45 protein-coding genes and 1 pseudogene (1 of these 46 cut by a window edge) are annotated in these 50998 nt (G+C 73.5%); 20 read left to right on the top strand and 26 right to left on the bottom strand.

Translation table 11 applies throughout. The features are described from left to right. Positions 1-151: 151 nt before the first annotated feature. Positions 152-1195, bottom strand: coding sequence for a lipoyl synthase (gene lipA, locus ACNAW0_RS03265; RefSeq protein ID WP_416286177.1), 1044 nt, complete (start codon positions 1193-1195; stop codon positions 152-154). 362 nt (positions 1196-1557) lie between these two features. Here lipA and aspS point away from each other — a divergent pair, with 362 nt between their 5' ends. After that, positions 1558-2844: an aspartate--tRNA(Asn) ligase gene (gene aspS, locus ACNAW0_RS03260; RefSeq protein ID WP_416286161.1), complete on the top strand. Its 1287-nt coding sequence runs from the start codon at positions 1558-1560 to the stop codon at positions 2842-2844. A 32-nt stretch (positions 2845-2876) separates the two neighbouring features. Here the strand turns inward: aspS and ACNAW0_RS03255 are convergent, their stop codons facing one another. From ACNAW0_RS03255 to ACNAW0_RS03245, 3 genes are read right to left on the bottom strand one after another with little or no spacing between them, the layout of a single operon-like run. Beyond that, positions 2877-3269: a VOC family protein gene (locus ACNAW0_RS03255; protein ID WP_416286160.1), complete on the bottom strand. Its 393-nt coding sequence runs from the start codon at positions 3267-3269 to the stop codon at positions 2877-2879. Between the two features lie 4 nt (positions 3270-3273). Beyond that, positions 3274-3921: a lipoyl(octanoyl) transferase LipB gene (gene lipB / locus ACNAW0_RS03250; protein WP_416286159.1), complete on the bottom strand. Its 648-nt coding sequence runs from the start codon at positions 3919-3921 to the stop codon at positions 3274-3276. Between the two features lie 52 nt (positions 3922-3973). Beyond that, the gene (locus ACNAW0_RS03245) at positions 3974-5791 is read right to left on the bottom strand and encodes a DUF2079 domain-containing protein (protein ID WP_416286157.1); all 1818 of its coding nucleotides are present in this window, start codon (positions 5789-5791) and stop codon (positions 3974-3976) included. 188 nt (positions 5792-5979) lie between these two features. Here ACNAW0_RS03245 and ACNAW0_RS03240 point away from each other — a divergent pair, with 188 nt between their 5' ends. Continuing rightward, positions 5980-7191 carry a PHB depolymerase family esterase gene (locus ACNAW0_RS03240; RefSeq protein ID WP_416286156.1) on the top strand — a complete coding sequence of 404 codons (1212 nt, stop codon included), beginning with the start codon at positions 5980-5982 and terminating at the stop codon, positions 7189-7191. Between the two features lie 30 nt (positions 7192-7221). Here ACNAW0_RS03240 and ACNAW0_RS03235 read toward each other — a convergent pair whose 3' ends face one another. Further along, complete coding sequence (locus ACNAW0_RS03235) at positions 7222-8121, bottom strand: TIGR01777 family oxidoreductase (protein WP_416286176.1); 900 nt, start codon at positions 8119-8121, stop codon at positions 7222-7224. Positions 8122-8687: 566 nt separating this feature from the next. Here ACNAW0_RS03235 and ACNAW0_RS03230 point away from each other — a divergent pair. Beyond that, entirely contained in the window at positions 8688-9479 is a 792-nt protein-coding gene (locus ACNAW0_RS03230) for an SGNH/GDSL hydrolase family protein (protein WP_416286155.1), read from the top strand. Positions 9480-9601: 122 nt separating this feature from the next. Here the strand turns inward: ACNAW0_RS03230 and ACNAW0_RS03225 are convergent, their stop codons facing one another. The 5 genes from ACNAW0_RS03225 to lpdA all read right to left on the bottom strand — a co-directional run bounded on the left by ACNAW0_RS03225 (position 9602) and on the right by lpdA (position 16465). Continuing rightward, positions 9602-10522, bottom strand: coding sequence for an LLM class flavin-dependent oxidoreductase (locus ACNAW0_RS03225; RefSeq protein WP_416286154.1), 921 nt, complete (start codon positions 10520-10522; stop codon positions 9602-9604). 129 nt (positions 10523-10651) lie between these two features. After that, on the bottom strand, positions 10652-11542 hold the full coding sequence (locus tag ACNAW0_RS03220; protein WP_416286153.1) for an oxidoreductase: 891 nt from the start codon (positions 11540-11542) through the stop codon (positions 10652-10654). Between the two features lie 231 nt (positions 11543-11773). Then, complete coding sequence (locus tag ACNAW0_RS03215) at positions 11774-13057, bottom strand: low temperature requirement protein A (RefSeq protein WP_416286152.1); 1284 nt, start codon at positions 13055-13057, stop codon at positions 11774-11776. Positions 13058-13197: 140 nt separating this feature from the next. Then, positions 13198-15006: a 2-oxoglutarate dehydrogenase, E2 component, dihydrolipoamide succinyltransferase gene (sucB, locus tag ACNAW0_RS03210; RefSeq protein WP_416286151.1), complete on the bottom strand. Its 1809-nt coding sequence runs from the start codon at positions 15004-15006 to the stop codon at positions 13198-13200. A gap of 67 nt (positions 15007-15073) precedes the next feature. Then, positions 15074-16465 (bottom strand): dihydrolipoyl dehydrogenase, encoded by a 1392-nt coding sequence (gene lpdA / locus ACNAW0_RS03205; protein ID WP_416286149.1) that lies wholly within the window; start codon positions 16463-16465, stop codon positions 15074-15076. Positions 16466-16643: 178 nt separating this feature from the next. Here lpdA and ACNAW0_RS03200 point away from each other — a divergent pair, with 178 nt between their 5' ends. Further along, positions 16644-16973 carry a hypothetical protein gene (locus ACNAW0_RS03200; protein WP_416286175.1) on the top strand — a complete coding sequence of 110 codons (330 nt, stop codon included), beginning with the start codon at positions 16644-16646 and terminating at the stop codon, positions 16971-16973. 78 nt (positions 16974-17051) lie between these two features. On the opposite strand, the gene ACNAW0_RS03195 is transcribed toward ACNAW0_RS03200, so the two are convergent. Further along, positions 17052-18620, bottom strand: a complete 1569-nt coding sequence (locus tag ACNAW0_RS03195; protein WP_416286148.1) for a leucyl aminopeptidase — start codon at positions 18618-18620, stop codon at positions 17052-17054. Between the two features lie 163 nt (positions 18621-18783). Between ACNAW0_RS03195 and gcvT the strand changes: the two genes are divergently transcribed. Beyond that, positions 18784-19914: a glycine cleavage system aminomethyltransferase GcvT gene (gcvT, locus tag ACNAW0_RS03190; RefSeq protein WP_416286147.1), complete on the top strand. Its 1131-nt coding sequence runs from the start codon at positions 18784-18786 to the stop codon at positions 19912-19914. Positions 19915-20001: 87 nt separating this feature from the next. Here gcvT and ACNAW0_RS03185 read toward each other — a convergent pair whose 3' ends face one another. From ACNAW0_RS03185 to ACNAW0_RS03170, 4 genes and pseudogenes are all read right to left on the bottom strand, one after another. Further along, positions 20002-21294: a DUF2314 domain-containing protein gene (locus ACNAW0_RS03185; protein WP_416286146.1), complete on the bottom strand. Its 1293-nt coding sequence runs from the start codon at positions 21292-21294 to the stop codon at positions 20002-20004. A 65-nt stretch (positions 21295-21359) separates the two neighbouring features. Beyond that, positions 21360-22133, bottom strand: coding sequence for an adenosylcobinamide-GDP ribazoletransferase (locus ACNAW0_RS03180; RefSeq protein ID WP_416286145.1), 774 nt, complete (start codon positions 22131-22133; stop codon positions 21360-21362). Continuing rightward, positions 22123-24120 (bottom strand): bifunctional adenosylcobinamide kinase/adenosylcobinamide-phosphate guanylyltransferase, encoded by a 1998-nt coding sequence (locus ACNAW0_RS03175; RefSeq protein ID WP_416286144.1) that lies wholly within the window; start codon positions 24118-24120, stop codon positions 22123-22125. The genes ACNAW0_RS03180 and ACNAW0_RS03175 overlap by 11 nt, the downstream gene beginning before the upstream one ends. A 1006-nt stretch (positions 24121-25126) precedes the next feature. Then, positions 25127-26344: pseudogene (locus ACNAW0_RS03170) on the bottom strand (serine/threonine-protein kinase); the annotation flags it as partial. A 144-nt stretch (positions 26345-26488) separates the two neighbouring features. On the opposite strand from ACNAW0_RS03170, the gene ACNAW0_RS03165 reads away from it, so the two are divergent. Further along, on the top strand, positions 26489-26689 hold the full coding sequence (locus ACNAW0_RS03165; protein ID WP_416286143.1) for a hypothetical protein: 201 nt from the start codon (positions 26489-26491) through the stop codon (positions 26687-26689). Beyond that, positions 26686-27465: a site-2 protease family protein gene (locus tag ACNAW0_RS03160; protein WP_416286141.1), complete on the top strand. Its 780-nt coding sequence runs from the start codon at positions 26686-26688 to the stop codon at positions 27463-27465. Before ACNAW0_RS03165 ends, ACNAW0_RS03160 begins: the two co-directional genes overlap by 4 nt. Before the next feature lie 101 nt (positions 27466-27566). On the opposite strand, the gene ACNAW0_RS03155 is transcribed toward ACNAW0_RS03160, so the two are convergent. Both ACNAW0_RS03155 and ACNAW0_RS03150 read right to left on the bottom strand, forming a co-directional pair. Then, the gene (locus ACNAW0_RS03155; protein WP_416286140.1) at positions 27567-28565 is read right to left on the bottom strand and encodes an aldo/keto reductase family protein; all 999 of its coding nucleotides are present in this window, start codon (positions 28563-28565) and stop codon (positions 27567-27569) included. A 120-nt stretch (positions 28566-28685) separates the two neighbouring features. Further along, positions 28686-32432: a WG repeat-containing protein gene (locus ACNAW0_RS03150; protein ID WP_416286139.1), complete on the bottom strand. Its 3747-nt coding sequence runs from the start codon at positions 32430-32432 to the stop codon at positions 28686-28688. Between the two features lie 158 nt (positions 32433-32590). Here ACNAW0_RS03150 and ACNAW0_RS03145 point away from each other — a divergent pair, with 158 nt between their 5' ends. From ACNAW0_RS03145 to ACNAW0_RS03135, 3 genes are read left to right on the top strand one after another with little or no spacing between them, the layout of a single operon-like run. Continuing rightward, positions 32591-33442: an ABC transporter permease gene (locus tag ACNAW0_RS03145; protein ID WP_416286138.1), complete on the top strand. Its 852-nt coding sequence runs from the start codon at positions 32591-32593 to the stop codon at positions 33440-33442. After that, positions 33435-34244, top strand: coding sequence for an ABC transporter permease (locus tag ACNAW0_RS03140; protein ID WP_416286137.1), 810 nt, complete (start codon positions 33435-33437; stop codon positions 34242-34244). The genes ACNAW0_RS03145 and ACNAW0_RS03140 overlap by 8 nt, the downstream gene beginning before the upstream one ends. Then, positions 34241-35209, top strand: a complete 969-nt coding sequence (locus ACNAW0_RS03135) for an ABC transporter ATP-binding protein (protein ID WP_416286136.1) — start codon at positions 34241-34243, stop codon at positions 35207-35209. The genes ACNAW0_RS03140 and ACNAW0_RS03135 overlap by 4 nt, the downstream gene beginning before the upstream one ends. A 22-nt stretch (positions 35210-35231) precedes the next feature. On the opposite strand, the gene ACNAW0_RS03130 is transcribed toward ACNAW0_RS03135, so the two are convergent. Continuing rightward, the gene (locus ACNAW0_RS03130; RefSeq protein WP_416286135.1) at positions 35232-35792 is read right to left on the bottom strand and encodes a helix-turn-helix domain-containing protein; all 561 of its coding nucleotides are present in this window, start codon (positions 35790-35792) and stop codon (positions 35232-35234) included. A 67-nt stretch (positions 35793-35859) separates the two neighbouring features. Here ACNAW0_RS03130 and ACNAW0_RS03125 point away from each other — a divergent pair, with 67 nt between their 5' ends. Both ACNAW0_RS03125 and ACNAW0_RS03120 read left to right on the top strand, forming a co-directional pair. Beyond that, on the top strand, positions 35860-36648 hold the full coding sequence (locus tag ACNAW0_RS03125) for an AzlC family ABC transporter permease (RefSeq protein ID WP_416286134.1): 789 nt from the start codon (positions 35860-35862) through the stop codon (positions 36646-36648). Next, positions 36642-36950, top strand: coding sequence for an AzlD domain-containing protein (locus ACNAW0_RS03120; RefSeq protein ID WP_416286133.1), 309 nt, complete (start codon positions 36642-36644; stop codon positions 36948-36950). Before ACNAW0_RS03125 ends, ACNAW0_RS03120 begins: the two co-directional genes overlap by 7 nt. A gap of 53 nt (positions 36951-37003) precedes the next feature. Here ACNAW0_RS03120 and ACNAW0_RS03115 read toward each other — a convergent pair whose 3' ends face one another. The 3 genes from ACNAW0_RS03115 to nadA form a co-directional block, all read right to left on the bottom strand. Then, positions 37004-37633, bottom strand: a complete 630-nt coding sequence (locus tag ACNAW0_RS03115; protein ID WP_416286132.1) for a DUF3043 domain-containing protein — start codon at positions 37631-37633, stop codon at positions 37004-37006. A gap of 53 nt (positions 37634-37686) precedes the next feature. Continuing rightward, on the bottom strand, positions 37687-39042 hold the full coding sequence (gene murA / locus ACNAW0_RS03110) for a UDP-N-acetylglucosamine 1-carboxyvinyltransferase (RefSeq protein WP_416286131.1): 1356 nt from the start codon (positions 39040-39042) through the stop codon (positions 37687-37689). A gap of 210 nt (positions 39043-39252) precedes the next feature. After that, positions 39253-40428 (bottom strand): quinolinate synthase NadA, encoded by a 1176-nt coding sequence (gene nadA / locus ACNAW0_RS03105; RefSeq protein WP_416286130.1) that lies wholly within the window; start codon positions 40426-40428, stop codon positions 39253-39255. 44 nt (positions 40429-40472) lie between these two features. Between nadA and ACNAW0_RS03100 the strand changes: the two genes are divergently transcribed. The 5 genes from ACNAW0_RS03100 (at position 40473) to ACNAW0_RS03080 (ending at position 44497) form a co-directional block, all read left to right on the top strand. Further along, positions 40473-41633, top strand: coding sequence for a glycerate kinase (locus tag ACNAW0_RS03100; protein ID WP_416286129.1), 1161 nt, complete (start codon positions 40473-40475; stop codon positions 41631-41633). A 153-nt stretch (positions 41634-41786) separates the two neighbouring features. Continuing rightward, positions 41787-42155 carry an iron-sulfur cluster insertion protein ErpA gene (gene erpA, locus ACNAW0_RS03095; protein WP_416286128.1) on the top strand — a complete coding sequence of 123 codons (369 nt, stop codon included), beginning with the start codon at positions 41787-41789 and terminating at the stop codon, positions 42153-42155. 215 nt (positions 42156-42370) lie between these two features. Continuing rightward, positions 42371-43348, top strand: coding sequence for a carbohydrate kinase family protein (locus tag ACNAW0_RS03090; protein WP_416286127.1), 978 nt, complete (start codon positions 42371-42373; stop codon positions 43346-43348). Next, positions 43345-43902, top strand: a complete 558-nt coding sequence (locus ACNAW0_RS03085) for an AAA family ATPase (RefSeq protein WP_416286126.1) — start codon at positions 43345-43347, stop codon at positions 43900-43902. The genes ACNAW0_RS03090 and ACNAW0_RS03085 overlap by 4 nt, the downstream gene beginning before the upstream one ends. 172 nt (positions 43903-44074) lie before the next feature. Beyond that, positions 44075-44497 (top strand): hypothetical protein, encoded by a 423-nt coding sequence (locus tag ACNAW0_RS03080; protein ID WP_416286125.1) that lies wholly within the window; start codon positions 44075-44077, stop codon positions 44495-44497. 85 nt (positions 44498-44582) lie between these two features. Here ACNAW0_RS03080 and ACNAW0_RS03075 read toward each other — a convergent pair whose 3' ends face one another. Both ACNAW0_RS03075 and ACNAW0_RS03070 read right to left on the bottom strand, forming a co-directional pair. Further along, complete coding sequence (locus ACNAW0_RS03075; RefSeq protein ID WP_416286124.1) at positions 44583-44810, bottom strand: sulfurtransferase TusA family protein; 228 nt, start codon at positions 44808-44810, stop codon at positions 44583-44585. Next, positions 44807-45958 carry a cysteine desulfurase family protein gene (locus tag ACNAW0_RS03070; RefSeq protein ID WP_416286123.1) on the bottom strand — a complete coding sequence of 384 codons (1152 nt, stop codon included), beginning with the start codon at positions 45956-45958 and terminating at the stop codon, positions 44807-44809. Before ACNAW0_RS03070 ends, ACNAW0_RS03075 begins: the two co-directional genes overlap by 4 nt. A 241-nt stretch (positions 45959-46199) precedes the next feature. On the opposite strand from ACNAW0_RS03070, the gene coxB reads away from it, so the two are divergent. Next, positions 46200-47171 (top strand): cytochrome c oxidase subunit II, encoded by a 972-nt coding sequence (coxB, locus tag ACNAW0_RS03065; RefSeq protein ID WP_416286122.1) that lies wholly within the window; start codon positions 46200-46202, stop codon positions 47169-47171. An 11-nt stretch (positions 47172-47182) separates the two neighbouring features. Next, positions 47183-47608: a cytochrome c oxidase subunit 4 gene (locus ACNAW0_RS03060; RefSeq protein ID WP_416286121.1), complete on the top strand. Its 426-nt coding sequence runs from the start codon at positions 47183-47185 to the stop codon at positions 47606-47608. Positions 47609-47674: 66 nt separating this feature from the next. On the opposite strand, the gene trpD is transcribed toward ACNAW0_RS03060, so the two are convergent. The 3 genes from trpD to ACNAW0_RS03045 form a co-directional block, all read right to left on the bottom strand. Continuing rightward, the gene (trpD, locus tag ACNAW0_RS03055) at positions 47675-48721 is read right to left on the bottom strand and encodes an anthranilate phosphoribosyltransferase (RefSeq protein ID WP_416286120.1); all 1047 of its coding nucleotides are present in this window, start codon (positions 48719-48721) and stop codon (positions 47675-47677) included. A 195-nt stretch (positions 48722-48916) separates the two neighbouring features. Next, positions 48917-49315, bottom strand: coding sequence for a hypothetical protein (locus tag ACNAW0_RS03050; RefSeq protein WP_416286119.1), 399 nt, complete (start codon positions 49313-49315; stop codon positions 48917-48919). Between the two features lie 202 nt (positions 49316-49517). Beyond that, positions 49518-50486 (bottom strand): cytochrome c oxidase assembly protein, encoded by a 969-nt coding sequence (locus tag ACNAW0_RS03045; protein ID WP_416286118.1) that lies wholly within the window; start codon positions 50484-50486, stop codon positions 49518-49520. Between the two features lie 107 nt (positions 50487-50593). Between ACNAW0_RS03045 and ACNAW0_RS03040 the strand changes: the two genes are divergently transcribed. Further along, positions 50594-50998: the 5' portion of a cytochrome c oxidase subunit 3 gene (locus ACNAW0_RS03040; protein WP_416286117.1), read on the top strand. 195 nt of this gene lie beyond the right edge of the window; 405 of the gene's 600 nt are visible here — the first part of the coding sequence; the start codon lies at positions 50594-50596; the stop codon falls past the right edge of the window.

Here is a 50998-nt window from a genome sequence, read left to right as displayed (position 1 = left end):
CGGCGTCCCGGTCCGGCGTCCCGGTCCGGCGTCCCGGCCCGGCGGCCCGGCCCGGCGGCCCGGCCCGGCCCGGCGTGCCGCTACCGGGCACCGTGTGGCCGGTGGCGCGCCGGGAAGTGGGGATGAGTGCTTCCGGTCTCCCGGGTGACAATCAGGCGGTGGCGGGGACGCCCCGGGCCTCCAGGGCCTGCCGGTAGAGCCGCCCGGCCCGGTACGACGAGCGGACCAACGGGCCGCTCATCACGCCGGCGAAGCCGATCTCCTCGGCCTCCTCGCGCAGCTCGACGAACTCCTCCGGCTTGACCCAGCGGGTGACCGGGTGGTGCCGGGGGGAGGGACGCAGGTACTGCGTGATGGTGATCAGCTCGCAGCCGGCCTCGTGCAGGTCGCGCAGCGCCTGGGAGACCTCGGCCCGCTCCTCGCCCATGCCGAGGATCAGGTTGCTCTTGGTGACCAGGCCGGCGGCGCGGGCCTGGCGGATCACGTCGAGGGAGCGCTCGTAGCGGAACGCCGGCCGGATCCGCTTGAAGATCCGCGGCACGGTCTCCACGTTGTGCGCCAGCACCTCGGGACGGGCGCCGAACACCTCGGCGAGCTGCTCCGGCACCGCGTTGAAGTCGGGGATCAGCAGCTCGACGCCGCAGCCGGACTGGAGGGCGTGGATCTGCCGGACCGTCTCGGCGTAGAGCCAGGCGCCGCCGTCGGGCAGGTCGTCCCGGGCGACCCCGGTGATGGTGGCGTAGCGCAGGCCCATCGCGGCCACCGACTCGGCGACCCGGCGTGGCTCGTCGGCGTCGAACTCGGCCGGCTTGCCGGTGTCGATCTGGCAGAAGTCGCAGCGCCGGGTGCACTGGTCGCCACCGATGAGGAAGGTGGCTTCCCGGTCCTCCCAGCACTCGTAGATGTTGGGGCAGCCGGCCTCCTGGCAGACGGTGTGCAGCCCCTCGCGCGAGACCAGCCCGCGCAGCTGGGTGTACTCCGGCCCCATCTTGGCCTTGACCTTGATCCACGGCGGCTTGCGCTCGATCGGCGTCTCGGCGTTGCGCGCCTCGATCCGCAGCAGCCGCCGCCCCTCGGGTGCCGCGGTCGCGCTGCGGCCGGCCTGCGGGGTCGTCGGCGTGGAGTGCTCGATCGTCACGAATCCGAGCCTACGCCGGACGGCGGTGGTCGATGAACGGCGGGCGACCGCCGTCACGCCGTATACGCCGTGACGCTGAACACCCAACGGCGGAAAAGTGGTGTCACACGGCCCGGAACCGGGTGTTACTCTGCCCGGCAAAGCTGCGACGGAGCCGAGTAGCGCGCCGACCCGCCAGCGCAGAGAGCCGCCGGTTGCTGGAAGGCGGTCTGGCGCCGGCGCGTGAAGACCCTCCCGAGCTGCGGGAAGAACAGCGCCTGTTGACAACGCGTCCAGTAGACCCCGCCGGCTGGCCCCCGTCACGGGCGACGAACGAGGCCCCCGCCGCGGCGGGGGCGAAGGTGTGGTGGCACCGCGAGGATCCCGCTCGCCCACACCTCCCGGGGATCGCGTTGCGATTGATCGAGGAGGTAACCGCCATGCAACGCATCCTGTCCTCCCAGCTCCACTCCCACCTCGGCGAGACCGTCCGGATCGCCGGTTGGGTGCACCGCCGCCGGCTGCTCAAGTCGGTGGCCTTTCTGATCTTGCGGGACGCTGCCGGCCTGGCCCAGGTGGTGGTCACCGACCCGGCCGTGCGCGCCGCCGTGGAGAAGCTCACCGAGGAGACCGTCGTCGAGGTCACGGCCAGGGTGGTCGCGAACGACACGGCCCCCGCCGGGGTCGAGCTGGCCGGCCCGACGGTACGCCCGCTCGGCCCGCCCGCCGTGCCGCCGCCGTTCGACCTCTACCGGCCGGCGCTCACCGCCACCCTGCCCACCCAGCTGGACCACGCCCCGGCCGCGCTGCGTCACCCGACCCGCTCGGCCGCGTTGCGGATCTCGGCGGCGGCGGTGGCCGGCTTCCGGGCCGCCCTGGACGCCGGTGGCTTCGTGGAGATCCACACCCCGAAGGTGGTCGCCTCGTCCACGGAGAGTGGGGCGAACGTGTTCGCGCTGGACTGGTTCGGCCGGCCCGCGTACCTGGCTCAGTCGCCGCAGTTCTACAAGCAGCTCATGGTCGGGGTCTTCGAGCGGGTGTACGAGGTGGGGCCGGTGTTCCGGGCCGAGCCGCACGACACAGTCCGCCACCTGGCCCAGTACACCTCGCTCGACGTCGAGCTGGGCTTCGTCGCCGACCACCGGGACGTGATGCGGGTGCTGCGTGACGTCCTCGCCGGGATGCTCGACGCGGTCCGCGACCGGGCCGCCGGTGCGCTCGCCACGCTCGACGTCGCGGCGCCCGAGGTGCCCGCCGAGATCCCGGCCGTCCACTTCACCGAGGCGCTGGCGATCGCCGGGGCACCCGCCGACGAGCCCGACCTCGCGCCCGCGCACGAGCGGGCGCTGGGCGAGTGGGTTCGCGCCGAGCACGGCAGCGACTTCCTCTTCGTCACCGGGTACCCGATGGCCAAGCGGCCCTTCTACACCCACCCGGACCCGGCCCGGCCGGCGTACTCCAACGGCTTCGACCTGCTGTTCCGCGGCATGGAACTGGTCACCGGCGGGCAGCGGCTGCACCGGTACGAGGACTACCTGGCCGCCCTGGCCGCACGCGGCGAGCCGGTCGAGCCGTACGCGGGCTACGTCGACGCCTTCCGGCACGGCATGCCGCCGCACGGGGGCTTCGCCATCGGGCTGGAACGCTTCGTCGCCCGGCTCACCGGCGCGGCCAACGTCCGGGAGGTGACCGCCTTCCCCCGCGACCTGCACCGCCTCACGCCGTGAGGAACCTGCGGGGCGCCGCCTGCTCGGCCCGGTCAGGCCGGGCCGAGCAGGTCCCAGGGGTTGCCGGCGAGGTCGCGGAAGACGGCGACCCGGCCGTACGGCTCGGTGCGCGGCGGCTTCACGAACTCGACCTTCGCCTCGACCATTCGCTGGTAGGTGGCGTCGAAGTCGTCGACCTGGAGGAAGAAGCCGACCCGGCCGGCGGTCTGGTCGCCCACCACGGCCTCCTGCCGCTCCCCGTCGGCGCGGGCCAGCAGCAGCCCGGTCCCGCCGCCGGGCGGCCGGACCACCACCCAGCGCTTCGGCCGGCCGTCGTTGGTCAGGGACGGCTTGTCCTCCACCAGTTCGAAGCCGAGCACCTCGGTGAAGAACCTGATCGCCGGGTCGTACTCGGCGACGACGAGGGTGACGAGATCGATCCGCACCCGGTCAGGCCTCGACCCGGACGATGGTCGGCAGGTGGCGCTCGACCACCGGGAGCACGTCGGCGACGGTGACCGGGCGGCCCAGCTCGGCGGTGAACGAGGTGGTGCCGGCGTCCCGGATGCCGCACGGCACGATCCGGTCGAAGTACGTCAGGTCGCAGTCACAGTTGATCGAGAAGCCGTGCAGGGTGACACCCCGGGCCACCCGGATGCCGATGGCGGCCACCTTGCGGGCCGGACCGCGATCGTCCTCCGGCACCCAGACACCGCTGCGCCCCTCGACCCGCCCGGCGGCCAGCCCGAACTCGGCGCAGACGTCGATCAGCAGCTGCTCGGTGCGCCGGACGTAGGCGACCACGTCGACCGGGTCGGGCAGCCTGACGATCGGGTAGCCGACGAGCTGCCCCGGCCCGTGCCAGGTGATCTTGCCGCCGCGGTCCACGTCGATCACCGGGGTGCCGTCCATCGGGCGGTCCCACGGCTCGGTCCGCTTGCCGGCGGTGTAGACGCTGGGGTGCTCCAGCAGCAGCACGGTATCGCCCTGCTCGCTGGCCACCACGGCCTCGTGCAGCCGGCGCTGCTCGTCCCAAGCGGCCTGGTAGTCGAGCACACCGGCACGAACGGCGGTCAGCCCGGAAGTCGTCACACTCACCCGTCCAGCCTAATCCCGTGACCTCCCGGTGCGCGCCGTGAGCCTCGTCGCGTCAGGGCGGCGGGACCTTCCAGAGCCAGACGTCGTCCACCCGCTGCGGGTCGCCGAGCAGGGCGGTGGCGGTGCGGTGCACCGCATCCTCGTGGATGTCGTACTTGGCGCCGTGCACCCGGTCGGCCAGGATCACAATTTCGACCCGCCAGTAGTGCAGGTCCGCCAGGGACTCCCGGATGCTGCCCTCGGTGATGATCGGCGGCAGCCCGGTCCGCCCGGCCTGGTCCATCAGCGAGTCGAAGGTCCGCGGCACCGGCCCGATCCGGCCCCGGCCCCCCTTCCCGCCGGGGCCGAGGAAGAACCCGGCCGGGATCGGGAACTCGCCCTGCCCGTGGGTCAGGGCGTACGCCTGCCAGCGCTGCCCGTCCGGCGTGACGTCGACGGTCAGCGGCAGCGGGGTGAGCACCCCGCCGGGGGAGACGTACTGCTGCCAGTGGCCGCTGGTGATGAACCGCGGGATCGGTTCCCGCACGCTGGTCAGCAGCGGGGTGGGCAGCAGCGGCAGCAGCGCGGCGGTGAAGCCGAGCGCCCAGGCCGCCGACGTGGCGCGGTGCCGGGGCGGCCGGGCGCGGAGCTGCTCGACGGTGTACGCCAGCAGCAGTCCGATCACCGGTGCGACGACCAGCGCCAGCCGGGAGGGCAGCGCCGCGTTGATCACCGGCAGGTTGTCCAGCACCCCGAACGGGAGGATCTGGCCGGTCCGCCGGCCGTTCCACTTGGCCCGTGGCCCCCATGAGAGCACCGCGAAGACCACCGCGGTCACGCCGAGCGCGGCGAGGGTGGCCCGGAACGCCCGTTCGGCGCGCCACCAGAGCAGCCCGAAACAGCCCACGGTGAGCAGCAGCAGGGGGATGCCGAAGAACGAGTTCTCCTCGGTCGGGTTGGGTGCCAGCCGGGTGCCGTACCCGGCCCAGCCCGCGAGGGACCGGCGTGGGTACGACCCGTACGCGGCGATGTCCTCGGAGTGGATGAGCGGGTCGAAGCCGGTGCCGTGGAAGCGCTGCGGCCCGGCGAAGTGCAGCCACAGCGGGTACGCCAGCAGCACCCCGGCCACCAGAGCGGTCACCCCCAGCCCGCCCAGGTAGCTGGGCAGCGCGGCGCGGACCTCGGCCCGGCGGCTCGGGTGCATCGCCCACAGCACCAGGAAGAGGGCGACCGCCAGGGCGGTGAAGAAGAGCCCCTCGGCGGCGATCGAGAAGGCGACCGCCACCAGCAGGCCGAGCACGATCCCGCCGCGCACCGCCCGGCCGGGGCGGCGCAGCCGGAACACGCCCCAGATCAGCAGCGGCACCAGCCAGCCGGCGGTCCAGTTCAGGTGGGCGTTGGCGTGCGAGACCATCGCCGGGCAGTAGCCGATGAACAACGCCCCCACCCCGGCGGCCAGCCTGCTGCGTACCAGGTACCGGCTGAGCAGCCAGTACCAGGCCACCGCGGTGGCGACGAGGTTGAGGGTGAGGATCACCAGGAACGTCGCCGGCGGCCCGATCAGGTACGTCAGTGGCGCGAAGACCACCGCGTACACGGTGATCGAGGTGTTGACCGCGAGGTTCACTCCGTCGGGGACGTTGAGCAGGTAGGTGAAGAACGGGTTCTCCCCGTGGGTGACCGCGTGCCCGCCGAAGGCCAGCAGCCACTCGAAGAGCGCCTGGTCGCTGGAGTTGACCGTGATCGCCCGGGTGTTCGGGCTCCACCACATGCCGCTGGTCACCCAGGCGGCCAGCGCCGCCGCGGCGAGCACCACGACCAGGTCGGCGCGCCAGTTGCGGGGAACCGGCGCGGGCGACGGGTCGGTGGCCTGGGACGGGGAGGTCGGCACGCAGCGGACGTTACCAACCGGACCGGGACAGGCCGGTCAGACCCGAAACCTTCGTCCCGTCCGGCCAGCGACACACTTCGGCGTTCGTAAATATGTGAGCCGCCGCCATGTCGGGTGACGAAACACGGACGTAACGTCGCGGCACATTCCGGGTGACCGAGTTCACAATTCGTCGTCAGGAGGCCGCCGTGCGCCGCTCCTCATCCATCCTCACCCGTCTCGCCGGGGCGGCGGTCGGGGTCGTTCTCGCCGCGGCCACGGTGCTCACCGTCGCCCTGCCCGCCCAGGCCGCCACGCTCACCCAGGTCACCGGCTTCGGCTCCAACCCGGGCAGCCTCGCCATGTACGCGTACCGCCCGGACGGCCTGCCGGCCAACGCGCCGGCCGTGGTGTTGCTGCACGGCTGCACCCAGGACGCCTCCGGCTACTTCGCCAACTCGGGCTGGCGGAAGTACGCCGACCTGTGGAAGTTCGCGCTGATCGTGCCGCAGCAGTCCTCGGCCAACAACTCCAGCACCTGCTTCAACTGGTTCGAGACCGGGGACACCGCACGCGGCCAGGGCGAGGCACTGTCGATCAAGCAGATGGTCGACCACGCGAAGACCAGCTACGGGCTGGACGCGAGCCGGATCTACGTCAGCGGGCTCTCCGCCGGCGGCGCGATGAGCGCGGTCATGCTCGCCACCTACCCGGACGTCTTCGCCGCCGGCTCGGTCATCGCCGGCATCCCGTACCGCTGCGCCACCAGCACCACCACCGCGTACTCCTGCATGAACCCGGGCGTGGACAAGACCCCGGCCCAGTGGGGCGATCTGGTCCGGGGTGCCTACTCCGGGTACGCCGGTCCCCGACCTCGGGTGGCGATCTGGCACGGGACCGGCGACTACACGGTGGCGGTGGCCAACGCCACCGAGTCCCGGGACCAGTGGACCAACGTGCTCGGCGTCTCGCAGACCCCGACCAGCACCGCCTCGCTGCCCGCCGGCACCAGCCTCGAGGTGTACGGCAGCGACCAGGTCCGGGTCTACCGGGTCTCCGGGATGGGGCACGGCACGCCGGTCCACCCGGGCTCGGCCATCGACCAGTGCGGGACCGCGACCGCGTACTTCCTGGACACCATCTGCTCGACGTACCGGGACGCGCTCTTCTTCGGCCTGGACGGCGGCGGCTCCCCGCCCAGCCCGACCCCGACGGCGACCGCGTCCCCGTCGCCCTCCCCGACGGCCCCGCCGGTCTGCGTCACCGCCAGCAACTACGCGCACGTGGCCGCCGGCCGGGCGTACCAGTCCCTCGGCTACGCGTACGCGATGGGCAGCAACCAGAAGATGGGCCTCTACAACACCTACTACACCACCGACCTCAGGCAGACGGGCCCCAACTACTGGGTCATCGGCTGCTGACCGCGCCGACCTCTCGCCGCCCTCGCCGGATCAGTCGGTGAGGGCGGCGTGCAGGGCCGACGGGAGGTGTGGGTGGGCCCAGGTGAAGCCGGCGTTTCCGAGCACGCCGGGGAGGACCCGGGTGCTGGTCAGGGCCTCGTGGGCGAAGCCGCCGAGGGCGATCTTCAGGGCCGGCGCGGGGATCGGGATGATCGCCGGCCGGTGCAGCTGGCGGGCCAACTCCCTGGTGAACTCGGCGTTGGTGACCGGGTTCGGGCCGACCACGTTGACCGGGCCGGCGAGGTCGTCGCGGGCCAGCAGGAGGGCCACCGCGTCCAGCCAGTCGCGCATCGAGATCCAGGGCAGCCACTGCCGGCCGCTGCCCAGCCGCCCCGCGATGCCCAGCCGGAACGGAAGCAGCTGCGGCTTGAGCATGCCGCCGTCGCGGTGCAGCGGCAGCCCGGTACGCAGCCGCACCACCCGTACGCCGGCATCCTCGGCCGGCCGGGTCGCGGCCTCCCAGACCCGGCAGACGTCGGCCAGGAAACCCTCGCCGGCGGGGGAATCCTCCTCGACCACCCGGTCGCCGGTGTTGCCGTACCAGCCGACCGCCGAGGCGTTGAGCATCGCCGCGGGCCGGTCCTCGGCGGACAGCCCGGCGATGGTGATCGCCAGCGTCGTGGTGGTGTCCACCCGGCTGGACCGGATCAGCTGCTTGTACTCGGCGTTCCAGCGCCTGTCGCCCACCCCGGCGCCGGCCAGGTTCACCACCGCGTCGGAATCCGCGACCACCGCCGGGTCGAGCTGTGCGGCCGACGGGTTCCACTGCCGCTCGTCCGGCTTGCGTGGCGGGCGGCGGACCAGGCGGGTGATCTGGTGCCCGTCCGCGGCCAGCCGGTCGACCAGTCGGGTGCCGAGGAAGCCGGACACGCCGGCCATGAGGATCCGCATGCTCATATCTTCGACTATGAAACCAGCGCCGGATGCGTTGAGCGGCATGAGTCACTCGTCGTCTCCGGTGCCTGCCCGCTGCCGAGTGGCGCGCAGCCGCGGTGCCGTCACCGAGCAGCCGCTCGAATGGACGCGAGTCTTGGGAGCATGATGCCGCTGAGGCATCAATATGTCTCAGCGGCATCAGGGTCTTGAGCCGCCACATCCCCGCGCGGCACGCCCGTCCGGTGGCCGCCAGCGGGGGACGGCCCAGCGTCGTGCGGCATCCCGCCCAGGTAGACCAGCAGCGCCACCCGGTATGTGTGCCCCCCTCACCACCGGCCGCCGTTGGCCCACCAGGCCTGCGCCAGGGGGCGGCTCGGTGGGGACCGACGCGTGCCGGTCCGGGCAGGCGGTCCAGCGCAGGCCGTACGCGGACCAGCAGGTCACGGCGAGTCGGACAGTCCGCCTGGCGCGGACAAGGGTGACAAGGCTTGCCCGAATGTCCCGATAGGTCTTCCGGGAAGGGTGCATCCAGTGCTATCTATATAGACCTGGATCATTCCTTCTGCCTCCGGGAGGACCACGTGCTCAGATCCCGCCTCGCAACCCTCACCCTCGGCCTGGCGTCGGCGATTGCCAGCGTGATCGCGCTGGCCACGCCAGCCCAGGCGGCCTCCACCGTCCGGTACGTCGCCCTCGGTGACTCGTACGCCTCCGGCGTGGGCGCCGGCAACGAAAGCGGCTCGTGCCGGCGCAGCCCCAACGCCTACCCGTCGCTGTGGGCGACGGCCAACGCTCCCGCGTCGTACACCTTCGTGGCCTGCTCGGGTGCGACCACGCAGAGCGTGCTCGACACCCAGGTGGGCTACCTGTCCACCGGCACCACGCTGGTGAGCATCACCGTCGGTGGCAACGACGTCGGGTTCAGCGACGTCATGACCACCTGCGTGGTGAATGGCGAGTCGGCGTGCATCGCGGCCGTCAACGCCGCCGAGGACAAGGCCCGCCGAGAACTGCCGCCGAAGCTGGACAACGTGTACAAGGCGATCCGTGCCCGCGCGCCGTCTGCCAGGGTGGTGGTCATCGCCTACCCGGTCTTCTACAAGCTCGACACCTTCTGCGCTGGTCTGAGCCAGAACTCCCGCGCGAAGATCAACGAGGGCATCAACCTGCTGGATGACCTCACCAAGAACGCCACTGTCCAGAACAGCTTCGTCTTCGCCGATGTACGCCCGATCTTCCGGGGCAACGAGCTCTGCGCCTACGGCGAGAAGTGGCTGCACGCGTTGAACTGGGCCGACACGAGCATCTCGTACCACCCGACGGCCGCCGGGCAGTCCGGCGGTTACTACCCGACCTTCAGGGCCGCCGCGTAACGGCCTGCTCCGGCTACCCGTGGTCAGTGGTCCCGCCGCTGACCACGGGACCGGCTGTAGCGACTACGGGCCCATGACGACACCCAGACCGACTACTCCCGCCGCCTCGACGTCGAAACGTGCTACTGCGCCGCCAGGCGGGGGAGGAGCGGGGCCAGGGCATCGACGGCGTCGGCGCGTACCACGAAGCGGCTGATCCCCCAGCGACGCTGATGCTGCGCGACCGCCGTGACGATCTCCTCGGCCGTGCCGATCAGCACGAACGGCGTGGCGAGCAGTTCGGCGACGGTGAGGTCGAGGCGCTCGGCGGTCGAGGCCGCCGCGGCCTCGGCGTCGTCGGTCACGGTGACCTGCTGGACCAGCGCCTCCAGCGCGGGCGGCGCGTCGCGGCCGGCGGCACCGGCGGTCACGTGGGCGAGCTGCGCCTCGATCTGGTCGGTCCGCCACCGGGCCTCGTGCCGGTGGCCGTCAGGGAGGGTACGCCCGAAGCCGGTCAGCCCGACCACGTCGGCGTGCGCGCCGGCCCAGCGCAGCAGGGCTGAGTTGGCCGTACCCATGGTGAGCGGGACCCGGTCCTGCACGGGCTTCAGCTCGGTGAGCCGGGCGGCGTGGGCGGCCAGGTCGGGAGTGTCCACGGTGACCTCCTTGCCGGCGAGCAGGTCGCGGACGGCCTCGGCGACGGCAACGCAGCGGCGTACCCGGCCGGGCACGTCGGGGCGCTCACGCCCGACGGCCCGCCACTCCGCCGGGGTGTGGCCGGCGCCGACGCCGAGCCGGGCCCGCCCGCCGGAGACCACGTCGAGGGTGGCCACGTCGGTGGCGAGCAGGATCGGCTCCCGGACCCCGGCGTTGGAGACGTACGAGCCGAGGCCCAGCGTCGAGGTCACCGCCGCCGCTGCGGCCAGCGCCACGAACGGCGACGCGCCGTGGCCCGGGTGGTCGGCGGCGAACAGGGCGTCGAAGCCCACTGCCTCGACCCGGCGGGCCAGGTCGAGCCAACTCGCCGCGTCGGTCGGTCGGGCCTGTACGGAGAAGATCGCCATCGCCCCAGCATGCTGTGCCCGCACCTGCACGGGCCAGCCCGCGCCGCCCGATTCTGCCAACGGGCGAATCCGTCACCCTCGCCGGGCGGCGGGAGGCGCGGATCTTGACGGGCGCGACGCGCGAGGCGGTCACGCGCCCCGGTGGACGGACTCGAGGCGGGTGAGGTCGGCGGGGGAGAGGCGCAGGGCACCTGCCGCCACGTTCTCCGCCAGGTGGTCGGGGTTGCCGGTACCGGGGATGGCCAGCACGTTCGGCCCCTGGTGGAGCGTCCAGGCCAGCCGCACCTGGGCCGGGGTCACGTCGTGCTCGCGGGCGATCGCGCGTATCTCGTCGTGCTCGACGTCGGTCGCGCCGGCCTCCCGTCCGCTGGTGGCCAGCGAGAAGAACGGCACGAAGGCGATGCCGTGCCTGGCGCAGTCGCGGATCAGCGCGTCGTTGCGCTGCCGGTAGCCGAGGCCGTACGAGTTTTGCACGCAGACCACCGGGGCGATGGCCTGCGCCTCGGCGACCTGCTCCGCCGTCACGGCGGAGACGCCCAGGTGCCGGACCAGTCCGGCGTCGCGCAGTTCGGCGAGTGCGCCGAAGTGCTCGGCCAGCGGCTCCGGGCCGTACACCCGGAGGTTGACCACGTCGAGGTGGTCCCGGCCGAGCTGGCGCAGGTTCTCCTCGACCTGGCCGCGGAGCTGGTCGGGGCGGGCCATGGGCAGCCACTCGCCGGACGGGTCCCTGCCCGGCCCGACCTTGGTCACGACGACCAGGTCCGCCGGGTACGGCGACAGCGCCCGGTTGATCAGCTCGTTGGCCGAGCGCCGCGGCGAGAAGTAGAACGCGGCGGTGTCGATGTGGTTGACACCCAGCTCTACCGCCCGGCGCAGCACACCGATCGCCCGGTCCCGGTCGCTCGGGCTGCCGTCGGCGTTGGCCGTCAGCCGCATCGCGCCGAAACCGATCCGGTTGACCGTGCGGTCGCCGAGCTGCCAGCTCCCGGCCGCTGCCGCACTGATCGTCCCCGTGGTCAATTCGTCTCCTCATCCGGTACGTCGAGGCCGAGCAGTTCCTCCGCCGTTCCGTCGTCCACCGTGTCCAGCACGGCCACCAGCTTCCGCTCCTCATAGGTGAAGTGCGACTCCAGCAGCGCGGCGAGACCGTCCAGCTCGGCCCGGACCGTCGCGCCGTCGGCCGCCCCGGCGAGCAGGGCGTCGACCCGGTGCAGCAGGGTACGGGATCCCGCCGCCGTGCGGCGCCCCGCGTCACTCGCCCTCGTCCGGCTCGTTCGGCTCGTGCCAGCGGGCCCGGTAGGCGGCCTCGTGCGCCTCGTGGGCGGCCCGTTCCTCGAGAATCAGCCTGCGCAGCGCCGTCCGGCCCTCCTCGAAGATGACCACCTCGGCGGCCACCATGCCCACGCAGATCACGGTCAGCAGCGCGAGGGCCCCCAGCGCCGGCACCCGCTCGGCCAACGGGATGCAGACGGCGAGCAGCCCCACCGTGCCCACCCGGGTCCAGCTCAGGGTGCGCAGGGTCCGCAGTTGGAACAGCATGTTGCCGCAGAGGTAGAGGATCACCCCGCCGAAGAGCAGCGCCACGGCGGGGCCGCGCGCCGGATCGTAGTTCGAGATCTGCGGGTTGGTTATCCCACTGACGATCTCCTCGGCGCCGAGCGCGAAGAGGATGATGCCGGCGATCATCGGCAGGTAGCAGTACGCGTACGCATCCCGGGCCATGGTGACCCGGGGTCCGTCCTGTGCCGCGTGCAGGGCGATCCGGGCGGACGGCCCGATCATGTCGTAGTGCGCCCACCAGAGCGCGGCGGTGAAGAAGATGCCGCACACCGCCGCACCGACGGCCACCGCGGTGGGTGGCTGCCCGATCAGGTTGCTCCCGACGCCAACCGAGATGACCGACTCGCCCAGGGCGATGATCAGGATCAGGTCGTACCGCTCGGTCCAGTGCTCGGCCGAGGCGAGGCCCCCGGCCCAACTGCCGGTGAGTTGGCCGGTGCCGTATTCGAGCAGCACGACCAGGGCCCACAGCCCGTCCCGGACGAGTGGCGCCGCGGGGGAGCGGTGTATGGCCAGGGGGATCAGCGCGGCGGCGAGCAGCAGCAGCGTGCTGCCCCCCATCTCCGGGACGATCCGCTTCAACTGCCGGCGCTCGTCCGGTCTGTCCCGCACCGCATGCCGGAGGAGCAGCAGGTGCACCAGGCGGACCACGATGTAGCTGGCCGCTGCCACGATCGGCCCGGCGGCGCCCCGCACGTCCTGGAACGCCTGCGGCAGCGACAGGGCGAAGGTGAACAGCGCCGCCATGCCGACCGTCATCAGCACCGGCACGAAGCCCTCGCCGAGCCGGATCCGGGCGGCGACCACGCTGTGCACCACCCACGACCACCAGAGCACGGCGAGGACCAGCAGGGCGTGCAGCAGCGCCCCGCCGCTGATGTCCCGCGCGGTGGCCCGGGTGATGATGAAGAACGAGAAGACGAAGACCAGATCGAAGAAGATCTCGAACCGGTCCACCCGGGCCGCGGGGGCCATCGGCACCACAGGCCCGAGGCGCCCCCGCCTCCCGAAGCCGCTCACCGGACGAGTCTTTCAGCGGCCGGGCGCCTCCGCGCCGGATTCGGGTACAACGAAGGGCGCGCGGCTCAAGCCGCGCGCCCTTCGTCGTCAGGGTGTCAGAGCCCCAGTTCGGCCTCGAAGTTGCCGGCCTCCAGCCGCTCCTTGACCGCGACGAGGAAGCGGGCCGCGTCCGCGCCGTCGATCAGCCGGTGGTCGTACGACAGGGCGAGGTAGACCATCGAGCGGACCGCGACGACCTCGCCCAGCTCTGGGTCCTTGACCACGACCGGGCGCTTCACCACGGCGCCCGTGCCGAGCATCGCCGACTGCGGCGACGGCACGATCGGGGTGTCGAAGAGCGCGCCCCGGCTGCCGGTGTTGGTCAGCGTGAAGGTCGCGCCGGCGATCTCGTCCGGGCTGATCTTGTTGGTCCGGGTGCGCTCGGCCAGGTCGGCGACCCGCTTGGCGATGCCGCCCAGGTTGAGGTCGCCGGCGTTGTGGATCACCGGCACCAGCAGCCCGCGCTCGGTGTCCACGGCGATGCCGAGGTGCTCCGCGCCCGGGTAGGTGATCGTCCCGGCCGCCAGGTCCATCTGGGCGTTGACGATCGGGTACGCCTGCAGCGCCTCGACGGTGGCGAGGGCGAAGAACGGCAGGAAGGACAGCTTCACCCCGTGCCGCTGCTGGAAGGAGTCCTTCGCCTGCGCCCGCAGCTTGGCGATCCTGGTGACGTCCACCTCGATCACCGTGGTGAGCTGCGCCATCTCGTGCAGCGACTGCTGCATCCGCTTGGCGATGGCCGCCCGGATCCGCGGCAGCTTCTCGGTGGTGCCCCGCTTGGCGCTCGGCTGCGGCTTCGCGGCCGGCATGGCCGGGGCGGGGGCCGCGGCGGGGGCCGGCTGGGCGGCCGGTGCCGCCTTGGCGGCCTTTGCCCTCTCCGCCGCGTCCAGCACGTCCTGCTTGCGGATCCGCCCGCCGACGCCGGTGCCGTTGACCGAGGACAGGGTGACGCCGTGCTCGGCGGCCAGCTTGCGCACCAGCGGGGTCACGTAGCCGGCGGCCTCCTCGCCGCCACCCTGCACGGGGGCGGTCGGACGCTGCGGGGTGGGGGCCGGCGCGGCCGGCTGCGCCGCCTGCTCGGCCCGCATCGGCTGGGCGGCGGCCTCCGCCTCCGGGGCCGGCTGGTTGTACGACACGCCCGGGGTCGGCTCCTCGACCTTCGGCGCCGGCTTGGCCTCGGCCTGCGGCTGCGGCGCGGGCTTCGCCTGCGGCTTGGGCTCGGGCTTCGGTGCCGGAGCCCAAGCCGGAGGCGGGGCGGCGCCGGCCGCACCGACGATCGCCAGGTCGGCGCCGACCGGGGCCGTCTCGTCCTCGGCGACCTTGATCTCCAGCAGCGTGCCGGCGACCGGCGAGGGGATCTCTGTGTCGACCTTGTCGGTGGACACCTCAAGCAGCGGCTCGTCCACCTCGACGCTGTCGCCGACCTGCTTGAGCCAGCGGGTCACCGTACCCTCGGTGACGCTCTCGCCCAGGGCCGGCATCTTGACCGGGGTGCCCTGGCCCGACGGCGCCGGGGCGGCCTGGGCCGCCGGCTGCTCGACGGCCGGCTGCTCCGCCTCGGCCTGCGGCTCGGCGGCGGCCTGCTCCGCCGGGGCCTCCTGCGGCGCGCCGGCCGCGCCGGCCTCGCCCTCGCCGGCGATGACCGCCAGCTCGCTGCCGACCTCGGCGGTCTCGTCCTCGCCGACCACGATCCGGCTCAGCACGCCCGCCGCGGGCGACGGGATCTCGGTGTCCACCTTGTCGGTGGACACCTCAAGCAGCGGCTCGTCAACCTCGACGGTGTCGCCCTCCTGCTTGAGCCAGCGCGTGACGGTGCCCTCGGTGACGCTCTCGCCGAGCCGGGGCATGGTGACCGATACCGGCATGTTCTCCAGACTCCTTCATTTCCCTGGTGGGGTCATCGCCCGTCGCCGGACGCCGCGTTTGTCGTGGTCAGGCGTGTGCGTGCAGCGGCTTGCCGGCGAGGGCCAGGTGGGCCTCGCCCAGGGCCTCGTTCTGCGTCGGGTGGGCGTGCACGAGCTGCGCCACCTCGGCCGGGTACGCCTCCCAGTTGTAGATGAGCTGCGCCTCGCCGATCAGCTCGCCGACCCGGGCGCCGACCATGTGTACGCCGACCACCGGGCCGTCCTCGACCCGGACCAGCTTCACGTGGCCGGCGGTCTTGAGGATCTGGCTCTTGCCGTTGCCACCCAGGTTGTAGTTGTAGGTCTTGATCTTGTCGGCGCCGTACTGCTCCTTGGCCTTCGCCTCGGTCAGGCCGACCGACGCCAGCTCCGGGTCGCAGTAGGTGACCCGCGGGATGCCGGCCTCGTCGATCACGGCCGGGGTCTGCCCAGCGATCTCCTCGGCGACGAAGATGCCCTGCTGGAAGCCGCGGTGCGCGAGCTGCAGGCCCGGCACGATGTCGCCGACGGCGTAGACGTTCGGCACGTTGGTGCGCAGCCGCTCGTCGGTCAGCACGTAGCCGCGGTCCATCTTGACGCCCTGCTGCTCGTAACCGAGGTTGGCGGTGTTCGGGCCGCGACCGACGGCGACCAGCAGCAGCTCGGCCTCGACGGTCTCGCCGCCCTGGATGGTCAGCTTGACGCCGTTCGCGGTCTTCTCGACCTTCTCGAACGGCTTGCCGACCTTGAAGTTGATCTTCCGCTTGCGGAAGGCCCGCTCCAGCGCCTTCGACGACTCCTCGTCCTCGGCGGCGACCAGGCGCGGCAGCGCCTCGACGATGGTCACGTCGACCCCGAAGGACTTCCACACGCTGGCGAACTCGACGCCGATCACGCCGCCGCCGAGCACGATCGCCGACGCCGGGACCCGGTCCATGACCAGGGCGTGGTCGCTGGTGATGATCCGCTCGCCGTCGACCTCCAGGCCGGGCAGGCTCTTCGCGTACGAGCCGGAGGCCAGCACGACGTTACGGCCGGTGTAGCGCCTGCCGTCGACCTCGACGGTGTTCGGCCCGACCAGCTTGCCGGCGCCCTCGACGATGGTGATCGCCTTGTTGCTCTTGAGCATCCCCTGGAGGCCCTTGTAGAGCCGGGCGATCACGCCGTCCTTGTACGAGTTGACTGCGGCCATGTCGATGCCGACCAGCTCGGCCTTGACGCCGAACTGCTCCGACTCGCGGGTCTGGTCGGCGATCTCGGCGGCGTGCAGCAGGGCCTTGGTGGGGATGCAGCCGTTGTGCAGGCAGGTGCCCCCGAGCTTGCTCTTCTCGATCAGGGCCACGGAGAGGTCCAGCTGGGCGGCGCGCAGCGCGGTCGCGTAGCCGCCGCTACCACCTCCGAGGATCACGATGTCGAAGGTTGCGTCGTTCGGCTCGCTCACGTTCCAACTCCCAGGTCGCGTCACTGCATCGGGGGTTACGGGGGAGTAACAGGCACACCCCACCTCGGTCATCTTGTCACCACCGGGGACGGAGTGCGTACCGAGGTGCCCAACGACACGTCCCCGCCACGTACTCTTGGCACCGTCTTCGATGACGTACGGGGAGGGGTTGGGTGCGGTGGGGCTGTTCCGACGACGCAAACGGACGGACGCGGTGAGTCGCGACCGCGTCGCTCAGCGCGCCGATCTGGACCACCTTGAGAACTTTGTCCGCACCCGGCGTGGCGTCGAGGCGTACATCGAGCCCCGGACCACGGTCACCGAGACCACCATCATGCTGATCGCCGACGACGGTGAGTGGACCCGGCGCCGGGTCGGCAGCCCGGAGGAGGCCCGCCACTTCGCCCACAAGCTCGCCATCCCGATTTACGACGTCCGCCTGATGGGCTACCCCCAGCGCATGCGCGACTACAACGAACGTCGCAAGCGCCGCCCCGAACTCTTCTGAAACGACTTCGGGGAAGCTGCTGCCTCCCTGCGTGGCGAGGCGGCAACTTCCCCGAAGTTGAGTGGATCTCGTGCGGCGTCAGGCGTTGGCGGCGATGTCGTCGATCAGGTGGAGCAGGGTCCGGACCGGGACACCGGTGCCGCCCTTGGTCCAGTAGCCGGTCGGCTCGCCCGAGTGGTAGCCCGGCCCGGCGATGTCGATGTGCGCCCAGGCCACGTCCTCGGTGACGAACTCGCGCAGGAAGACGCCGCCCTGCAGCATGTGGCCGGCCCGGTCCATGGCCGCGTTGACCTGCGAGATGTCCGCCACGTCGGAGTCCATGCCCTTGCGCACGTCGTCCGGCAGCGGCATCGGCCAGGCCGGCTCGCCGGTCGCCTCGCCGGCGGCCTTCACCCGCTCGCACAGCTCCGGCGTACCCATCACGCCGGCGATCTTCTTGCCGAGCGAGATCACCTGGCCGCCGGTCAGGGTGGAGGTCTCGAACAGGTAGTCGGCGCCGTCCTCGCAGGCCCGGGCGATGCCGTCGGCGAGGATCATCCGGCCCTCGGCGTCGGTGTTGAGCACCTCCACCTTCTTGCCGCTGTACATGCTGATCACGTCGCCCGGCCGGTAGCTGGTGCCCGACGGCATGTTCTCCGCCATCGGCAGGTAGCCGGTGACGGCCACGGACGGCTTGAGCGCCGCGACCGCCAGCATGGCCGCGCCGACCGCCGCCGCGCCGGCCATGTCGGACTTCATCTCCCACATGCCCTGGGACGGCTTGATCGAGATGCCGCCGGTGTCGAAGGTGATGCCCTTGCCGACCAGCGCCACCCGCTTGCCGTTTCCGCCGCCGGACGGGGTGTAGGTCAGCTTGACCAGCCGCGGCGGGGCCTCCGAGCCCTGCCCGACGGCGAGGATGCCGCCGTACCCGCCGGCCTTGAGAGCCGCCTCGTCGAGCACCTCGACGCCCAGCCCGGCCTCGCGGGCGGCGGCGGCCACGACCTCGGCGAACGCCGGCGGGCGCAGCTCGTTCGGGGCGGTGTTGACCCAGTCCCGGCTGGTCCGCACCGCGCCGGCCACCGCCTGGGCCCGGGCGATCTCCGCCTGGGCGGTCGCGTCGGCGGCGTCCGGCACCGCCACCAGCACCTCGGCCACCGGCTCGCGGCGGGCGGGCTGCGGCTTGGTCTTGTAGCCGGCGAACCGGTAGCCGCCGAGCAGCGCGCCCTCGGCGACCGCGCGCAGCGCGGCCGGGGCGTCGGCGTCGTCGGGCAGCGGGAGGGCGAGCGCGACGCGCGACGCGCCGGCCAGGGCGCGTACCGCGGCGCCGGCGGCCCGGCGCAGGGTCTCCGGGGCGGGGGCGGCGCCGGCCGGCTCAGGGCCGAGCCCGACAGCGGCGACGACCGGGGCGGTGATCGTGCCCAGCGTGGCCAGCTTGATCACCTCGCCGGCGCCGCCGGTTGCGCCGAGCAGCGCCAGGGTCTCGGTCAGCTTGCCGTCGAACGCGGCGGCGATGCTCTCCGCGCCGCTGGCCAGCAGCAGGGCGCCGGCGGACGCACCGGACCCCTGCTCTGCGGTCTGGCTGTGCACGCCGATCACGATCGCGTCGACGGCGAGTTCGGCGGGGTCGGTGTCGACCAGGCTGAGGGTGGTACGGGGCGATGTCACTGAGGCAACTCCGGGCGGGCCGGGCCGGCAGCGTCGTCGCGTACCGGCGATGAAGGTATCCGGCGGCAACCTACCCGCCGGATACGTGGCTGTCCCGCCGATGTGCTCCGACGGGGTCCCGCCGATGCTAACCAGCCCTTCAGCTGGCGGTAAGTTGCCACCCATGACCGAGGTGACCTCCGACGCCGCCGCGATCCGGCTGCGCCGTTCCCCGCTGCACGAGCGGCACATTGCTCTGGGTGCCAAGTTCGCCCCCTTCGGGGGCTGGGAGATGCCCTTGGAATACGCCGGGGGCGGCGTGCTCAAGGAGCACACGGCCGTCCGTACCGGGGTGGGCGTCTTCGACGTCTCGCACCTCGGCAAGGCCCGGATCAGCGGGCCGGGGGCGGCGGACTTCATCAACGCGTGCCTGACCAACGACCTCGGCCGGATCGGCCCGGGCAAGGCGCAGTACACGCTCTGCTGCGACGACGCGACCGGCGGCGTGGTGGACGACATCATCGCCTACCTGCACGCCGACGACCACGTCTTCCTGATCCCGAACGCGGCGAACACCGCCGAGGTGGTCCGCCGGTTGCGCGCCGCCGCGCCGGCCGGGGTGGTCGTCACCGACGAGCACGAGGCGTACGCGGTCCTCGCGGTGCAGGGGCCGCGCTCGGCGGAGCTGCTCGGCGCGCTGGGCCTGCCCACCGACCACGACTACATGAGCTTCTCGACCGCCCGCCTCGACGGGGTCGAGCTGACCGTGTGCCGCACCGGCTACACCGGCGAGCTGGGCTATGAGCTGGTCGTCCCGGCCGAGCACGCGGTCGCGGTGTGGGACGCGCTGTTCACCGCCGGCGCGGCGTACGAGCTGCGGGCCTGCGGGCTGGCCGCGCGGGACACCCTGCGCACCGAGATGGGCTACCCGCTGCACGGGCAGGACCTGTCCCCGGAGATCACCCCGGTGCAGGGCCGCTCCGGCTGGGCGGTGGGCTGGGACAAGCCTGCCTTCTGGGGCCGGGACGTGCTGCTCGCCGAGAAGGCCGCCGGCCCGGCGCGTACGCTGCGCGGCCTCGATGCGGTCGACCGGGCGATCCCGCGCCCTGGCATGGCTGTGTACGCCGGCGACCAGCAGGTCGGCACGATCACCAGCGGCACGTTCAGCCCGACCAGGAAGCAGGGCATCGCCCTCGCCCTGATCGATACCACCGCCAAGCTCCCCGACGGCGACACGCTCGAGGTCGACATCCGCGGCCGCCGTGCCCAGATGCGCCTGACCCGCCCTCCCTTCGTCCAGCCCTCCGTCCGCTGACCCGGCCTCGGCGTTGATCATGAAGTTGTTGTCGCGACACCCCGGGCGGAGGGCAACAACTTCATGATCAACGCGTAGGGGCGGCGGTCAGTCGGCGGTGGGGGATTCGCCGGAGTCGAGGACGGCCTGGGTCCAGCCGCCCTCGATGACGCCGGTGCCGTCCAGGACGGCCCAGTCGACGACGTCCGTCGCCTCCACCACGATCGGGGCACCGATCCGGACGCCCGGGTCGCTGTTGGCGTCGCTGGCGCTCGCGCCGATGATCCGTTCCGGGGTCTCCCACGAGGTCACCCCGGCCCAGACGTACTCGGGACCGTCGTCGCCGGGTAGGCCGTACTTGACCACGAGCTGGGTCTCGGCGGGCAGCTGGCCGGCGAGGAAGCGGGCCCGGATGTCGCCCAGCCCGGCCCGGGCCGCGGCGACCGCCTTGCTCATCGCGTCGCCCGGTCGGGTGTACCGGACGTCCGGTTGGATGCCGTTGAACAGGGTGGCGCAGGCGGCGGCGAAGTAGCGGCCGGCCGGCCCGGGATGCCCCGGCGGCGGGCAGAGGCTGAGGAACGAGTCAGCGTCCGGGTCGGTCGCCGGGTCCAGCTCCAGCCGCAGCAGCACCGGCGCGGTGGCGCCGTGCTGCTCCGGATTGCCGTACGCCACCGCGATGTCGTGCCCGGTCACCGTGGCCAGCACCGGGAGCTGCACGAACGCCGGCACCTCCTCGCCGGCCAGCCCCTCGGTCCAGTCCCGCAGCAGCCGCCGCGCGGCACCGGTCATCACCGCTCCCCAGGCCCGGGTGAGGTGGTCCGGCACGCCCTGGGTCTGGAGTTCCAGCAGCCCGAAGCGGCGCAGCCCCTTGGTGGTGAACCAGAGCCCGTCGGTGTCCGACGAGTAGGGCACCAGCACCCAGTCGACCAGCCGGATCCGGCCGTCGGCGTCCGGGAGCGAGCGCAGCGCGGCCGCCGGGTCCAGGAACTGGAGACCGAAGACGTCCACCACGTCCCCGTCGACCGTCTCGGCGATCGCCGCGGCCACCGCCCGGGCCGCCCACTCGTGCGCCGGTGGCCAACCGGGCCGGTACTCCGCCTGCACCACCACCAGGTGCGTGGCGGCGGCCAGCCGGGCCAGCTGGGCCTCGGTGGCGCCGAACGCGGTGAGCAGGTCCGGCGGCAGCTCGGGAAACTCGCTGATCTTCCGGGTGTCGACGCTCATCAGCGGGCTGGCCAGCATCTGCTTCGCCAGCCCGTGCACCGGCTCGGCGAGCCGTCCGGTCAGGGCCTCCACCGCCGTCTTCGGGCTGACCTTCGGCAGCCCCGCGATCGGCACCAGATAGGTCGCGTCCAGCGACTCGGGCACCGGTACGGGCAGGAAGTCGTCCGTGATGAGCATGCCGTCCCCCCTCGACCGCACCGCTGCCGTCGTCCACGAACGCTACCCGCCTCGACGGGTGACGCTCAGCCGGACAGCACCAGTCCCAGGTAAGCCAGCGTGGTCACGATCTCCACCGTGGCCCCGAGCACGTCCCCGGTGATGCCGCCGAGCCGGCGTACCACGTGCCGTAGTAGCCCCGCCGCGACGGCGAGCGCGGCGACGACGGCGAGCGGCCCCTGCCAGGGACGGCCCGGTGCCGCGGGCACCGCCAGCAGCGCGACGCCGGCCGCGCCGACGACCAACGCGACCGGCCCCACCGTGCCGGCCACTAGCGCGCCCAGCCCCTCGGGCCGGGCGGCCGGCACCCCGCGGCGGCAGGCCAGGCCGACGCCGAGCCGCCCGGCCGCCGTGGCGGCGGCCACCGCGGCGAGCGCCGCTGGCCACGACCGCCCGGCCAGCTCGGCGAGCACCGCGGCCTGGAGCAGGAGTACGACCACCAGCGCGACCACCCCGAACGGGCCGACGTCCGGCTTCTTCATGATCTCCAGCGCCGCCGCGCCGCGCCGGTACGAGCCCAGCGCGTCCACGGTGTCGGCCAGCCCGTCCAGGTGCAGGCCCCGGGTGAGCAGCGCGCCGAGGCCGACGGTGACCCCGGCGGCGACCAGCGGCGGCGCGACGACGGCGGTCAGCAGCAGCACCGCCGCGAGGAGCGCGCCGAGCAGCGCCCCGACCGCCGGGGCGAGCGCCATCGCGGTGCCCGCCGCGGCCCGGTCCACCCGGCCGGCGCGCACCGGCAGCGTGGTGAAGGTGGTGACCGCCAGCCGGATCCCGTCCGGGAGCCGTGCCTCAGTCGGCACGCCGGCCGGGGGAGTCCGGCGCCGCGACCGGACCGTCCGGCTCGGCGGACTCCGGCTCCTCGGCGGGAGGCCGGACCGGCTCCGGCTCGGTGGTGGTGGGCCCGGGGCCGGCGGGCTCCGGCTCGGCGAACTCCGGCTCCTCGGCGGGAGGCCGGACCGGCTCCGGCTCGGTGCTGGTGGGCCCGGGACCGGCCGGCTCCGGCTCGGCGAACTCCTCCTGGTCGGCCTCGGCGCCGGCCAGCGACGGGTGCACCGGCAGGGTGGCGGCCAACGCCAGCACCGAGCGCAGCATCGGCAGGGTGGCCAGCGCGGTAGCACCTTCGCCCAGGCCGAGCCGCAGGTCCACCAGCGGGGTCAGGCCGAGCACGTCGGCGGCGAGCCGCACCGCGGGCTGGCCGCCGTGGTCGGGCAGCAGGCACCAGTGCCGGGCCTGCCCGGCCAGGTCGCGGCTGACCAGGCCGGCGGCGACCCCGACCGGCCCGTCCAGCAGGACCGGGATCCGCCGGGCGGTCGCGCCGAGCAGCACGCCCGTGGCCACCGTGATGTCGCCGCCGCCCAGCTCGGCCAGCACGTCCTTAGCGTCGCGGGAGGAGCGCCGGGTGCGGTGCAGGGCGTCCCGGACAGCCGCGCACCGGACCATCCAGGCCGCGTCGTCGATCTCGCGCTGCTCGGTCACCACCCGGCCCAGCACCGCCGGCGGTTCCGCGCCGGCCGTGGCGGCCAGCACCGCTGCGGCCGCCGGCTCGGTGCCGGCCCCGCACGCCGCCAGCACCAGCAGCTGTACGCCCGCGTCGGCGGCCTGCTCGGCCAGCCGCCAGCCGTACCGCAGTGCCGACTCGACCTGCTCGGCGGTGAGCGCCGGCTCGTCCTCCATCGCGGCGGAGGTGGGCGCCTCGACCACCTGCAGGCTGGCCCGGCTCTCGGCCGCCAGCCGGGCGAGCGCCCCCTCGCCGGCGCGTGCCTGCCGGGCGCGGCGGGCCGACTCGCCGGGCGCCGCGCCGGCCGACGCCCCGCCGGCGTGGTCGCCGTGCAGCAGCAGGACCCGCACCGAATCCCAGGGCGTGGGGGTCGGGGTGCCCTGGGTGGCGGCGGCGAAGTCGACCACCCGTTCCAGCACGCCGAGCCCGGCGCCGGGGATGTCCAGGGTGGCGAGCCGGTCGACCGCCTGCGGGCCGGCGTAGTCGTCGGGCATGGGCAGTTCCATGCCGGGCTGGATGGCCAGTCCGGTGGCGCCCAGCGCCACGGTGGCGGCCGCCCAGTCGGCCGCCGGCACCGGCTCGGGGGCCGGCAAGGGTGGCGCCATGTCCGGGGTCAGCACCTCGGGCAGCGCCTGCTCCGGGGTGGCCGGGGGCTGCCCGGTCGCGGGGCCCCCCGCCTGCTGCGCCGGGGCGGCGGCCTGCCCGGGGCCGGCCTGCGGCGGCGCGGCGGGGCGGGGCGGGGCGGCCGGCTTCAGCCAGGCGGGCTGGCCGGCCACGATCAGCACCAGCGCGTCGCAGGCGTCGGCGACCGCCCGGTTGGTCGCGCCCAGCGCGTCGGTGAAGGCCCGGCCCAGCGGCGTGGTCGGCACCAGGCTGAGCCCCACCTCGGGGCTGACCAGCACCAGCCGGGCGGTGCTCGCCCGGACGGCCGCCGCCAGCTCGGCGATGGTGGCCGGGTCGTCGGCGGGCTGGTGGGCCGGGTCGAGCAGCACGGTCACCCAACCGCCCAGGTCGTCGACGAGCAACGTCTCGTCCGGCTCGGCCGCCGCGATCACCTCGGCCAGCCGCCGCGGGTCCGCCGCGGTCTCCTCGGTCGTCCAGCTGCCCGGCCGGCGGGCCCGGTGGGCCGCCAGGCGCGTCGCCCACTCGGTGTCCTCCGGGTCCCCCGCTGGCGCGGTTGCCACGTACCGGACCGTGGGCGCGTCGGCGACCAGCGATTCCGCGAACTCGGACTTGCCGGACCGGATACCGCCGAGCACCAGCAGAGTGTTCCACCCGTCAACGGACATGCCCGTACCTTAAAGCCGTCCGGTCAGTCGCCGCCCGCCGGCCCGTACGCCGGGCTACCGGATGGGACGGCGGTCAGCCGCAGTGCTCGAACGCGCTGCCGTAACTGGCCCCGGGAACCGACCCGCCCCACTTCACGCAGACCCCGCCCGCGGTGGCCCGGACCGGCCCCGCGTAGTACGAGAACGACCCGCTGTCGGTCTGCCGGGCCTTCCCCTTCACCTCCAGGTACGCCGTCACCGAGGTGGCCCGGCCGACGGCGGTGTCCTTGAGCGTGACCACGCAGTTGGCCTTGCTGCTGGCGTTGTAGAGCAGGTAGACCCGGCCCTTGCGGACCCCGTTCGCGGTCAGCGTGGCCGAGTCGATCACCTGGAAGCCGCTGCCGCACACCTGTCCGGCCGAGTACGGGTTGGGCTTCTCCGGTGCGCTGGTCGTGCCGCTCGGCTTCGGCGAGCCGGTGCTGCCGGGCGGCCGGGACGTCGGCGCACCGGCCGGCGGGGTGGTGGCACCCGGCACCGGTTGTTGGTTCGGCCGGGCCGACGGCGACCGGTCGGTCTGCCCGGGACGGCTCGGCGTCGGCTCCGGTGGGCCCTCCGTGGCTTCCGTGGTCCCCGTGGCCCCAGTGGCCCCAGTGGCCCCCGTGGCCCCCGTGGCGTGCGGCGTCGGCTGTCCCTGGTCGGTGTCCGTGGACTCCCCGGTCAGCGCCGTCCGGTCCTCCTGAGGGTCGTCGTCGGAGGGCCGCAGTGCCGCCACGGCGACCGTGGTCGCCAGCGCGACGAGGACGACGGCGGCCGCCCCGGCCAGGGCGAGGACGCGTCCCCGCCCCGGGCGTCCCGACGGCTCCTCCAGCGTCGCCGGTACGCCGGAATCGCCGTGCCGGTCCGGCTCCGGGCCGGGGCGCGGGCCGGGGCGCGGACCGGGCCGGCCGGGGTGCGCCACGCCCACCGACCAGGCGGGGCCGGCCGGGGACGGACCCGGATGCCCGCCGGGCGGCCCGGCGGTGGCGGGGGCGTGCGGCCCGGACGGCGGCTGGGCGAACCCACCCGGGGCACCGGGCCCGGTGCCGGGCGTGGCGGCGGGGCCGGACGCTGGGCCGGCGCCGGGCGTGGTGCCGGTGGGGCCCGGGCCTGGGGTGGCTGCGAAACCTTCCTGGCCGCTGACGCCGGCCGACGGGCCGGTCAACCCCGGAGCTGGTGCGGGGGTGCGTGGGCCCGGTGCGGCGCCGGCGTCCGGGTCGGTCGGGGACCCGGCGGGGGTGGCAGCGCCGGACGGCGTACTCCCGGGCTGGTCCGAGGCGGCGGGAGCGGGAGCGGGCGTCGGGAGCGCGGCGGCCCCCGGCACGGCCGGGCCGGCCACCGCCCACGGCGGCTGGGGCGCGACGGGCAGCCGGGCCATGGTGGCGTCCCGGGCGTCCTGGGCGGCCTCGGCCATGGCGAGGGCGCTCGGGTACCGGTCGTCGGGGCTCTTCTCGAGTGCCCGCCGGACCACCTCGATCATGGCCGGGGGCGTGTCCAGCGGCAGCGGGGCAGGCTCGTCCTGGGCGTGCCGCAGCGCCACCTGGAGCGGGTTGTCGCCGTCGAAGGGTGGGCGGCCGGCGAGGCAGAGGTACGCGACCGCGCCGAGCGCGTACACGTCGGTGGCGGCCGAGACGGCCTGGCCGGTGGCCTGCTCCGGTGACATGTACGTGGCGGTGCCGAGCACCATGTGCGCGGCGGTGATTCCCTCCATGGTGCTGGCCCGTGCGATGCCGAAGTCGACCAACACCACCGTGCCGTCCCGCTTGACCAGCAGGTTGCCCGGTTTGACGTCGCGGTGCACGATCCCGGCGAGGTGGGCGGCGTGCAGCGCGTGCGCGGCCTGCGCCACCACCGACATGGTGGACGTCGGGTCGAGCCGGCCGGTGCGTCGGATCCACGTCAGAAGCGGATCGCCATCGACGTACTCCATCACCAGGTAGCTGATCTGGCTGCCGTCGGCGAGGGTGGCTGAGCCGAAGTCGTGCACCTGCACGATGCCCGGGTGCCGCAGCGCGGCCAGCATCCGGGCCTCGGCGTGGAAGCGGGTGGTGAATTCCGGGTCGTCGACCAGGGACGGTAGCAGCACCTTCACCGCGACCTCACGGTCCAGCAGGGTGTCGGTGCATTTCCAGACGGCCCCCATGCCACCACTCGCGATGCGTTCGTTCAGCCGGTAACGGTCGCTGAGGACCACTCCTCGAGTCAGCACCGCGCCACCGTACCGCTCGCCGGCCCACCGCCCGATCCACCGGGGTGCCCGTCCCGGCCCGTAGTCGGCCGGGCCGATCGCGGCCCGGCCGACTACGCTTGCGGGAGTCCGTCCACGGACGACGGCGGCGAGGGGAGACGCGGTATGGCGTGGAGCTGGCGGTACGAGGGCACCAACGGCGATTCGGTCGACGGGCCGAGTGAGTCGTTCGGCAGCCAGGCGGACGCCGAGTCGTGGATCGGCCAGACCTGGCGGGAGCTCGCGGTGTCCGGCGTCACCTCCGTCGCGCTCGTCGAGGACGACCGGGTGGAGTACCGGATGAGCCTGCTGCCCCCGGCCGAATGACTGGCTACGACCGGCTGGTGCTCGGGGTGCCCCGCGCGGCGTTCCGGCCCAGCCCGATCTTCCTCGCCCTGGTCGCGCTCTTCGTGGTCAGCGGCACGCTGACCTGGCAGGGCATCGGCAGCGTCCGGTTCGACGTCTTCCTGTTCGTGGTCTCGGGCTGGCTGGTCTCGCTCTGCCTGCACGAGTACGCCCACGCGGTGGTCGCGTACCGGTTCGGGGACCGGGACATCGCCCACCGGGGCTACCTGACGCTCAACCCGCTCAAGTACACCAACCCGCTGCTGTCGATCGTGCTGCCGGTGGTCATCGTGCTGCTCGGCGGCATCGGCCTGCCCGGTGGCGCGGTCTGGGTGGACCGGCACGCCATCCCCGGACGGCTGCGGCACACCCTGGTCAGCCTGGCCGGCCCGGCCACCAACGTGCTGTTCACCCTGGTCCTGATGGCGGCGCTGTGGCTCGGGTACGGCAACGTCGGCCCGCTGCAGTTCTGGGCCGGGGTGGGGCTGCTGGCGTTCCTCCAGCTCACGGCCAGCGTGCTCAACCTGCTGCCGGTGCCCGGCCTGGACGGCGGCAACATGATCCAGCCGTGGCTCAGCCCGTCGTACCGCCGGATGTACGACCTGTTCGCCCCGTTCGGTTTCATCCTGCTCTTCGCGCTGCTGTGGAGCCCGCGGATCGGCGGCTGGTTCTTCGGCGCGGTCTTCAACGTGGCCGACTTCCTGGGGCTGCCACCCCAGCTCTACGTCCTCGGGCGCGAACTGATCCGCTTCTGGTAGGGCTGACCGGGCGGGGCCGCCGCAGCGGCGGGGTGCCGTCTGTGCGCGTACGCGGAGGGGCCCCGGGCCGGCGCGGTGGCCGCGCCGGCCCGGGGAGAGCGTCACGGGCGCTGCGCCGGGCTCTCGGTCTTCGCCGGGTCCCGCTCGGTGATCGGCTCGACGATCTCGTCGATCGCCTTGAGCAGGTCGGCGTCGAGCTTGACGCCCGCCGCCTTCACGTTGTCGTGCACCTGTTCCGGCCGGGACGCACCGACGATCGCCGAGGAGACGTTCGGGTTCTGCAGCACCCAGGCGATGGCCAGCTGGGCCATGGTGAGTCCGGCCTGCTCCGCGAGGGGCGTGAGCCGCTGCACCTGCGTGAGCACGTCGTCGGTGAGCCACTTGGCGATGAACCCGGCGCCGGACTTCTCGTCGGTGGCGCGGGAGCCGGCCGGCGGCGGCTGACCTGGCAGGTACTTGCCGGAGAGCACGCCCTGGGCCATCGGCGACCAGACGATCTGCCCGAGGCCCAGCTCCTCGCAGGTGGGGATCACCTCGGCCTCGATGACCCGCCACAGCATCGAGTACTGCGGCTGGCTGGAGACCAGCGGGATACGCAGCTCGCGGGCGAGCTGGTGGGCCTCGCGGATCTGCGACGCCTTCCACTCCGAGACGCCGATGTAGTGCGCCTTGCCGGAGTGCACGATGTCGGCGAACGCCTCCATCGTCTCCTCCAATGGAGTGCTGTAGTCGTACCGGTGGGCCTGGTAGAGGTCCACGTAGTCGGTCTGCAGGCGGCGCAGCGAGCCGTTGATCGACTCCATGATGTGCTTGCGGGACAGCCCGCGGTCGTTGCGACCCGGGCCGGTCGGCCAGAAGACCTTGGTGAAGATCTCCAGCCCCTCGCGCCGCTCGCCCCTCAGCGCGCGGCCCAGCACCTCCTCCGCCCTCGTGCCGGCGTACACGTCAGCGGTGTCGAAGGTGGTGATGCCGGTGTCCAGGGCGGCCCGCACGCAGGCGGTCGCCGCCTCCTCCTCGACCTGCGAACCGTGAGTGATCCAGTTGCCGTACGAGATCTCGCTGACCATCAGGCCCGAGCGGCCTAGGTGTCGGAATTCCATGCCTCGACCCTAGTCCCGCCCGATCTGGTCACCGTAGGGCGCGTCGGCGCGATGGCCGGCCCACGCTCGGGCCGGGCCCGCGCGGCGTCCGGCCGGTCGGTCCGTCGCGATCGCCGTCGCTCAGAGCACCGGGGTGGTGTCGGCGAGCAGTTGTTCGATCTCCGCGACCACCCCGGCGCGGCTCGGGTGCACCCGGTCGATCAGCGGCTCGCCCCGCCGGTCCAGCGCACCCCAGCGACCCGACTCGTCGCGCACCAGGAAGGCGACCGGGTGCACGACCAGCGCCGGGTACATCGGATTGATCAGGACGCGGCCGGTCCGGTCCACCACGCCCCGGCGGCCGGCCAGCTCCACCACGGCCAGGCCGTCCTCGGTGAAGCCGTCCACGTACCGGCCGTCGGCCAGGGCGGTGCCGAGGGCGTGGTACCGGGTCGGCACGACGACCTGGCCGGCCCGGTCGACCGCGCCCCAGCCGCCGTTCTGGCGGACCGCCGCCAGGCCGCCCCGGAACGGTCGGACGTCCTCGTAACCCGGCGGGATCCGCACGATGTTGGTCGGGTCCACCGCCATCCATCTGCCCTTGCCGTCCATCGACACCCAGGCCAGCCCCTCGGAGAACGAGGCCACCGCCCGGTAGCCGTTGTTCGCCTCGATCAGCGCCGTGCCGGTGGCGTCGACCAGCGCCCAGCGGGACGCCTCCGGGCGGCGTACCCAGGCCACACCCTCGTGGAAGGGCTGCACCTCGGCGTACCGGTGCTCGATCACCAGCTCGCCCTCGGCGTCCGCGTACCCCCAGAGCTGCCGCTCCTCGTCGAAGGTGGGGACGGGGTACCGCTCCTCGCCCAGGACTGCCTCCCGGGGCCGCGGCTTCGGACCGAAGCCGTCGGCGGCCGCCCGCTCGGCGACCGCGTCCAGCGCCACCGCCGTACGCACGCTCAGCTCGGCGTCCTCACCCTGGCGCAGGTTGAGGGCCCGCTCGAAGTGCAGGCACGCCTCGGTGAGCCGGCCCTGGTCGTAACAGGACCGGCCGGCGTGCTCGTGCAGCACCGCGCGCAGCCGGTCGGGCAGCTCCGGCGAAATGGCCGCGGCGAAGAGCCGGTCGGCCTCCGCGTACTCGCCCCGCCAGCGCAGCACCTCGGCCAGCCGCGCGCGGGCCAGCGCGGTCCGCCGCAACTCGCCGGTGGCCTCCGCGTACGTCAGCGCGAGCCGCGCGTCGGCGATGGCGTCGTCCAGGTCGCCGAGGATCCGGGCGGCCACCGACCGCAGGCTCAGCAGCCGGGCTCGGGTGCGGTTGTCCAGCGCGCTGCCGAGCTTCGTGGTGAGCCCGGCCAGGACCTCGCGCAGCGCCTCCGGGTCAGGGGCCTCCTCGCGCAGCTTCTCCGGGTGCAGCCGCCACCGGATGGCGGCGAGCGCCTGCTCCGGGTCCGCCGGGCGTACCTCCCGTGGCTCGTCCTCGGCCGGTGCCGGCGGCCCGGACACCTGGGCGGGTGGCGCGGAGACCGGGGCCGGCGGGGCGGACACGGGCGGCGCGGACCCCTGGGCCGGTGGCGCTGGCTCGTTCTCAGCGGCGGCCGGTGCCGGCGGCCCGGAGACCTGGGCGGGTGGCGCCGACACCGGCTGGGCGGCCGACGCCGGAACCTGCGCGGGCGGGGCGGACACGGGCGGCGCGGACCCCTGGGCCGGTGGTGCCGACAGCGGCGGCGCGACGGGCGCGGCAGCCTGGGCCGGGGGCACCTGGGCGGTGGGCACGGCGTCCGATGCGGCCGGTCGCGGCACCGGCTGCGCGGTGGGCGCGCCTGTGGTGGGCCGGACGGCGTCCGAGGCGTCTTCCTGGCCGCTCGGCGGGACCGGGCCGGCGGCGGCAGGGACGTGCTCCGGCGGGTGGGACTCCCCGCCCCGCTCGCCGGTGGGTCCCACTGCAGCGGAGGGCGTGGCGGGCGCGGGCGGTGCCGACACCGGCTCGGCCGGGGGCACGCTGATCGGCTCCAGCGGCCCATCCGGCTCGGCGGGCGGGGCGCTGACCGGCCGAGCCGGCCTATCCGGCTCGGCCGACGGTGCGCCGGCCGGGCGGGCCGGCGCGGCGTGCCCGGCCGGCGGCGCGGGCAGCGGTTCGTCCTGGGGCGGCGAGCCGGCCTCGGTCTCGCCGGCCGGATCCGACGTGGGCCCGTTCGGTCGGAACCAAGCTTCGTTGCCCTCGGCCGTGCTGGTCGTAGAGGGCGACGCCGGGTCGTCGTCCGACCGCGAGGTCCGCGCGGCCTCCGGGATACCGCGGTCACCCCCGGCCTCGACAGCCGACGGGGCCGAGGCCGGCCCGGCCAGGTGGTCGGCCGACCCGGAGGAGGCGGGGGCGTCCGGCGTGGCCGGCCGAAGGTCGGCGGCCGGCGCGTCAGGCGCACGCCAACCGTCGCCGGGGCGGGCCGGCCCGTGTTCGACCGGGCGGTCCGGCCACTCATCCTGACGTGGGCGGCCGGCCGGCCGGTCCTCCGGCCGGTACCGGTCCTCGGGTCGGGGAGCGATCGGCTCGGGTCGGCGACTGTCGTGCCGGGGAACCGCCTCGTCGGCCGGGCGCATCGGCCGGCCGTCCGGGCCGGGCCAGCCGGGGCCGGCCGGGCGCTGCCACTCGTCGGGCCGGTACGCGGCCGACTCACCGCGGGGTCGCCGTTCGGCGGGCGGCCACTCCTCGGCGCGCGGACGCGCGGAGTCGGACGGCGGGCGGCGGGTCTCCCAGCGCTCGTCGGGACCGGGGGCGCCGGGACGTGGGCCACCGCGCCGGCCGGGCTCCGCACGGTACGGATCCACGGGGCGCCGGTGGCCGTCCGGGGTGACGGGCGCAGCGGGGTGGTTACCGGCCCGCGGGGCCGCCTCCCGGCGCGGGTCGGGCTCGCGGCGTGGCGGGCCGTCGAAGCCCGGTTCCCGCCGGTCGGCGGGCCGTTCGAAGTCGCGCTCCCGCCGGTCCGCCGGGTGTTCGAAGCCGGGCTCGCGTCGGTCGCCCCGGCCGTCGAAGGCCTGGCCTCGCCGATCCGCCGGGTGTCCGGAGCCGGGCTCGCGCCGGTCCAGCGGGCCACGCGCAGCCGCTGCGGCCGGCCCCTCGGGCGTGCCCCGGCGCTGTTCCGACCAGGCCGGTCGCGGCTGGGGGCGGTGCGGGAACTCGTCGGGCTCCGGCAGCCAGCCGGGCTCGGGCGCGGGGGAGACCGGTCGGCGGAACTCCCCGTCCGGCGGTGGCATCCGCCGTCCGGGCTCGGGGCGTGCCCAGCGCTGGTCGTGCCGGTCCTCCGGCCAGCCGGCGGCCCGCGCGCGGTCCGGCGTCCGCTCCGGGCCGCGCGGGTCGTACCGGTCGCCCGGCTGCGGCGCGGGGCCACGTCGTGGGGCGTCGTCCGCGCGCACGTCGCCGCGCGGGCGCCGGTCCGCCCAGGGCAGCCGCCCGTCCGCGCGCGGCTCGTCCCGGCCACGCCCGTCCGGGTACGCGCGCCGCTCGCCCCCACCCGAGGGTCCCGGGTACGCGCCATTCCGGTCGCTCGGGGCCGGGCCGGCCGGATACCCGCCGCGCCGCCCGTCGGGGCTCGCCGGGCTGACGGGGTACGTGCCGCGTCGCCCGTCCGGGCCTGCCGGGCTCACCGGGTACGCGTCGTGCGGGTCACCCGGCGCCGGGCTGGTCGGGTGTCCGTCCCGCTCCGGTGCGGGGCTGATCAGGTGCACCTCGGCCCGGCCGACGACGGCGGCCCGGCCGCGTGGCGCGGGCGGCGTCAGGTGCTCGATGCCGATGTCGCCCGGGTAGCGCTGACCCGGGAACTGCGGCTGCCACTCGTGGGTGGGTTCGGCGGCCCAGGATGCTTCGGCCGGCTCGCGCCAGCGGTCCCAGCCGCTCATCGGGGGACCCTTTCGCCGCCCGCGCGGCGCGGCCCCGGGGCCTCGCGTCGCTCGCTCACGGCGATGTCACCTCGTTGGAAATTGTCGCGCCGGGCACCAGACGTGCCGGTAGAGTCGCCCGGTCCGGCACGTCATGGCTGCGGAAGGAGGGTAGCGGCGTGGGCTCTGTCACCGCCACTGTGGCATCGCCCACGGACTCAAACGTTACCCGATGGTTTCGGACATTCAGCGCGATAGTGGCGTGTGGTTTTCGGCGGTATGCGACCTACCGCCAGGCCGCCGTGGCGGGGGTGGTCACCAACAGCGTCTTCGGCTTCCTGCGCTATTACATCTTCCTCGCCGCGGCCGGCGCGTCGGGCCGGGTCGCCGGCTACGACCGCGCCCAGCTCGCCACCTTCGTCTGGGTCGGGCAGGGGCTGCTGGCGGTGGTCCTGATCTGGGGTTGGACCGAGCTGGCCGACCGTATCCGCACCGGCGAGGTCGCCGCCGACCTGCTTCGCCCGGTCCACCCGGTGACCAGCTACCTCGCCACCGACCTGGGTCGGGCCGGGTTCGCCGCGCTGTCCCGGCTGGTGCCGCCGGTGCTGATCGGCCTGCTCCTCTTCGAGGTGTACCTGCCCCGCCGCCCGGCCACGTGGCCGCTGTTCGCGCTCTCCGTGCTGCTCGCCGTGGTGGTCTGCTTCGGCTGCCGCTACCTGGTCAACGCCACGGCCTACTGGTTGCAGGACGTGCGGGGCCCACTGATCCTCTGGACCCTCAGCTCCGGCGTGCTCGCCGGGCTCTACTTCCCGCTGGGCTTCCTGCCCGGCTGGCTGGAGGCCACGCTGCGGTACGGCACCCCGTTTCCGAGCCTGCTCCAGATCCCGCTCGACGTGCTGATCGAGCGGAACCCGGCGCCGATGCAGCTCGGCCTGGTCGGGGTGCAGGTCGGCTGGGCCGTCGCGCTGCTCGCCCTCTGCCGGCTGGTGCAGGGCCGGGCCGAGCGCCGGTTGGTGGTGCAGGGTGGCTGAGCCGGGGACGCTGGCGGCGTACCGGGCGCTGCTGGGCGCGCAGGCCCGGTCACAGGCCGCCTACCGGACGTCGTTCGTGGTGGACCTGGTCGGCAACATCGGGGCGACGGTGTTCGACGTGGTCACCGTGCTGGTGCTCTTCGGCGTCACCCGCGAGCTGGGCGGCTTCACGCTCCGCGAGACGCTGGTGATCGTCGGCCTGTCGTCGTTCGCGTTCGCCACCGCGGACCTGCTGATCGGCAACATCGAGCGGCTGCCCCGGTACGTCCGCACCGGCCTCTTCGACGCGGTGCTGGTCCGCCCGCTGGCCGCGCTGCCCCAGCTGTTGCTGATGGACCTGCCGCTGCGCAAGGTGTCCCGGGCGATCTTCGGGCTGGCCGTGCTGGTGGTGGCGCTCGTCTCGGCCGGCATCCAGTGGACGCCGGGGCGGGCGGCGTTGGCGGTGGTCGCCCCGCTCGCCGCCGTGGTCTTCTTCGGTTCGATCTTCGTGACCACCGCGACCGTCTCCTTCTACTGGATCGACTCGGGCGAGCTGGCCAACTCGGTCACCTACGGCGGGCGCGACTTCACCTCGTACCCGGTCACCGTCTACGGCGGCTGGTTCCGCGCGCTCTTCGCGTACGGGATGGGTTTCGCCTTCGTCAGCTACCACCCGGCGCTGGCGCTGCTCGGTCGGGCCGATCCGCTCGGCCTGCCCGCCTGGGTCGGCTGGGCCGCGCCGGGCGTCGCGGTGGTCGCTTCGGCGGTCGCCGCCCTGGCCTGGCGCGTCGGGATCCGTCACTACCGGAGTACGGGGTCTTGAGCGTCATCGAGATGAGCGGGCTGCGCAAGGAGTTCACCGTCCGGGTGAAGGTCGGCCGGCTGCGTCGGGAGCGGCGCACCGTCACCGCGGTCGACGGTATCGACCTGCGGGTCGAACGCGGCGAGATGGTCGGCTACATCGGCCCGAACGGGGCCGGCAAGTCGACCACCCTGAAGATGCTCACCGGCGTGCTCATGCCATCGGCGGGGCAGGCCCGGGTCTGCGGGCTGCGGCCGGTGGCCGAGCGGACCCGTCTGGCGCTACGCATCGGCGTGGTCTTCGGGCAGCGCTCGCAGCTCTGGTGGGACCTGCCGCTGCGCGACTCGTTCGACCTGCTCCGGCACGTCTACCGGGTGCCCGCGGGCGAGCACGCGGCCCGGCTGGCCCGCTGCCGGAGCCTGCTCGACCTGGACGAGTTCCTGGACACCCCGGTCCGGCAGCTCTCCCTCGGCCAGCGGATGCGCGGCGAGCTGACCGCCGCGCTGCTGCACGGCCCGGAGGTGCTCTTCCTCGACGAGCCGACCATCGGGTTGGACGTGGTGAGCAAGCAGGCCGTCCGGGGCTTCCTGGCCGAGCTGGGCCGGGCCGGCGACACCACCCTGGTACTCACCACCCACGACCTGGCCGACATCGAGCGACTCTGCCGGCGGCTCGTGGTGATCGACCACGGCCGGGTGGTGCACGACGGCTCGATCGCGGCGCTGCACAGCCGGTACGGCTCCCGCCGGATGGTCGTCGCCGAGTTGGACGCCGCGCTGCCCGAGCCGCCGGCGCTGCCCGGTGCCCCGCTGGTCCGGATGGAGGCGGACGGGCACCGGCTGGTCTTCGCGCTGGAGTCGGCGAGCGTCGCCGAGGTGGTGGCCGGGCTCGCCGGTCTGGCCGCCCTGCGGGACATCTCGATCGTCGAGCCGGACATCGAGGAGGTCGTCGCCCGGCTCTACCGCGCCCCGGCGGAGATCGGCTGAGCCGGGCCACGGGCGGCCCGCCTCACGGGTGCTCCATGACCAGCACCGCGAAGGTGCCCGGCGCCAGCGCCTCGTAGCGGTGTGGCGTGTCGCCGGGGAATGTGGCGTAGTCGCCCGGACCCAGCTCGACCAGGTCGGACTCCGGGCCGACGCGCATCCGCCCGGCGGCGACCACGACGTGCTCGACGCTGCGCGGGGTGTGCGGCTCGGCCACCCGTACGGCCCCGGGCTCCAGCTCCATCACATACACGTCGCGGCGGGCGTGCGGCGCGCCGGCGGCGAGCAGGGTGGCGCTGAAGTCGGCGTGCTCGGAGCGGATCCGCGGGCCCTCGCCGGCCCGGACGACCCGGACGGTGACCGTGGGCGGCTCGACCAGCCGGCTGAACGGCACGCCCAACGCGACCCCCAGCGCCCAGAGTGTCTCGACGCTCGGGTTGCCGACGCCGGATTCCAGCTGCGACAGGGTGGACTTGGCGATGCCGGCCCGGCGGGCCAGCTCGGTCAGCGAGATGCCCGCCCGATCGCGCTCGCGACGCAGGGCGGCGGCGATGGTGGCCAGCGGGGGAGCGGGGTCGACCGCCATTGTTCGCTCCATAGATCGGTTTGTTCGGTTTGACGAACACGCGTTGTTGCGTTCAGGATAATGGACCATGCGTACGGCATATCGAACGGGCGACGCGGCCGTGCTCCGCGACGTCGCCGCCATCGGCGCGGCGATGCTCGCCGTCGGCGCCTCGTTCGGCGCGGTGGCGGTGGCGGCCGGCCTGCCCGCCTGGGCCACCCTCGCCATGTCGGTGTTCGTCTACGCCGGTGGCGCGCAGTTCATGGCGGTGGGTCTGGTGGCCGCCGGCAGCCCGCTCGCGGCGGTCCTCGCCGGGCTGCTGCTCAATGCCCGGCACCTGCCGTTCGGCCTGGCCCTCGGGGGCAGTCTCGGCCCGGCGCGCTGGCGGCGGCTGCTCGGCAGCTACCTGATGACCGACGAGGCGACCGCGTTCGCCCTGGCCCGGCCGGCCGGGCCGGCCCGACGGCACGCGTTCTGGGTCGCCGGGGCGCTGCTCTTTCTGGCCTGGAACGCGGGCACCCTGCTCGGCGTGCTGGCCGGCGGTGCGGTCGGCGATCCGGCCGTGCTGGGACTCGACGCCGCCTTCCCGGCCGGGCTGGCCGCCCTGCTGCTGCCCAGCCTGCGTGACGCGCAGACCCGCCGGGTCGCGCTGGCCGGTGCCGGGCTGGCCGTGCTGGCCACCCCGTTCCTGCCCGCCGGGCTGCCGGTCCTGCTCGCCCTCGTCGCCGTCGTCGTGCCCGCGCTGCGCCGCCGCGGGCCGTCCCCGGCCACCGCGCCGTCCCCGGCCACCGTGCCCGATCCGGGCCGGGGCGACGAGGAGGCCGCCCGCGCGCCCGGGCCGGGGGCGGTCGCGCGCAACGAGGAGGCGTCATGCTGATCGCCGTGATCATCGCCCTGGCCGCCGGCACGTACGGCTTCCGGGTCGCCGGGGTGCTGCTGCGCGACCGGCTGGAACTGCCCGAGTGGTCCCGGCAGCTGCTGCCGGTCGGCGCCGCCGCCCTGCTGGCCGCGCTCGCCGCGACCGCCGCGTTGACCGAGTCCGGCGCCTTCGCCGGCTACGCCCGGCCGGCGGGGGTGCTGGTCGGGCTGCTGCTGGCCTGGCGTCGGGCACCCTTCGTCCTGGTCGTGGTCGCGGCGGCCGGCACCACCGCACTGCTGCGCCTGCTCGGGGTGGCATGAGGTCGGCCCCTCCCCGCAGCGGCGGGAAGGGGCCGGGTCCGGGCCGAGCCCGGTCAGATCTTGTCGCCGAGGTTCACCTGGGGCTGCGGGGCCCGCATCTTGCGGAACGTGATCGAGCGCATGATCGCGTAGAAGTAGAGCGAGCCGAGCTTCTCGGTGCTCTTGGGATGCCGCTCGCGCACCAGCTTCTTGATCCGGCGGGAGATCAGGATCGAGTCGATCAACACGCCGAGCGCCAGCGCGCCCCACAGCAGGTTGGAGGCCAGCCGGACGATCGGCGGCATGGCCTGGTTGGAGCCGAGCAGCACGATCAGCGCGCCGCCGAAGAACCAGGTGCCCACCGTACGCCGGGAGTCGACCACGTTGCGGGCCAGCAGCCGCTCAGGGCCCCGGTCGCGCGGGCCGCCCTCGCGGCGGAACTCGGCCGTCGCCTCGGCGCGGGCCACCCGGCGCTGCTCCCGCGCCTCCTCCTTGGTCAGCGGCTTGGTCGGCGCGCCCTGCCGGCGGCTGGCGGCGGGCCGCTTCGGGGTCACCATGCCCAGTTCCTTCTTGCTCGGGGTGTAACCCCGGGAACGGGCAGCGGTGGGTGCCTCGTCGGCGGTCACCGTGGTGACGGACTCCTCGACGAGGTTGGCGGGCTTACGACGAAACAGCGACGGCACTCGTGAAGAGTAGCCAAACATCCGCGCCCGGTGCACATCGCGGGTGCACCGGGCGCGGAGAACGCAGTGTGATGTTACGGACGCTCTACGTGTGCACCGAGGTCCGCCAGCTTGGCCTCGAAGTCCTCGTAGCCGCGGTTGATCAGATCGACGCCGTACACCCGGGAGGTGCCCTCGGCCGCGAGGGCCGCGATCAGGTGGCTGAAACCGGCGCGCAGGTCCGGGATGACCAGGTCGGCCGCGTGCAGCTTGCTCGGGCCGGCGATCACCGCGGAGTGCTTGAAGTTGCGCCGGCCGAAGCGGCACGGGGTGCCACCCAGGCAGTCCCGGTAGACCTGGATGTTGGCGCCCATCGAGTTGAGGGCGGTGGTGTAGCCCAGGCGCTGTTCGTAGACCGTCTCGTGGACGATCGACAGGCCCCGGGCCTGGGTCAGCGCCACGACGAGGGGCTGCTGCCAGTCGGTCATGAAGCCCGGGTGCACGTCGGTCTCCAGGGCGACGGACTTCAACTCGCCGCCCGGGTGCCAGAAGCGGATGCCACCCTCCTGGCCCGGCCGGCCGGCCCGCGGCGGACGCAGGTCGGTCACCTCGTACTCGCCGCCGACCGAGCGGAAGATGTTCAGGAAGGTCATCATGTCGGCCTGCTGGGCACCGAGCACCTCGACGTGGCCGCGGGTGGCCAGTGCCGCCGCCGCCCAGCTCGCCGCCTCGATCCGGTCCGGGATCGGCCGGTGGGTGTAGCCGTGCAGCTTCGGCACGCCCTGGATCTCGATCACCCGGTCGGTGTGCACCTTGATGATCGCGCCCATCTTCTGCAGGACGCAGATCAGGTCGATGATCTCCGGCTCGACCGCCGCGTTGCGCAGCTCGGTGACGCCCTCGGCCATCACCGCGGTCAGCAGTACCTGCTCGGTGGCGCCCACACTCGGGTACGGCAGGGCGAACTTGGTGCCGTGCAGCCCGTTCGGGGCGGACAGGTGCAGCCCCTCCGGCCGCTTCTCGACCGTCGCGCCGAACTCCCGCAGCGCCTGGAGGTGGAAGTCGATCGGGCGCGGGCCGATGTGGCAGCCGCCCAGGTCGGGGATGAAGGCGTGGCCGAGCCGGTGCAGCAGCGGGCCGCAGAACAGGATCGGGATCCGGCTGGACCCCGCGTGCACGTTGATCTGGTCGGTGCTGGCGCTCTCGACGTTGGACGGGTCGAAGACCAGCTCGCCGTCCTCGTCGCCGTCGCTCACCTTGACCCCGTGCAGGTCGAGCAGCCCGCGGACCACCTCGACGTCCCGGATCCGTGGCACGTCGAACAGCCGGCTGGGGGTGTCGCCCAGGAGGGCGGCCACCATCGCCTTGGACACGAGGTTCTTCGCGCCGCGTACGCGGATCCGCCCTTCGAGGGGAGTGCCTCCGTGTACGACCAGGACGTCGTCGGTCAACGCAACCTCCAGCGCGTTGGTGTCGTGTTGATTGTGGGGTCCACGATCTGCATCGCTACCCGGAACGCGGCCTCTGTTAAACGGCCCGCGTAAGTCGTCGCCTCGGCAGCATAGCCCTCCGTGACGAAAATGGAATCGGTCACATCACCAGCGAGGGCACGAACCGGGGTGTCCCGTGTCTTTCCGTGCCATAGGTATGACCGAGGGTGGTCAAGCGCCCGGGAGGGCGAGCATCTGGTCCAGCGCGGCCCGGGCGTGGTGCGCGGTGTCCGGGTCGACGGTGATCTGGTTGACCACGCGGCCCGCGACCAGCTCCTCCAGCGCCCACACCAGGTGTGGCAGGTCGATCCGGTTCATCGTCGAGCAGTAGCAGACCGCCCGGTCCAGGAACATGATCTGCTTGTCGGGGTGGGCGATCGCCAGCCGGCGGACCAGGTTCAGCTCGGTGCCGATCGCCCATGCCGAGCCGGCCGGGGCCGCCTCGATGGTCCTGATGATGTACTCGGTCGAGCCGACGAAGTCGGCGGCGGTGACCACCTCGTGCCGGCACTCCGGGTGGACCAGCACGTTGACGCCCGGCACCCGCTCCCGCACGTCGTTGACGCTGTCCAGCGTGAACCGGCCGTGCACCGAGCAGTGCCCGCGCCAGAGGATCATCTTCGCGTCGCGGAGCTGCTCCGGGGTGAGCCCGCCGCCCGGCTTGTGCGGGTCGTAGAGGACGCAGTCGTCCAGCGAGAGGCCCATCTCCCGCACCGCCGTGTTGCGGCCCAGGTGCTGGTCGGGCAGGAAGAGCACCTTCGACCCCTGCTGGTACGCCCAGTCCAGCGCCCGCTTCGCGTTGGACGAGGTGCAGACCACACCGCCGTGCCGGCCGACGAAGCCCTTGATGTCCGCCGACGAGTTCATGTACGTCACCGGCACGGTGTCCTGCGCGACGCCCAGCTCGGTCAGCACGTCCCAGGCGGTCTCGACCTGCGACAGCACCGCCATGTCGGCCATCGAGCACCCGGCGGCGAGGTCGGGCAGGATCACCTTCTGGCTGTCCGTGGTGAGGATGTCGGCGCTCTCGGCCATGAAGTGCACGCCGCAGAAGACGATGTACTCCGCGTCGGGGCGGGCCGCCGCCTCCCGGGCCAGCTTGAACGAGTCGCCGGTCACGTCGGCGAACTGGATCACCTCGTCGCGCTGGTAGTGGTGGCCCAGCACGAAGACCTTGGTGCCGAGCGCGGCCTTGGCCGCCGCCGCCCGGGCCACCAGGCCGGGGTCGCTCGGCGCGGGCAGGTCACCCGGACACTCCACGCCACGCTCGGTGGCGGGGTCGCTGCCGCGGCCGAGGAGCAGCAGGGCAGTGGCGGTGCTGGAAGGCTCAACCCAGGTCGAAGTCACGCCTCCCATCGTCCCACAGCCGGCCCGGCGCGCGGCCGCCGCCGATGTGGCCTGCCACACTGCTGCGCATGCGCGTACTGCTCTGCCCGGACAAGTTCGCCGGCACACTGCCGGCCCAGGAGGTGGCCGCCGCAGTGGCCGAGGGCTGGCGGACGACCACCCCCGCCGACGAGCTGTTGATCCGCCCGCTCGCCGACGGCGGCCCCGGGTTCGTCGCCGTGCTCGCCGAGGCGCTCGGCGGGCGTTGGCTGTCGGTGCCGACCGTCGACCCGCTCGGCCGGCCCGCCGTCGGTGAGATCCTGCTCACCGACGACGGGACCGCGTACCTGGAGAGCGCCCAGGCGTGCGGGCTGCACCTGCTGTCCGCCGCCGAGCGAGACCCGAAGGCCACCACCTCGTACGGGCTGGGGCTGCTGGTGGCGGCCGCGGTCGAGGCGGGAGCGCGGACCGTGGTGGTCGGGCTGGGTGGCTCGGCCACCAACGACGGGGGCGCCGGCATGCTCACCGCGCTGGGCGTCACCGCGCTCGACGAGGCCGGCCGGGCCCTGCCGTACGGCGGTGCGGCCCTCGCGGCGGTGGCCGCGCTGGACGGCGCCCCCCGGCTGCGCGGGGCCACCCTGGTCGCCGCCACCGACGTCGACAACCCGCTGCTCGGGCTGCACGGCGCCAGCAACGTGTACGGCCCGCAGAAGGGCGCCAGCCGTGCCGACGTCCTGCTGCTCGACGCGGCGCTGGAGCGCTGGGCCGGGGTGCTGGAACGCGAGCTGCCCGGCTGCCCGCCCGGGCCCGGCGCGCTGCCCGGGGGCGGCGCGGCCGGCGGCCTCGGCGCGGCGATCCTCGCCCTCGGCGGCCGGTGCGAGTCCGGCGTCGGGCTGGTCACCCGGGCCATCGGGCTGGACGCCGCGCTGGACGCCGCCGATCTGGTGATCACGGGGGAGGGGTCCTTCGACCACCAGTCGCTGCGCGGGAAGGTCGTGGCCGGAGTGGCCGGGGCCGCCCGGGACCGGGGCGTGCCCTGCGTGGTGCTGGCGGGACAGGTGAGCACCGGGCGGCGGGAGGCGGCCGCGGCGGGCGTGACCGAGGCGTACAGCCTGGTGGAGCACTTCGGCGGCGAGGAGCGCGGCGGGCTGGAGGCGGCGCTGGCCCGGCCGGCCGAGGGACTGCGCGCGCTGGGCGCCCGGCTGGCCCGGCAGTGGAGCCGATGATCGGATCCCGGTGGTTTCCCGGCGGAGTCATGGCACCGGGGGTGGCCTTCGCCGGGGCGGCGTACGATCGGACCTGGACCACACCGGGAATGACTGGGCGACGGGGTACGTTGGCCAGTGCGTCCGGACCCACACGCGCAGGGAGATTTCCACGTGACCACGCCAGCGCAGACCGAGTCGACCGAGGCCAAGGCCGCCAACACCGTCGTCCTCACCGACGTCGCGGCGCAGAAGGTCAAGGCCCTGATCGAGCAGGAGGGCCGCGACGACCTGCGGCTCCGGGTCGCCGTTCAGCCGGGCGGCTGCTCCGGCCTGCGGTACCAGCTCTTCTTCGACGAGCGGTCGCTCGACGGTGACATCGTCACCGACTTCGACGGTGTCGAGGTCGTCGTCGACCGGATGAGCGCGCCCTACCTGGCCGGCGCGACCATCGACTTCGCCGACCGGATCGACGCCCAGGGCTTCACCATCGACAACCCGAACGCCGGCAACTCCTGCGCCTGCGGCGACTCGTTCAGCTGAGTCGAGGCGGCCCGCACCGGGCCGACGGATGACATACCCGACAACGGCGGGACCGTTCCTCACCGGGCGGTCCCGCCGTTGCGGTTCTTCCGGGCGGGTGTCCGGGCGGTGACGCACGGGCGTCCGGCGGGCAACCCGTTGTCGACCGACCCCCTCCGGCGGGCCGGGGTGACCGGTAGGCTGACCGCGCCGTGCTCCCGACCACGAGGGTTGACATGAAGATCGCCGTGACCGGCTCGATCGCCACCGATCACCTGATGAGCTTCCCCGGTCGCTTCGCCGACCAGCTGCTCGCCGACCAGCTGCACAAGGTGTCGCTGTCGTTCCTCGTGGACGACCTGGTGCTCCGCCGGGGCGGCGTGGCGGCGAACATCGCCTTCGGCATGGCCCAGCTCGGGCTGTCTCCGGTGCTGCTCGGCGCGGTCGGCGCCGACTTCGCCGACTACCGGTCGTGGCTGGAGCGGCACGGCGTCGACTGCGACTCGGTGCACGTCAGCGAGGTGGCGCACACCGCGCGCTTCGTCTGCACCACCGACACCGACATGTGCCAGATCGCCTCGTTCTACGCCGGTGCCATGAGCGAGGCCCGCAACATCGAGCTGGCCCCGGTGGCGCACCGGCTGGGCGGTCTCGACCTGGTGCTGGTCGGTGCCAACGACCCGGAGGCGATGATCCGCCACTCGGCCGAGTGCCGGGAGCGCGGCATCCCGTTCGTCGCCGACCCGTCCCAGCAGCTGGCCCGGATGGACGGGGAGCAGGTCCTCGGCCTGATCGACGGTGCCGAGTACCTGATGACCAACGACTACGAGAAGTCGCTGCTGCTGAGCAAGGCGGGGCTCACCGACGCGCAGCTGCTCGACCGGGTCAAGGTCCGGATCACCACGCTGGGCAAGGACGGCGCGGAGATCGCCGGCCGGGACTTCGACACCATCCACGTGCCGATCGCCCGGCAGATCCAGGCGGTCGACCCGACCGGCGTCGGCGACGGCTTCCGGGCCGGCTTCTTCGCCGCCCTCTCCTGGGGCCTGGGCCTGGAGCGTGCCGCCCAGGTCGGCTCGCTGCTGGCCACCCTGGTGCTGGAGACCGTCGGCACCCAGGAATACCAGGTTCGCCGTGACCTGTTCGTCAAGCGGCTCGCCGAGTCGTACGGCGACGCGGCCGCCGAGGACGTTCGGCCGCACCTGCTGCCGTGACCTCCGGCGTACGTGATCCGGGCCGCCCGGTGGACCCGGCGGCCCGCCCCGGCGCCGGCGGCCCGCTGCTGGTCGCCTTCGCCGGGCTGCCCGGGGTGGGCAAGAGCACCCTCGCGGCCCGGGTCGGTGCCGCGCTGCGCGCCCCGGTGCTGCCGGTCGACCCGGTGGAGCGGTCCCTGCACCGGTACGGCCTGGTCGGCGACGTGCCCGGGATGGCGGCGTACGGGGCGGTCGCCGGGCTCGCCGAGGTGCAGCTCGGGCTCGGCCTGAGCGTGGTGGTGGACGCGGTGAACCCGGTGGCCAGCGCCCGCGGTCTCTGGCACGACCTGGCCGTACGGGCCGGCGTGCCGCTACGGGTGATCGAGGTGCACTGCGGGGACGAGGCCGAACACCGGCGGCGGGTCGAGGCCCGGCTCCCCGACGAGTTCCTCCCCACCTGGGAGCAGGCCCTGGTCCGCCGCGCCGAGTACGAGCCGATCATCGGCCCCCGCCTGGTGGTGGATACCGCCATCGACACCGACCCCCTCCCCGCCATCCTCACCTACCTCCGCTGACCCCTCCCGCCCAGCGCTTTGGGCCGGTGCCGGTGGGGGTGGGCGCGGGCTGGGTCAGCTGGGGCGGGTCATCTCGTCCTGCACTGTGGAGCGCAGCCGCCGAGCCTCGGCCAGATAGGTCGGCAACACCAGCAAGCCGGGCAACAACATCTCCCCGCACCTGCACTTCGAGGTGCGCTACCCGGACCGTTCCCAGTCGCACATCATCAAGGCCGTCTTCAACGGCTCCACCTTCTCCTACCCGAACGCCTCGGTGACCAGCCAGAACTGCGCCACGTCGTACGACCCGGCCGCGGTGTGCGGCAGCGGATTCGAGGTCATCGACTCGGCGAAGCTCGGTTCGGCCGGCACCGCCAACCTGCTGTGGAAGGGCACGACCAGCCAGAACTGCGTGGTCACCCTGAAAATGGCGAACGTCGGTACGGCCACCGCCACGAGCGCCTTCCTCGAACCGCAGGGCTCGACGAGATCGACGGACTCCGGCAACTTCTCGTACTACGCGGGGCCGGTGATCCGTTCGTCGCCGGGTTGCGTGACGTGGGGCGGTAGCACCGGCGGCTCCACCTACACCTCGCCCGTCGAGCACTGCGGCTGACCGGACCCGTGTTGATCAAGAGGTTTGTGTCATGCCGCCGGCGGCGGGCCCGTGACGCAAACCTCTTAATCAAGGGGTGCGGGCGTCAGTGGGCGCGGCGGACGTCGTAGGCGGGGGAGTCGGGGTGGGCGCCGACGAACTCCTGGCCGCGCATGCGGCACCAGGCCGGGATGTCCACCGCGGCGGCCGGGTCGTCGGCCAGCACCCGCACCACCGCACCGACGGGCAGCTCGGGCAGCCGGCGGGCCAGGTTGATCACCGGTAGCGGGCACCGCTGGCCCCGGCAGTCCAGGACCTCGTCCGGCTCGCTCACAGCCCCGTCACTCCCGCCTCGGCGCGCAGGTCGGCGACCACCCCCGGCAGCTCGGCGAGGAAGCGTTCCACCTCCGCCTCCGTGGTCTCCCGGTGCAGCGACACCCGGACGTTGCCGTGCGACAGCACCCCCATCGCCTCCAGCACGTGCGAGGGCCGCAGGGTGGACGAGGAGCAGGAGGAGCCGGAGGAGACCGCGAAGCCGCGCCGGTCCAGCGCGTGCAGCAGCGCCTCGCCGTCCACGTACAGGCAGGAGAAGGTGACCAGGTGGGGGAGCCGGTCCACCGGGTCGCCGACCACCTCCACGTCCGGCACCTCGGCCGCCACCCGGGTCCGGATCCGGTCCACCAGCGGCGCCAGCCGGGCCGTCTCGGCCGCCGCGTCGGCCGCCGCCGCGCGCAGGCTCGCCGCCGCGGCCACCACCGCGGGCAGGTTCAACACCCCCGGGGTACGCCCCGACTCCCGCTCGTCGGCCGGGAACGGCGACTCCCACCGGGTGCCCTTGCGGACCACCAGCAGCCCGACGCCGGGCGGCCCGCCCCACTTGTGCGCGCTGGCGGTCAGCACCGACCAGCCGGCCGGCAGCGGTGCCCGGCCGACCAGCTGCGCCGCGTCGACGTACAGCGGCACTCCCGCCTGCGCGCACGCCTCGGCCGCCGCCGGCACCGGCTGCACCGTGCCCACCTCGTGGCTGGCCCCGATCAGGGCCGCCAGGGCCACCCCCGGGGCACCCACCGTCGCCGTCCAGGCGTCCAGGTCCAGCCGGCCCAGCCGGTCCACCGGTACGGAGACCGCCTCGCCGCCGCCGGCCACGTGCCGCTCGGCGGCGTGCAGCACCGCGGAGTGCTCGATCGCGGAGTGCACCAGGGTCACCCCGACCCGGTGCCGCCCGGCCAGGCCGCCCAGCACGGCGGCGTGCGCGGCGGCCGTACCGCTGGGGGTGAAGGAGAGCTCGTCGGTGCGGACGCCGAGGGTCTGCGCGGCGGCCTCCCGGGCGGCGTCGAGGAGCTGACGGGCCCGACGGGCCTGGGTGTAGAGCCGGCCGGGGTCGGCCCAACCGTCGTCCAGCGCCGCCAGCAGCGCCTGCCGCGCGACCGGATGCAGCGGGGCGGCGGTGGCCGCGTCCAGATAGACCGGGGATGTGCTCATGGCCGATCTCCGCTCCGCTCCGATCGGCCATGAGGCTCCATGGCGCTGTGCCTGATGGTTCGCTCGCTCACGAAGGCCGACGCTATCGCGCCGTCCGGCCCGCAACACCCGGATGGGGGCGGACAGTGACCCCAAGACGGTCAGGCCCGTCATGGTCGAGTAATCTGCGACCGTCGGTGACGCCTTTGCCGTCGGTGCTGGAGGAAACAACCACCGCGGCGCGCTAGGGAGGCAGGACCAGGTGGTCGCAAGGAGTTCGGAGGTACGGTCGTCGGCCGTACGGCACAGCGCTTCCCCAGGGGCCGGTGGACGCCGGCGGCGTGGTGCTGGTCGGCTCGCCGGGCTCGGTCTCGGCGGAGCCGCGCTGCTGGTACTGCTCACCGGCTGTGACGTCGGCGGGGCGGTCGGCGGCTTCGGGTGGCCGCAGGGCGGCATCACGCCGCAGTCGCACCGCATGTACGACCTGTGGATCGCGTCCTGCATCGCGGCGCTCGCGGTCGGCGTGTTCGTCTGGGGTCTGATCTTCTGGTGCGTGATCCGCTACCGGAAGCGCGGCAACGAGCTGCCGGTGCAGACCCGCTACAACATGCCGATGGAGTTCCTCTACACCATCGCGCCGATCCTCGTGGTCTCCGTGCTCTTCTACTACACGGCGGTGGTGCAGACCGGCGTGGACAAGCTCACGAAGAACCCGGACGTGACCGTCGAGGTCGTCGCCTTCAAGTGGAACTGGCAGTTCAACTACCGTGACGGCCAGGGCCGTGACGCCAACACCGTGGCCTCGGTCCTCGGCACCAGTGATGTCATCCCGGTGCTGGTCCTGCCGACCGGCAGGTCGATCCGGTTCGAGGAGCAGAGCCGCGACGTCGTCCACTCCTTCTGGGTGCCGGAGCTGCTGTTCAAGCGCGACGTCTTCCCGGGCAGCATCCGCAACGTCTTCGAGGTCTCCAGCCTCGACCAGGAGGGCTGGTACGTCGGCCGCTGCGCCGAGCTGTGCGGCAGCTACCACGCCTTCATGAACTTCGAGCTGCGGGTCGTCTCGCCCCAGAAGTACGACCAGTTCCTCGCGGAGAAGAAGGCCGGCAAGTCGACGCAGGAGGCGCTCAAGGCCATCGGCGAGCCCGAGTTCGCCCAGACGACCAAGCCGTTCGACACCCGGCGCGCCAAGAACAACTTCAACCCGTCCGACGCGTCGGCCGGCGTGGGAAGCTGAGGGATCCGGCAATGAAGACCGAGTGGAAAATCTTCCTGATCGTCGGGGCGTTCCTCGGCGGCATCGCCGCCCTCTACGCCGGCTGGACGGCCGGCCAGAGCGGTCGGGTCGAGTGGGTCGGCACCGTGGCGCTGCTGCTGTCGTTCCTGCTCTGCGCGATGTGCGGCGGCTTCTTCTGGTTCGTCTCCCGCCGTATCGACCTGCGCCCGGAGGACCGGCCGGACGGCGAGATCGCCGACGGCGCCGGCGAGCTCGGCTTCTTCAGCCCGGGCAGCTACTGGCCGTTCGGCCTGGCCCTGGCCGCGACGGTCGCCGGTCTCGGGCTGGTCTTCTGGCAGTTGTGGCTGCTGGGCGTGGGCGCGGTGGCGGTCATCCTCGCCGCCAGCGGCCTGCTCTTCGAGTACTACAGCGGCACCCGCCGGACCGCCGAGCACTGAGCTGACGGACGAAAGGCCCGCCTCCCCGGTCAGGGGAGGCGGGCCTTTTCACGTGCGTTCGGCCGGTCAGAGCGAGCGGCCGACCTGGAGCCACCGGTCCAGGACGCCGGCGGCGGCCCCGGAGTCGATCGACTCGGCCGCCCGGGCCAGGCCGGCCCGCAGCGCCTCGGTCAGGTCGCCGTCGAGCGGGCCCTGGGTGGCCAGCGCCACCGCGGCGTTCACCAGCACCGCGTCCCGGACCGGACCGGGCTCGCCGGCCAGCAGCCGCCGGGCCACGCCGGCGTTGTACGCGGCGTCGCCGCCCCGCAGGTCGGCCAGGGTGGACCGGGGTACCCCAAGTTCCGTCGCGTCCAGCAGCGCCTCCCTGACGGTGCCCTGCTGGGCCACCCAGACGCGGGTCGGCGCGGCGGTGGTGAACTCGTCCAGCCCGTCCTCGCCGCGCATCACGACCACCGAGTCCCCCCGGGCCGCGAAGACGGCCGCCATCACCGGCGCCATCCGCAGGTCGAAGCAGCCGACCGCGCCGGCCCGGGGGCGGGCCGGGTTGGTCAGCGGGCCGAGGAAGTTGAAGAAGGTGGGTACGCCGACCTCCCGGCGGACCGGCCCGGCGTGGCGCATCCCGGGGTGGAACCGGGCCGCGAAGCAGAACCCGATGCCGGCCTCCGTCACGCACCGGGCCACCTGCTCGGGAGTCAGGTCCAGCGGTACGCCGAGGTGTTCCAGCAGGTCGGCGGTGCCGCACGAGGAGGAGGCGGCCCGGTTGCCGTGCTTGACCACCCGGACGCCGGCCCCGGCCACCACGAGCGCGGTCATCGTGGAGATGTTGACCGTGTGCGCGAGGTCACCACCGGTGCCGACCACGTCCAGCGCGGTGGTTCGGATCTCCTCGGGGAGCTCGACCTCGACGGACCGGCCGAGCATCGCCTCCACCAGGCCGGCCAGCTCGGCCGGGGTCTCGCCCTTGGCACGCAGCGCCACCGCGAAGGCGGCCACCTGCGCCGGGCTGGCCGAGCCGGTCATGATCTCGTCCATCGCCCAGGCTGTGTCGGCGGTGGAGAGCTCCTCGCTGTGCAACAGCGCGTTGAGCAACAGCGGCCAGGTCCGTTCGCCCATGGCGGGCCTCCCGAGCGGGGCGTGGAAAGCGGATGTGGCGGCCTTCATTCGGTCCGGAGCGCCGCCTGGCGCGGAGGCCGAATCATGGCCGACGGCCTTCATTCGGTCCGTAGTGCCGGCTGGCGGCGCGGAGGCCGAATTATGGCCGTAGTGCCGGTGCCACGGCCACGCTGCCGTGGCACCGAGGGGGGCGGCTCAGGCCACGGCGTGCGTGCGCCGCAGCAGCTCGGCGACGGTGGTGCCGGTGGTCACCGGGTCGAGCGGGTGGGTCAGCGTGGCGTCGACCTCGGCGTACGCGGCCAGCCAGCGGTCGGCGGCGCGGGCGAGCACGACGCAGGTCGGCGGGGCGTCGTCCCGGTCGTCCTTGATCTGGCGGGCGATGCCGATTCCGCCGCCCGGGGTCGCCTCGCCATCGAGCAGGAGCAGGTCGATCTCGTAGTCGTCGACCAGCCGGACGCACTCGGCGTAGTCGGCGGCCTCGGCGAACTCGATCTCGAGCCCGGGCGCCGGTCGGGTGCCGACGGCGAGCCGCATCCGGTCGCGGACCTTCGGGTCGTCGCTGTAGAGCAGGACGGTGCACACACGATCGCTCATCGTTGACTAGCTCCCACCTCGTAGCTGCCCGCTGATCGTAGCGGGCGTCACATTCGGCTGAATGGCCCGCCCCGGCGTACCCCTCGACGGCTCCAGGTCGCGGCGCGGCGCCAGACCGGCCTTCATTCGGTCCGGAGCGCCGCGTAGCGGCGCGGAGGCCGAATTATGGCCGCCAGCCGAGCTGGAGTTGTCGCAGCGGGGCTCAGCCGGCGTTCTGTGCGGCACGCTCGCGCGCTTCCTGGCGGTCCAGCTCGCGGTCCAGCCGGCGGGCCTCGCGCTCGGACTGCTTGATCCACTGGACGACCAGCACGGCCAGCATGGTGACGCTGACGAACTCGCCGCCGGCCCAGAGGATGCCACCTGCGACGACCTGGTCGTTCCGCGGGTCCGACCAGCTCAGGTGCAACGACGGGTACCAGTCCCCGCCGAACAGCGTGGCGCTCTGCATGATCGTGAGCCCGAGCACGGTGTGGAACGGCACGGAGAGCAGCATCAACAGCGCCCGGGCCGGGTACGGCCAGCGCCCGGGCAGCGGGTCCAGGCCGAGCAGCGGCCAGAAGAAGACGCAGCCGGTCATGATGAAGTGGGCATGGGTCAGCTCGTGCGCCCACTCGTGCTGCAGGGTGTAGTGGTAGAGGTCGGTGAAGTAGAGCGCGAACGGGTTCACCACGAAGATGGCGAACGCGACCAGCGGGAAGCTGTAGATCCGGGCGATCCGGCTGTGCACGATCGCCAGCAGGCGCTTGCGGGGCCGCACCGAGAGGGTGCGCAGGGCGAGCGTCACCGGGGCACCCAGCGCCAGGAAGATCGGCGAAAGCATGGACAGCACCATGTGCTGCACCATGTGCACCGACAGCAGCGTGGTGTCGTACGCGCCCAGCCCGCTGAGCGTGACCACCGCGATCCCGCCCAGGCCGGGGACGAGGAAGCACACCGTCCGGATCGCCGGCCAGCGGTCACCGCGAAGCCGCAGCCGGTACACGCCGTACAGGTAGAGGCCGGCGGCGAGGATCAGCCCGAGGGTGAGCCAGCTGTTCAGCCGCGTCTCGGTGACGATCCGCGCGACGGTGAACGGCGGCGGGACGGCCTCACCCCCCGCCATCAGGATCACCGGAGCGACGCGTGGCGGAGCGCCCGAGGTGGCGGCGAAGATCGGGTCGACGTGCAGCACGCTTTTCAGGGTAGGTCAGGCGAAGCGGACGACCCCGATCGGGCCACTGGGGTGCGGGTTTGCTACCCCGCTGATCGTCGTTCCCGGTCAAGGGCAATAATGACCGCGTGACTGCGGCCCCAGCCATTGACAAGAGCCGGATCCACTCTCTGACCCGACCCAACATGGTCAGCGTCGGGACGATCGTGTGGCTCTCCAGCGAACTCATGTTCTTCGCGGCGTTGTTCGCGATGTACTTCTCGATCCGCGCGGCGGCACCGGAGCAGTGGGAGAAGCACACCGAGGTCCTCAACATCCCCTACGCGACCACCTTCACGGTGATCCTGGTGTTGTCCTCGGTGACCTGCCAGCTCGGTGTCTTCGCGGCCGAGAAGGGTGACGTCCACTCCCTCCGCAGGTGGTTCACGATCACCTTCGTGATGGGCCTGATCTTCGTGCTCGGCCAGGCGAACGAGTACCGCAACCTGGTGCACGAGGGCGTCAAGATCAACGGAGACGGGTACGGGTCGATG

The organism is Micromonospora sp. SL1-18, assembly GCF_047921505.1.
In the GTDB taxonomy this organism is placed as follows: domain Bacteria; phylum Actinomycetota; class Actinomycetes; order Mycobacteriales; family Micromonosporaceae; genus Micromonospora.
This window is presented reverse-complemented; position numbering and strand designations above follow the sequence as displayed.

What these genes read in the sequence shown, in the direction of transcription:
- aspS (WP_416286161.1), top strand. Translation starts at nt 1,558, where the DNA reads ATGCAACGCATCCTGTCCTCCCAGCTCCACTCCCACCTCGGCGAGACC.
- ACNAW0_RS03235 (WP_416286176.1), bottom strand. Translation starts at nt 8,121, where the DNA reads ATGCGGATCCTCATGGCCGGCGTGTCCGGCTTCCTCGGCACCCGACTG.
- ACNAW0_RS03225 (WP_416286154.1), bottom strand. Translation starts at nt 10,522, where the DNA reads ATGGCGATCTTCTCCGTACAGGCCCGACCGACCGACGCGGCGAGTTGG.
- ACNAW0_RS03215 (WP_416286152.1), bottom strand. Translation starts at nt 13,057, where the DNA reads ATGGCCCCCGCGGCCCGGGTGGACCGGTTCGAGATCTTCTTCGATCTG.
- sucB (WP_416286151.1), bottom strand. Translation starts at nt 15,006, where the DNA reads ATGCCGGTATCGGTCACCATGCCCCGGCTCGGCGAGAGCGTCACCGAG.
- gcvT (WP_416286147.1), top strand. Translation starts at nt 18,784, where the DNA reads ATGACCGAGGTGACCTCCGACGCCGCCGCGATCCGGCTGCGCCGTTCC.
- ACNAW0_RS03185 (WP_416286146.1), bottom strand. Translation starts at nt 21,294, where the DNA reads ATGCTCATCACGGACGACTTCCTGCCCGTACCGGTGCCCGAGTCGCTG.
- ACNAW0_RS03175 (WP_416286144.1), bottom strand. Translation starts at nt 24,120, where the DNA reads ATGTCCGTTGACGGGTGGAACACTCTGCTGGTGCTCGGCGGTATCCGG.
- ACNAW0_RS03165 (WP_416286143.1), top strand. Translation starts at nt 26,489, where the DNA reads ATGGCGTGGAGCTGGCGGTACGAGGGCACCAACGGCGATTCGGTCGAC.
- ACNAW0_RS03160 (WP_416286141.1), top strand. Translation starts at nt 26,686, where the DNA reads ATGACTGGCTACGACCGGCTGGTGCTCGGGGTGCCCCGCGCGGCGTTC.
- ACNAW0_RS03155 (WP_416286140.1), bottom strand. Translation starts at nt 28,565, where the DNA reads ATGGAATTCCGACACCTAGGCCGCTCGGGCCTGATGGTCAGCGAGATC.
- ACNAW0_RS03150 (WP_416286139.1), bottom strand. Translation starts at nt 32,432, where the DNA reads ATGAGCGGCTGGGACCGCTGGCGCGAGCCGGCCGAAGCATCCTGGGCC.
- ACNAW0_RS03130 (WP_416286135.1), bottom strand. Translation starts at nt 35,792, where the DNA reads ATGGCGGTCGACCCCGCTCCCCCGCTGGCCACCATCGCCGCCGCCCTG.
- ACNAW0_RS03125 (WP_416286134.1), top strand. Translation starts at nt 35,860, where the DNA reads ATGCGTACGGCATATCGAACGGGCGACGCGGCCGTGCTCCGCGACGTC.
- ACNAW0_RS03120 (WP_416286133.1), top strand. Translation starts at nt 36,642, where the DNA reads ATGCTGATCGCCGTGATCATCGCCCTGGCCGCCGGCACGTACGGCTTC.
- ACNAW0_RS03115 (WP_416286132.1), bottom strand. Translation starts at nt 37,633, where the DNA reads ATGTTTGGCTACTCTTCACGAGTGCCGTCGCTGTTTCGTCGTAAGCCC.
- ACNAW0_RS03100 (WP_416286129.1), top strand. Translation starts at nt 40,473, where the DNA reads ATGTGGCCTGCCACACTGCTGCGCATGCGCGTACTGCTCTGCCCGGAC.
- ACNAW0_RS03090 (WP_416286127.1), top strand. Translation starts at nt 42,371, where the DNA reads ATGAAGATCGCCGTGACCGGCTCGATCGCCACCGATCACCTGATGAGC.
- ACNAW0_RS03070 (WP_416286123.1), bottom strand. Translation starts at nt 45,958, where the DNA reads ATGAGCACATCCCCGGTCTATCTGGACGCGGCCACCGCCGCCCCGCTG.
- ACNAW0_RS03060 (WP_416286121.1), top strand. Translation starts at nt 47,183, where the DNA reads ATGAAGACCGAGTGGAAAATCTTCCTGATCGTCGGGGCGTTCCTCGGC.
- trpD (WP_416286120.1), bottom strand. Translation starts at nt 48,721, where the DNA reads ATGGGCGAACGGACCTGGCCGCTGTTGCTCAACGCGCTGTTGCACAGC.
- ACNAW0_RS03050 (WP_416286119.1), bottom strand. Translation starts at nt 49,315, where the DNA reads ATGAGCGATCGTGTGTGCACCGTCCTGCTCTACAGCGACGACCCGAAG.